The organism is Sphingomonas fucosidasi, from assembly GCF_036663855.1.
GTDB lineage: Bacteria > Pseudomonadota > Alphaproteobacteria > Sphingomonadales > Sphingomonadaceae > Sphingomonas > Sphingomonas faeni_B.
The window spans coordinates 226537-282843 of the sequence record NZ_JAXOJR010000006.1 but is presented as its reverse complement, the minus strand read 5'-3'; the positions used below and the strand labels follow the sequence as shown (position 1 = coordinate 282843).

Sequence of the window (56307 nt, the reverse complement as noted above, 5' to 3'; positions counted from 1 at the left end):
GGCTCGATTCATGGTACGCATCGGTCATGAATACATCCGCCGCGAGTATCCGCACCGATCGGCAGGAAATGGCGCGTTTCACCACCGCCGAGTTCCTGAGGATGGGTGAGTCCGGCGCGTTCGACGACATGAAGGTCGAACTGGTCGAAGGGGAACTCGTCCGGATGAACCCGCCCCAGTTTGCGCACGCGTCGCGCCAGGCCAAGATTGCCATTCGCCTGTCGCGCCTATTTGCTGAGTCGAGAATCGTTGGCGAGGCCGGCGTCGATCTGGGTAACGATACGGTGCTTGGTTGCGACGTCGCAGTTCTACGTACATCGGTTGAAGAAAACCGCCTGTTACTCGCCGCCGACTTCCTGCTCGTCGTCGAAGTCGCGGAAACGTCGGTTGCGCGCGACACCACGATGAAGCGCTTCGCTTATGCGCGCGGCGGCATTCCGCATTACTGGGTCGTCGATGGCAGCAGATCCGTGGTCCACGTTTACGCCAAACCTGTGGAAGGCGATTATACGCGCTTCCATTCGGTTGGCTTTGGCGAAGCCCTCGACGTCCCCGGCACCGACGGCACCATCACGATCGACTAACTATCGCTGCCCCGCCTGGGCGGGACCAGCCTCAGGCAGCGTTGCGCAGATCCAGCCGGCTCCAGATCTCCACCAGCGCGTCGGTCAGTTCGCGCATCATCGCCTCGGTATGCGCAGGGCCCGGCGTGAACCGCAGCCGCTCGGTGCCGCGCGGCACGGTCGGGTAGTTGATCGGCTGCACGTACACGCCGTATTCGGCGAGCAGCACGTCGCTGATCTTCTTCGCCTTGACCGGATCGCCGACCATCAGCGGCACGATATGCGTATCGCCGATCATCACCGGCAGCCCGGCGTCCTTCAGCATCGCCTTCAGCATCGCCGCCGACGCCTGCTGCCCCTCGCGCTCGACGCTGGATGCCTTCAGATGCCGCACGCTCGCGAGAACGCCCGCGACCAGCACCGGCGACAGCGAGGTCGTGAAGATGAACCCCGGTGCGTAGGACCGGATCACATCGACGATCGTGCGATCGGCGGCGATATAGCCCCCCATCACGCCGAACGCCTTGCCCAGCGTCCCCTCGAGGATCGTGATCCGGTGCGCGACCTCGTCCCGCTCGGAAATGCCGCCGCCACGCGCGCCGTACATCCCGACCGCATGGACTTCGTCGCAATAGGTCAGCGCGTTGTACCGGTCGGCGAGATCGCACACCGCGGAGATCGGCGCAATGTCGCCCTCCATCGAATACACGCTCTCGAACGCGATAAGCTTCGGTGCCGCCGGATCTTCGGCCGCGAGAAGTTCTTCGAGATGCGCGAGGTCGTTGTGGCGGAATACCCGCTTCTCGCAGCCCGAGTTACGGATGCCTGCGATCATCGACGCGTGGTTCAGTTCGTCCGAAAAGATGATGCACCCCGGCAGCACCTTCGCCAAGGTCGCCAAGGTCGCCTCGTTCGAGACGTACCCGCTCGTAAACAGCAGCGCCGCTTCCTTGCCGTGCAGGTCGGCGAGCTCGCCCTCCAGGTCGACATGGTAATGCGTGTTGCCGCCGATGTTGCGCGTGCCGCCCGAGCCCGCGCCGACGTCGTGCAGCGCCTCTTCCATCGCCGCGATGACCTTCGGGTGCTGGCCCATCGCAAGGTAATCGTTCGAGCACCACACCGTGATCGGCTTCGGCCCGTTATGCCCGGCGAAGCAGCGCGCGTTAGGAAATGCGCCCTTGTTACGAAGGATGTCGATGAACACGCGGTAACGGCCCTCGGCATGCAACCGGTCGATCGCCTGCGTGAACACGCGCGAATAATCGACTCGCGGACCACTAATGCCGTCCGTTGCCGTTTTGCCGTCGATAATCATGGCCTTGGGCACTACGCCTCACTTTCACTCAGTTCCAGCGTAATACCGCTCTTACGGTGATCGCTTTCCTCGTCCTGGCAGCACATTGCCACGATGCGCGCCCGAAGCAAGATGCCACATTGTCCCAGGTTGACGCCTAAAGCTGCTCGATCGTGGTGAACCCACGTGCTGCCAAGGCGGGTCCTAGCGCATGTTCGTCTTCCCCCAACCTAGTGAAGACCGCGACACCCTCGCCCGCTCCCGACCATGATTCGCCCTGCATCAGGTGAACGATCCGCCGCGCGATTCCGGGACCGCCATCGACGAACCGCACCCCGGGCGCCGCCGCAGCCAACTCTGCCTCGACCAGCGGGAAGTGCGTGCAGGCGTTGACGATCACATCGATCCGATCGCCGCCGGGTTGTGAAAACAGCCCGTCGAGCACCGCCGCATAACGCTCCGGCGCCACCGCCCGCCCGTGCAGCTTGGCCTCCGCCATCTCGACCAATGCCGCCGAGCCGTAGCGCAGCACCGTGCAATCGCCCGCGAACCGCGCCGCCAGATCATCGACATACGCCTGCCGCACGGTTGCCTCGGTCCCCAGCACGCCGATCGTCCGCATGACCGACAGCGCGGCAGCGGGCTTGATCGCCGGCACCGTCCCGACCACCGGCAAGTCGAGCGCAGCGCGCACCACTGGCAGCGCGATCGTCGACGCGGTGTTGCACGCGATCACGATCAACCGCGGCCGATACCGCTCCGCCAGCCGGCCCAGCAACACCGGCACGCGGGCGGCGATCTCGACCTCGCTCTTCGTGCCGTAGGGAAACCCGGCCGAGTCGGCGGCGTAGACGAACGGCGCATCCGGAAGTGCGGCGCGCGCCGGACCGACGATCGACAACCCGCCGACACCGGAATCGAAGAACAGAATGGGGCGCGTGTCCATCCATGCGCCTTAGGACGGAACGCCTTAGGCAAACCAGAGCCTTCCCCCCGTCATCCTGACGAAAGTCAGGACCCAGGGTTACAAGCGTTGTCCTCCGTGGCTCTGGGTCCTGACTTTCGTCAGGATGACGGAGGGTGCTGTGAGGTCGGCACCCGCTCGACGCCATTTGCCGTCCGCCCCGCGTCGTTTATAAGCGCCCTCGGAACGGGGGACATACTTGCAGACGGAAATTCTCTGGGTCGCGCCCACGCTATCGCTCGTGCTCAGCTACCTGCTCGGCTCGATCCCGTTCGGCGTCATCCTCACGCGCGCCGGCGGTGCAGGCGATCTGCGGACGATCGGCTCGGGCAACATCGGCGCTACCAACGTATTGCGCACCGGGCGGAAGGGCCTCGCCGCCGCCACGCTGCTGCTCGACATGGCCAAGGGCGCAGTCGCCGTGCTGCTGGTCGCACACCTGTTCCCCGGTAACGCCCTGCTCGCAGCCGCCGGTGCGTTCATCGGCCATTGCTACCCCATCTGGCTGAAGTTCAAGGGCGGCAAGGGCGTCGCCACGTTGATGGGAATCGTCGTCGCGCTCTACTGGCCACTCGGGCTCGTTTACGCCGTCGTCTGGCTGGGCCTGCTCGCGGGCCTGCGGATATCCTCGGTCGCCGGCATGGCCGCAGCCCTCAGCGCACCGTTTGCTGCCGCGCTGTTCGGTCGATTCGACCTCGTCCTGCTGCTGCTTGCGCTCGCACTGATCGTGCTGTGGAAGCACCGCGAGAACGTCGAGCGCCTGTTCTCGGGGACCGAACCACGAATCGGCTCCAGCCGGAAAACGAGTGACTGACCCGACGGTCTTACGACTTCGGCTCATCCGCACGACCGGGATCGGACCGGTCACCTATCGCCAGCTCATCGCCCGCTTCGGCAGCGCTGACGCCGCGATCGAAGCGCTCCCCATGCTCGCCCAACGCGGCGGCGGACGCAGCCCCCGGATCGCCGACGCGGCGCTGGCCGAACGCGAAATCGCCGCCACGGCGAAGCTGGGCGCGCGCTATCTCTTCCTCGACGACCCCGACTATCCCCGCCTGCTCGCCGAGATCGAGACCGCCCCGCCGGCGCTGATCTTCCGCGGTGACCTCACCCACGCCACCCGCCCCTGCATCGCGATGGTCGGCGCGCGCAATGCGTCCGCCGCCGCGTGCCGCTTCGCAAGACAATTGGCGCTGCAACTGGCCGAAGAAGGTACGACCATCGTCTCCGGCCTGGCCCGCGGGATCGACACCGCCGCACACATCGGCGCGCTCGGCGCAGGCTCCAGCGGCGCGACGATCGGCGTCATCGCCAGCGGCATCGACATCGCCTACCCGCCCGACAACACCGCGCTCCAGGAGCGCGTCGCCACCGAAGGCCTGCTGCTCGCCGAACAGCCCCCCGGCACCGAACCGAAGGCGCGCAACTTCCCCTCGCGCAACCGCATCATCGCCGGCCTCGCGATCGGTACGGTGGTGGTCGAGGCCGTCCCCAAATCCGGCTCGCTGATCACCGCGCGCCTCGCCAACGAATCCGGCCGCGAAGTCATGGCCGTCCCCGGCAGCCCGCTCGATCCCCGCGCGCAAGGCTGCAACCTGCTGATCCGCGAAGGCGCCACGCTGGTGCAGTCCGCCGGCGACATCCTCGAACAGATCCGCCCGTTCGACCCGCGCTCGGTCCGTTCGCCGATCGACGCCTATGCAGGCTCCCCCGCCGAAGACGCGACCGATACCGACCGGCGCCGGATCACCGACCTGCTCGGCCCCGTCCCCGTCGCGATCGACGAACTCATCCGCCAGTCGCGCCTGAGCCCCGCCGTCGTCCACACGGTGCTATTGGAACTCGAACTCGCCGGCCGCCTCGACCGCCACGCCGGCGGCCGCGCCAGCCTGACCTGATCGGTAAGACTGATCCTCCCCCGCCAGGGGGAGGTGGCTGGCGCTTGCCAGACGGAGGGGGAGGTAAACGACCACGTCAGTTCCGTGTCCTCCCCCTCCGTCGCTACGCGCCACCTCCCCCTGGCGGGGGAGGATCGCACAGTCTCCGATCACTCCGCCGGCAGATAGATCTCGCTGCCTTTCGCGCGGAATTTCTCGCTCATGTCGGCCATGCCCTTCTCCGCGTCGCTGCCGGTCGCGAAGATCGCCCGCTCAACATCAACCGCATCTACGTCCGCCGCAAGGAACGTATCCGCCGGCGCGTTCTGCTTGGCGGCAAAGTCGCGGACCTCCTGCGTGATCTTCATCGAGCAGAATTTGGGCCCGCACATCGAACAGAAATGCGCGGTCTTGGCGCCCTCGGCCGGCAACGTCTGGTCGTGATAGGATTCCGCCGTGTCGGGATCGAGCGACAGGTTGAACTGGTCGCGCCAGCGAAACTCGAAGCGCGCGCGTGACAGCGCATCGTCGCGCATCTGCGCCGCGGGATGCCCCTTCGCCAGATCCGCGGCATGCGCGGCCAGCTTGTACGTCACCACACCGACCTTCACGTCGTCGCGATCCGGCAAGCCCAGATGCTCCTTCGGCGTGACGTAGCAAAGCATCGCGGTGCCGTACCAGCCGATCATCGCGGCGCCGATCCCACTGGTGATGTGGTCGTAGCCCGGCGCGATGTCCGTCGTGAGCGGCCCTAACGTATAGAAGGGTGCCTCGCCGCAGACTTCGAGCTGCTTGTCCATGTTCTCCTTGATCTTGTGCATAGGCACGTGGCCGGGGCCTTCGATCATGACCTGGACGTCGCTCTTCCACGCGCGGTGGGTGAGTTCGCCTAGCGTGTAGAGTTCGCTGAACTGCGCTTCGTCGTTGGCGTCGGCGATGCTGCCGGGGCGCAGGCCGTCGCCGAGGCTGTAGGCGATGTCGTACGCCTTCATGATCTCGGTGATCTCGTCGAAGCGCTCGTAGAGGAAGCTCTCCTTGTGGTGGCTGAGGCACCATTTCGCCATGATCGAGCCGCCGCGCGAGACGATGCCGGTGACGCGTTTCGCGGTCATCGGGATGTAGGCGAGGCGGACGCCGGCGTGGATCGTGAAGTAATCTACGCCCTGCTCGGCCTGCTCGATGAGCGTGTCGCGGAAGATCTCCCAGGTGAGGTCTTCGGCGACGCCGCCGACCTTTTCGAGCGCCTGGTAGATCGGGACGGTGCCGATCGGGACCGGCGAATTGCGGAGGATCCATTCGCGGGTGTCGTGGATGTTGCGGCCGGTGCTGAGGTCCATCACCGTGTCCGCGCCCCAGCGGATCGACCAGACGAGCTTGTCGACTTCGGCGGCGACGTTGCTGGCCACCGCGGAGTTACCGATGTTGGCGTTGATCTTGACCAGGAAGTTGCGGCCGATCGCCATCGGTTCGGATTCGGGGTGGTTGATGTTGTTGGGGATGATCGCGCGGCCGCGGGCGATCTCGTCGCGGACGAATTCCGGGGTGACGAAGTCGGGGATGCTGGCGCCGAAGGATTCGCCGTCTCGCTTGTAGTCTTTCAGCATAGCGCAGCCGAGGTTTTCTCGGGTGGCGACGTATTCCATCTCGGGGGTGATGATGCCGCGGCGGGCGTAGTGCATCTGGCTGACGTTGTGGCCTGCCTTCGCACGCAAGGGCCGCTTGATGCTGCCGGGGAATTGCGGGACGCCGCCGGAGCGGTCCGGGCCAAGCTGCCCATTGTCCTCGGGGCGGATTTCACGCGCGTCGTAGCTCTCGACGTCACCGCGAGCCTCGATCCACCTGCGGCGGAGTTGGGGAAGGCCGGCGTTGATGTCGATTTTCGCGCGGGGGTCTGTGTAGGGGCCGCTGGTGTCGTAGACGCGTAAGGGGGGCTCGGAGCAGGACGGGTCGAGGACGATCTCGCGCATGGCGACGCGGACGTCGGGGCTGTAGGGGACCGCGACGTGGATTTTCCGCGAGCCTCGGATCGGGCCGATGGTTACGCCGATGTCTGCTGTCGGGGTGCGTGCTTCGATGTCGGCCATGCGCTTGCTCCTAAGGGTATCGGAGCAAGGATTGCGGTTCTGTGGCGACCGCTCCCTCCCTCCGCCGGTATCAACCGGATCAGGTTCAGCGGGTCGAAGGCTCCAGCCTTCCTCTCAAGCGCGGATCAGCGCTCCCCCGGGGTGGGGTGAGCATAGGCGGCTTGGGATGGGGTGCAATGGCAAACTTGGTGGTGGTGCGGACAGTCGAGGCGTTTGCGTTTGGGCCTGCCCTTCGACTTCGCTCAGGGCGAACGGGAGTGGGGGCGGTGCCTTTGCGATCCTCCCCCGCAAGGGGGAGGTGGCTGGCGCTTGCCAGACGGAGGGGGCGGTAAGGGTAACTGCTGTTGCGCGTCCTCCCCCTCCGTCACCTTCGGTGCCACCTCCCCCTGGCGGGGGAGGATTGAGGTTGTGCGGACAAACGAAAAAAGGCCGCCGCCCTGCTTTGGGGCTGCGGCCTTTCAGTGTGGCAGAGCCAAGATTACTTCGTCATGCCGGGCTTGTTCCGGCATCCACCGTGCCGCGCAATCGGGGGTGTCGAGTTTGCGGCGCGGTGGACCCCGGAACTAGTCCGGGGTGACGGAGTGATTGGTTACGTCATGCCTTAAAATCTAAACGACACGGTGCCGCGCAGGGAGTGCCAGCGGAAGTTCTCATCGCTGCGGCGGAAGGTGGTGCCGGCGGTGTTGGGGGCGAGGACGAACGGGTTGTTCGCCAGCAACACCGGGCTGCCGGCGAGCGCGGTGCCGGCGGTGACAAGAACGCGGGCGTCGTCGTCCTTGTACTGGTGGTAGGTGTATTCCATGCCGATCGAGATGTTGCGGGTCAGCTTCTGCTCGATGCCGCCGCCGCCGACATAGCCCCAGCGCTTGTTCGAGCCGGTGGCCGCGAACGCGTTGGCCGTGTTGGTGGTGAAGAACAGATTGTCGATCTTGGCATAGCCGGCGCCGCCGGTGGCGTAGAACAGCGTGTTGCGCGCGGCGAGGCCGGCGCGGACGCGGGCCGAAGCTTCCCATTTCAGCTTGCGGGCCATCGTGTAGCTGGCGGGCGTGGTCGAGAAACCGGCGACGCTATCGGTGATGTCGGACTTGCCGAATTCGCCGACCAGGCCGACCACGAACGGGCCGCTCTGCACGTCGAAGCCGGCGCGACCATAATAGGACCAGCCGTCATCGTCGTTGCGGCACCCGAAATCGACGACCGCGGTGCGCGCGGAACCGTTGCAGAAGCCCGGCGAGAACGCGTTGCCACCAGTGATGGTGTTGACGCTTTCGTTGAAATTGCCGTCGCCGTTGCGATCGAACAGGATCGACGAGCCGACATCGTTGGGCTGGACGTCGTAGCCGCCGGCCGCGCCGATGTAGACGCCCGAGAACGGCTTGCTGTCCCGGTCGGTGGTCATGTCCTGCGCGGCGGCGGGAACGGCAAAAATGCCCGCGGTCGCGAGACCGGCGAGCATAGTGAGCTTTGTGAAGTGTTTCATTGGTCATTCCCCAAACAAGGATCGCGGCGCTCCTGAATGCGCCGCGATCCGAGGTTTCTGTTTCAGTCCGTGACGGCGATCACGCGTTGGCGCCGCTGCTCCGAAGTGCGTCGGTGCGGTTGTTGGTCCCGTTGGGGAAGAAGCCCCCGCCGATCTTTGCGGTATTGGTCAGATAGGCGATGTTGTGCACCTGCGCGATCGACCGGCTATAGGCCAGACCGTTGGCGTCGGTCGGGACGATGTTCGAGATCGTCGCATCGGTACCGGTGATGCCCTGATCGATGTCGCTGCTGCCGTCCAGGCTGTCGCGCGCGTCGCTGATCTGGCCCGCGATGGTGCGCAGCGACGGTGTATCGAGGCCCTTGCGGTACAGGATCGTGCGGATTAGGCCGGCGTGATAGGCCTCGGCCGCGAGGATGCCGGCGGCCGCCTCGAGATAGGTCTTGTTGGCGATAAGCGCCGCTGCGCCCTTGTACGCCGAGACGCCGACGTCCTCGAAGATGTACGCGCCGAGCAGGAAGCTATTGTCGTCGGCATAGGGGTTGAACACCTGCGATGCAGAGACGACGCCGGCTGCGCGTGCTGCGGCCGTGAACGCACCCGGCGCGGCGACCGTGCCGACCGAGATGTCGATCGCCGGCTGGGCGACGGCGGCGGTGCCGAGAGCGGTACGCAGGAACGCGACGTGCGCGACCTCGTCGATCGCGATCTCGCGGGCATATTCGCGGACGATCGCATCCTGAAACGGTACCTGTGCGCCGCCGGTGACGGCACCCTGCGTACCGGTGCCGGTCAGCAGGCTGGCGTTCAGCCCGACGCCGAATGCCGCGAAGGCGTAGAACTGCGCTTCGAGATATTCGAGGTTGAGCGCGTAGTTGAGGATATCCGCATCGTTGATGGCGGCGGCGGGGGTCGGGGTCGGCGTGGGAGCGGGGGCGAGATCTTCATCGTCGTTGCCGCAGGCCGCAAGCAGGCTTGCGCCACCGATGGCGAGGGCCGAGCCGCCGGCGAAGCGGAGGAAACCGCGGCGCTCGTTACGGCGTGCGGCAATCGCATCGAATATCTCGAGCTTGGTATTGAGATCGGTCATTGGGTTAATCCCTGAATAGCGAAGATGAGCGTTGGGCTGGGCTGAGGTGATCGGGCCGATATGATCGGGCCGATCGATCAGGCTGCCGCAGTGCTCGTCCTGATGTTGCCGGCCATGCCGTTCGGGAAGAACCCGCCGGCCGATGCCGCACCATTGTTGAGATAGACGATGTTGAGCACTTGGCTCACCGAGCGGCTATAGGCGACGCCGTTGCTGTCGAGCGGGACGATGTTCGACACGGTCACCGCGGCCTGCGTGGTGGCGAGGTTGATCGGCGTCGCGCTGTACGACGAGATGCCCTGATCGATGTCGTTCGCACCGAAGATCGTCGTGTTGGCGCCGCCACCGTCGAGGCTGTCACGTGCGCGCGAGATGGCATCGGCGGAGGTGCGCAGCGATGGCGTCGCGATGCCCTTGCCGTACAGCGTCGTGCGGACGATCGCGGCGTGATACGCCTCGACCGCGAGCAGGCCGGCGGCGGCCTCGAGATACGCCTTGCTGGTCAACAGCGGGGCGGCACCCTTGTACGCGGTCACGCCGACGTCCTCGAAGATGAACGCGCCCAGCAGGAACGCCTCGTCGGTGGCGTAGGGATCGAACGCGGTGCCGGCGGGCACGAGCCCGGCGGCCTGGGCGGCGAGCGAGAAAGCGCTGGTCGGCGAGACGCTGACGTCGATCACAGGCTGCGCGACGGCGGCGGTGCCGAGCGCGGTGCGGAGGAACCTGACATGCGCAATCTCGTCCTGCGCGATCTCGCGGGCGTATTGCGAGACTATCGGATCGGTGAAATTGACCTGGCGACCGCCGCGCACCGCACCCTGGGTGCCGGTGCCGCCGAGCAGGCTGTTGTCGAGCCCGGTGCCATAGGCGGCGTAGGAATAGAATTGCGCCTCGAGATATTCGAGGTTGAGCGCGAAGTTCAGGACGTCCGCATCGGTGACGGACTGGGCCGCCGCGGCGCTTGACATCGACAAGGCGGTCGCACCGGCCGCGGTGATCGCAGCGGCGCCAAGCGCATTTTTGAAGAACTCACGCCGCTCGCTGCGCCGTTCCACTCGCGCATCGAGGGCTTCGATCAGGTGCACGCTCTCGGTCATATCAGGGTCCTCCCCTTGTTGTTGCAGACGTCGGAGTTATTAAAACAATCGAACAATCCGGACCGATGAGAGTAACACCCTGTCGCCAAGGCCCGACTCGTAACGCGCTCTATTGCGGGCAGAAATCTGCCGTCCATTTCGAGAAACGGACGCAATGGGGAAATGGACGCAGCATTAACGGCAATGTCGTGAAATAAATTTCAGGTGGGGTGGCGGTGTGGTGAAGCGGCGGCGGGGCGGTCTTGCGAAGGCGCTCGGGGCGAATTCGCGGGAGCGTTCGGAAGATCGGGTCGCGGCGGTTTTGCGGGAGCTTCGGTGGCTGGCGTTGCGGGAGCTTCGGGGCGCTTTGGCCGCGGCAGTTTTAGTGGCCGGCTGGCTCTCGTCGGTAGGAAGTCGCTGGCGGTTGAGGCCTTGCGGTCTACTTTCCCCTTCCCTTCAAGGTAGGGGCTTTTCGTCGAATCTCTACCTTACGATCCTCCCCCGCCAGGGGGAGGTGGCGCCGTAGGCGACGGAGGGGGAGGACACTGAACCGGCGTTTGCGCTACCTCCCCCTCCGTCTGGCAAGGCCAGCCACCTCCCCCTTGCGGGGGAGGATCGATGGGTCAGAGGGCTTGGCTCAGAAGGTGTAGGTCAGGCCGATCGCGCCGAGCCACTGGTCGGCGTCGCCGACGTCGGCGACGATCGGGCTGTCCTTGTACTTGCCGACCATGCGGCCGTAGAGCACGCCAGCCCCGACGCCGAAGCCGTGGCGGAGATCGCCGGACAGGCTCTGCACCACGAACAGCGACGCATTGACGCGGCGGAAACCGCTGTCGTTGACGTCGTAGGTGCGCAAGCCGCTAGCGAGCGAGCCGATCGGCGTCACCGCCGCATAGGTGCGGCCGAAGCCCTTGCCGGCATAATCCGCCGACACGCCGAGCGAGACGAGCGTGCGCACCGAAAGCGGCGTGGTGTAGTTCACCTGCGGCGTGACGACGTAGCTGTCGTACGTGCCCGACACGTCGTGAACGTACGCGACGCGCGCGGTGAGCGTGTCGTAATCGCTGGTGATGACGCCGGTCCGGGCGACGCCGACATAGCCGCCGAGTTCGTAGGCGGTGTCGATCTTGCCGAGCGCGCGGACCTGGCGGTTGTCGATGTCGCCGGTGCGATCGCGACGGACGCCGCCGATGACACCGAGTTCGAAATTGGTGCCGACCTCGCCCGTGTTCGGGATCAGGTTGAAGTACAGCTGCGTGCCGCGGAGAAAGAAGTCATGGCCGCGGACCGTGCCAACGAACGCACCGGCGGGCGTGAAGGAATTGCTGTCCGCGCCCTCGTAGTCTGGCATCGACACCACGCCGAGCGCGACCGTGACGCGGTTGTTGTCGCGCGGGTCGGTGATCGGCGGCGACGGGTTCGGGTCCGTCTGAGCGAGCGCGGGCGTGGCGATCGCGAGCACCGCGATTGCGGCAGACGTGAAGAGAGTGAGTGCGCGCAAGGAAATGCTCCGGACAAAAGGTTCCCCGCCGCAACGCGGCGAAACCCTTTTCGGTCCGCTACGATCGGTCAGAAGATGTAACGCATTTTCACCTGTTGCAATTCGGCATCACCGGCAACCATGAACCGGGCGGCGGAAAAGCGTGGCGGACCGAACCGCACGGCGGCGTTGCGCGAGAAGCCATAGCCCTCGCGCGGGATGCCGGCGAGCGTATCCAGCTTGGCATTGTTGTTCTCGTCGTGGATCACCGCGAGCGCATACCCGCGCTGGGGAAGACCCGGAAAGCTGGTGGTATGGACGTTGGCGGGGATCGACCGGGTGAGCGCGTTGGCGTCGTCGACACAGGCCGGGAAATTGTCGGGATCGGCGGTCAGGCAGATCCGGATCACGCCCTTTGCCGAGCGGATATTGTCGATCTCTACGTCAAGCCGCGTGACGGGTGCCGTTGCTGCCAGCGTGAGCCACGCCAGCGCGCCCGCCGCTACCGGTGGCAACCGCGACACGCGCAGCCGCTTTCGCGTGCGATTTGGCGAAATCGCCAAGTCCTTTGTCGGTGCCGCAGAGCCGATCCCAAAAGCGGAAATAAAGGCCATAGTTGCACCCGTATTGTTCGTGATGGCGCTGATGATGGCTCGCCGTGATCAGCCAGCCCCCCAGTGCGCCGCGCCACATGAACCGGGGGAAAACCTCCCACCCCATGTGATTGGTTACCCCCATAACGGTCATGATCGTCAGTACCAGACCCAGTGCGCCGACATGGATCGGAATCAGGAAGACCAGTAGCGGAATTATCACAGCGCCGGTGATGGCCTCGATCGGGTGAAACGCCATCGCGGCCCACGCGGTCGGCGGGCGGCTGGCGTGATGGACCGCATGCGCGAGCTTGAACGGCTTGGGCCGATGCATCCAGCGATGCGTCCAATAGAACCAGGCGTCGTGCGCGACCATGTAGGCGAGAACCGACACCGGCAGATACCAGAGCGGGTAGGCATGGACGTCGCTATAGACCTGCGTCCAGCCGCGATTCTGCCAGCCCCAGGCGACTACCCCTGCGGGCACGCCGTAGATCGCCGCCGACGCGATGCTCCACCAGATTTCGCGCCGCATCTGCGCATGCAGACCGCGATAGAGCCCCGGATGACGCGCGCGCGTGACGGCGGCGAACGCGCCGGAGACGATGAGATAGCGGACCCCGACGATCACGGTCATCGCGATCGCGGAGAGGAGGATGGCGAGCCACATGAGCGTGTTATAGGGGATTTCGGCGCGTTGGGTAATGGGGTTTGCGGTGGCGCGCCGTGATGGGTGCGATGCAAGGATCAAAAGCTTTGCATCAGGGTCAGGGATTAGTTGGCAGGCAGCAAGCGCTCACTTGCGGACACACGGACGAACGTCACGTAGCTACCGTTTTCTCTCCGCGGACTTGGGCCCCATCCCCCGAGGATCTCTTGGGGTTGCGATAGGCTCTATGCAGGGTGCGGAAAGATGTTAGCCTTCCTTTCAGAGCAGGATGACCTGCCAATCGGAGAGTGATGCATGGCAAACCACAGCGCCGCACGCGGGGATACGGGCCACGATACCGGCAAGGACCATAAGGGGCTGATCTACGTAATCGCTGGCAGCATCCTGGCGCTGGGGCTGGTGCTGATGGCGTTCTACGACCGGGCGGGCGATCCGATGCCGATCGCTTCGGTGCAGAAGCCGGTGGTTACCGCGCAGCAATAGCCCCGGGATTTAGTGAAGGCGCGGTGCGGTCGAAGATCAGGATCGGCGCGTCCCGGTAGGTGCCGGTGGTGTGCAGGCGGTAGCCGAGACGATCGGCGAGCCGGATCGAAGAGGCGTTAGCGGGATCTATGATGCAGGTCGTCGCAGGGATTCGCGCGTCGGTCCAGGCGAGGATCGCGGCGAGCGCTTCGGAAGCGTAGCCCTGGCCTTGCGCGGCGCCGGTAAGGGTCCAGCCGACTTCGGGGCCAAATTCCGAACGCGAATCGATCGATGGCTCGATCGCGCGGCGCGCCTCGATGAGACCGAGTTCGCCGATCAGCCGACCGGTCGCGGTTTCGCGCGCGATCCAGCTGCCGTACCCGAACAGCGTCCATTGGCCGATCGAGCGGAGCAGGCGGATCCAGACGTCCTCGCGGGTGCGCGGCTGCCCGCCGATCATCGTGTAAACGCGCGGGTCGGTCCACATCGCGGCGCAGTCCTCCAGGTCGGCGGCGACGTGGCCGGTCAGCGTCAGGCGGGCGGTGGTAAGCGTGGGGGCGGACATCGGGGGAGTTTAGGGCGGATTTGGCGGCGGGGGTATCCTTTGGTCGCGCGTCTCCCTTGCTGAGCGAATAGGTCGACCGTTGGAGCAAAGACCCCTGCGGCGGACGCCTCCCTCTGGCGGAGGCCGGGGTCCGGGGTCCGGGCGAGGAGGTGGAATAACGGCGCGCTACCGTCGTCTCGCGCGTCTCCCATTTGCGCCAATGCCTTCGCCGGGGTGGTACTGACTATACCATCCATACATGGTGGAAGTTTGGCTCCCCTCCCTTCCAGGAAGGGGCGACTGCGGGATTCTGGGCTTCCGGTGCCCTCCGGCGATGCAGGTTGTTTTCGCATTCGATTGCCCGGGAAAGGTTGTTTTCGCGGCGGGCGGTTTGCGCTAGTCCGGGGGGATGGCATCGACGATTTCTTGCGACGTCGCGATCGTTGGCGCGGGCTTGGCCGGCGGGATGATCGCGCTGGCGCTCAAAGCGAAGCATCCGGCGCTCGACGTGCGGCTGATCGACGCCGCGCCGACGGTCGGCGGCAATCATCTCTGGTCGTTCTTCGGCAGCGACGTGGCGGCAGGCGATCGCTGGATCGTCGCGCCGCTCGTGGTGCACGCGTGGCAAGGCTATGACGTGCGCTTTCCGGCGCATGCGCGGACGATCGATGAGACCTATTTTTCGATCGAGAGCGAGCGGCTCGACCGCGAAGTACGTCGGGTTTTGCCGGCGGATGCGCTGATGCTCGGGCAGAAGGTGTCGGGCGCGAATCCGACCGCGGTAGTGCTCGCGAACGGCGACCGGATCGAAGCCAAGGGTGTGATCGACGCGCGGGGTCCTGGCGACCTGTCGCTGCTCGATCTGGCATGGCAGAAGTTCGTCGGGCGCGAACTGGTGCTGAAGGCGCCGCACGATAGCCCCACGCCGATCGTGATGGACGCGACCGTGCCGCAGATCGACGGCTATCGCTTCGTCTATTGCCTGCCGCTGGCCGACGACCGGATGTTCGTCGAGGACACCTATTACAGCGACACCCCCGACCTCGATGTCGAGACGCTCACGACCCGCGTCCACGACTATGCCGAGGCTCGCGGCTGGGCCGTGGCGCAAGCTGCGCGCGTGGAATCAGGTGTGCTGCCGGTCGCGATGGGCGGCAATTTCGAGGCGTATTGGCGCTCGGGCGGGACACATGTCGCCAAGGCGGGCATGCGTGCGGGGATGTTTCATCCGACCACCGGCTATTCGCTGCCGGACGCGGTGCGGACGGCGTCGATGCTGGCGGGTCTCAGCGATTTCTCCGGCGCGAAACTGCATGACACAACGCATGCGATGGCGCGGGCGACGTGGAAAAGCCGCGGCTTCTACCGGATGCTCGACACGATGTTGTTCCGCGCGTCCGAGCCCGAGGAACGCTATCGCATCCTCGAACGCTTCTATCGCCTGTCGCCGGCCTTGATCGGTCGCTTCTATGCCGGACGCTCGACCATGACCGACAAGGCGCGCGTCCTGACCGGCAAGCCCCCCGTCCCCATCGCGCGCGCCGTGCGCGCCATCGCAGGCAGTATGAGACCATGAAGACCGCAATCGTCATCGGCGCAGGATTTGGCGGGCTGGCGCTCGCGATCCGGCTGCAATCCGCGGGCGTGCAGACGACGATCGTCGAGTCGCGGGATAAGCCGGGCGGGCGCGGCTATTATTGGGAGCGTGATGGCTTCACCTTCGATGCCGGGCCGACGGTGATCACCGATCCGGACTGCCTGCGCGAATTGTGGGCGCTGAGCGGGCGCGACATGAGCGAGGACGTGACGCTCGATCCGGTGCTGCCGTTCTACCGGCTGAACTGGCCCGACGGGACGAATTTCGATTACAGCAACGACGACGTCCAGATGCGCGCCGAGATCGAGAAGCTGCAGCCCGGCGACTGGGCGGGATACGAGAAGTTCCTGGAATATTCGGCGGGGGTGTTTCACGAGGGTTATGAAAAGCTCGGCCATGTCGCGTTTCTCGACTTCGGGTCGATGATCAAGGCGGCGCCGGCGCTGGCGAAATACCAGGCGTGGCGGTCGGTCTATTCGATCGTGTCGAGCTTCGTGAAGTCGGAGAAGTTGCGCGAGGCGTTGTCGTTCCACACGCTGCTGGTCGGCGGCAACCCGATGACGACGAGCGCGATCTATGCGCTGATCCACAAGCTCGAGCGCGACGGCGGCGTGTGGTTCGCACGCGGCGGGACCAACCGTCTGGTGGCGGCGCTGGTGACTCAGTTCGAGCGACTGGGCGGCGTGCTGCGGCTCGACGATCCGGTAACGTCGATCGGGACTCTCGGCGACTGTGCTACGGGTGTGACGTGCGCGAGCGGCTGGTCGGGTCAGGCGGATGCGGTGGCCGCGAACAGCGACATCATGCACACCTATCGCGACCTGCTGTCGACCTCGCGCAGTGCCAAGCGCAAGACCGGGTCGCTCGAGCGGAAGAAATACTCGCCGTCGCTGTTCGTGGTGCATTTCGGAATCAAGGGCACGTGGCCGGGCATCCCGCACCACATGATCCTGTTCGGGCCGCGCTATAAGGGGCTGCTCGAGGACATTTACGACCACGGCGTGCTGAGCGAGGACTTCTCGCTGTATTTGCATCATCCGACCGTGACCGATCCTTCGCTGGCGCCCGAGGGGCATTCGACGTTTTATGCGCTGGCGCCGGTGCCGCATCTCGGAAAATTCCCGGTCGACTGGGACGAGATCGCGCCGATCCTGGAGAAGCGCATTCTCGACGAGATCGGGCGGCGGTTGATCCCGGATATCCACGAGCGGATCGTGACGAAATTCTCGTACGCGCCGAAGGATTTCGCGCAGGATCTGAATGCGCATCTGGGGAGCGCGTTCTCGCTCGAGCCGGTGTTGACGCAGAGTGCGTATTTCCGGGTGCACAACCGCGATGAGCATATTCCGAACCTGTACTTCGTGGGCGCTGGGACTCATCCAGGGGCTGGCATTCCTGGGGTTGTCGGGAGTGCTAAGGCTACGGCTCGTTTGATGCTTGAAGGCGAGAAGTAAGGTTTGTTCACGCGGAGGCGCGGAGACGCGGAGGTGTCGCGCTTGTCGCGCAGCGACCGTGTCTCCAACGATTTGCGGAACCTCAGTGAAGACAGCGCGAGCGCTGTCCGGAAAGAGACACCTCCGCGTCTCCGCGTCTCCGCGTGAACCCATTCTTCCCTTGCAGCACCCCGCGCGCTTCCCCTAGCGAGGCAGAATGAAGAGACTTGCTGTGTACTGCGGGTCGGCGACGCCGGCTGATCCCACCTATATCGAAGGCGCTCGCGCGCTGGGGCTGGCGTTTGCCGAGCGGGGGATTGGCCTCGTTTATGGCGGCGGCCGGACCGGGCTGATGGGTGCGATCGCCGATGGCGCGCTCGAGGGCGGCGGCGAGGTTATCGGCGTTATCCCGCAAGCCTTGGTCGATGCCGAGGTCGCGCATCGCGGGCTTACCGAGCTGCACGTCGTCACGGGGATGCATCAGCGGAAGCAGATGTTCACCGATCTTTCCGACGGTTTCGTGACGATCCCCGGCGGAACCGGGACGATGGACGAGCTGTGGGAGGCATTGAGCTGGGCGCAGCTTGGCTATCATGCGGATCCGGTCGGGTTGCTGAATACCGCGGGCTATTACGACCACCTGATCGCGTTCTGGGAGAAGATGGGCGAGGTCGGGTTTCTGCGGCCGCAGCACCGGGACTTGCTGATCGTGGCGGATACGCTGGATGTGCTGCTCGACCGGATGGCGGAACATGTGCCGACGCAGCCGATCGTGCGGATGAACGCGTCGGATTTGTGAAGATCGAGACGGTAAGCTCCGCCTATTCTCGTTCTCCCGCGAACGCGGGAGCCCAGAAGCCGCTGGCGCGGCGTTTGTGGTCCTGGGCCCCCGCTTTCGCGGGGGGACTAGAATGAGTCAGGCGCTTCCAAGCCGGGAGGCGATCGTCGCTACCGCGCACGAATCGATCTCGCGGGGATCGAAGAGTTTTGCGGCGGCCAGCCTGTTGTTCGACAAGCCGACGCGGGAGCGGGCTTGGCTGCTGTACGCGTGGTGCCGGCGGTGCGACGATATCGCGGACGGGCAGGATCATGGCCACGGCATGACCGTGGTCGACGACGCCCCTGCCCGGCTGGTGCAGTTGTCGGCGATGACCGAGCAGGCGCTGGCGGGCGAAGTGGTCGGCGAACCGGCCTTCGATGCGCTGCGGATCTTCGCCGCCGAAACCCGACTGCCGAAGCGGTTCGCGCGCGATCTGGTCGAGGGGTTTGCGCTCGATGCGCGCGAGTGGCGGCCGCGGTCGGAAAACGATCTCTACAAATATTGCTACCATGTCGCGGGTGTCGTCGGGTGCATGATGGCGATCGCGATGGGCGTCGATCCCGACGACGAGGACACCCTCGATCGCGCGTGCGACCTGGGGATGGCGTTCCAACTCGCCAATATCGCGCGCGACGTCGAGGAGGATGACCGGGTCGGGCGGTGTTATCTGCCCGAGGACTGGCTCGTGGAGATGGACTTTCCGCCGGGTCAGCACATGAAGCCGCCGTTTCGCTCGCGGCTCGCCGTGTTGACGAAGCGGATGGCGGAGCGAGCTGCGGCTTTCGAGGCCAGCGCGCGGGAGGGGACGCCGGCGTTGTCGTTCCGGTCGGCGTGGGCGGTATTGTCGGCGGCGGGAATCTATGGCGCGATCGGGCGGACTGTTGCCGCTCGGGGCGAGCATGCGTGGGACCACCGGGTGACGACCTCGGGGATGCAGAAGCTGGGGTTTATCGCCAAGGCGGGGCGCCAAGCGGCGCGGCGGGAGACACTGTATCCGCGGGCGCCGAGGGATCCTCGGCTGTGGACGCGGCCTCGCTAACTACCGGCGTCTAGCTTGTTCTCCCGCGAAGGCAGGAGCCCATTCTGGGTCCCCGCCTTCGCGAGAAAACAGTTTAGCCCTGCGGCTTTGCCTTGCCGGCCTTCGCCATGGCCATGCCGCTCGCACGGCAGTTGGCACCGATCATCGGGTAGGGAACATCGGTGTTCTGCGCCAGCTGGTCGGGCAACGCGGCGCGGCATTGCGCCATCGTCTCGTAGCGTGCCGGGATCACGCGCGCCTCGGTGCAGTTCACATTGCCGTCGCCGCAACCCATGATGGCCATGACGTAGAACAGCGGTTCCATTTCACTCTCCGGTTGCGACAGGCCGTTGCGGCAGGACGTACCGATAAAAGCGACGAAGCGGCAGGATTGTTCCCCCAACTGCTTTTACCGGGGCTTGACTGCGCCTACATCCCATCGATCCATGCCCCCTGACAGCTACACCTCCACCCGCGCGGACCAGCCGTTGCTGCCGACGCTCCGCCGCTTCCTGCCGTTCCTGTGGCCGGCGGGGCAGCCGAAGCTGAAGACGCGGATCGTCGTCGCGATGCTGCTGGTGATCGCGTCGAAGCTGATCCAGGTTTTCGGCGCGGCGTTCACGCTCAAATACGCGGTCGACCGGATGGCGGGGAACGATCGCGGGGCGCTGACCTTGGTCGTGCTGCTGGTGGTCGGGTATGCCGCGTCGCGGTTCGGGACGACGCTGTTCGACAATCTGCGCAATGCGGTGTTCGAGCGCGTCGGACAGGATGCGTCGCGGCGGCTGGCAGCGCAGGTGTTTCGCCATCTGCATGCGCTGAGCCTCGATTTCCATCTGTCGCGGCGGACGGGCGCGGTCACCAAGGTGGTCGAGCGCGGCACCAAGAGCATCGACACGATGCTGTATTTCCTGCTGTTCAACATCGCTCCCACCGTGTTCGAGCTGGTGCTGGTGCTCGGGCTGTTCTGGACCAAGTTCGGCTGGCCCTTGGTCGTCGCGACGGTGGTGATGGTGGTCGGCTATATCCTCTTCACGCGGATGGTGACCGACTGGCGCAATGCGCTGCGCGCGCGGATGAACGACCTCGATACCGGGGCGGTCGCGCATGCGGTGGATTCGCTTCTGAACTTCGAAACGGTGAAGTATTTCGGCGCGGAGGAGCGTGAGGCGCGGCGCTACGACAGCGCGATCACGGCGTATTCCGAAGCCGCGGTGAAGAGCGAAAATTCGCTTGCCTGGCTGAACCTTGGCCAGGCGCTGATCACCAACCTGATGCTGGCGGGCGGCATGGGGTTCGTCGTGTGGCGGTGGAGCCGAGGCGAGGCGTCGGCCGGTGACGTGGTGTTCGTGTCGACACTGCTGGCGCAGCTGTTCCGGCCGCTCGATCTGTTGGGGATGGTGTATCGCACGATCCGGCAGGGTGCGCTCGACATGGCGGCGATGTTCGACCTGATCGATACGCCGGCCACCGTCGTCGACGCGCCGGGTGCGCCCGCGCTGGCGGTAAGCGCGGGGCATGTCCGGTTCGAGGGGGTGTCGTTTGGCTATGACGCGGGGCGGCCGATCCTGAGCGACCTGAATTTGGACGTGCCAGCAGGTTCCACATTGGCTGTCGTTGGGCCGTCGGGCGCGGGCAAGTCGACGCTCGCGCGGCTGCTGTACCGTTTCTACGACCTGACGGGCGGGCGGATTACCGTCGACGGGCAGGATATCGCGCAAGTGCGGCAGGCTTCGTTGAGGGCGGCCATAGGCATCGTGCCGCAGGATACGGTGCTGTTCAACGATACGATCGGGTACAATATCGCTTACGGCCGCGAGGGGGCCGAGATGCCCGAGGTCGAGGTTGCGGCGAAGGGCGCGGCGATCGCGGGCTTCATCGAGCGCCAGCCGCTGGGGTATGAGACGCGGGTCGGCGAGCGTGGGTTGAAGCTTTCGGGCGGCGAGAAACAGCGTGTGGCAATCGCGCGGACGTTGCTGAAGAACCCGCCGATCCTGATTCTGGACGAGGCGACGAGCGCGTTGGACAGCCGGACCGAGGCGGAGATTCTCGATACGCTCGAGGCGATCGAGCGCGGCCGCACGACGATCGTGATCGCGCACCGGCTGTCGACCGTGGTGCATGCGGACCAGATTGTCGTGCTGGAGGCGGGGCGGATCGTCGAAAAGGGCACGCATGCGGACCTGCTCCGGCAGGACGGCGTGTATGCGGAGATGTGGAACCGGCAGGCGCAGGAGCGGGCTGGGGATGATGCAGGGGCGCTGGCGGCGGAGTAGGGCGTGGGCCTCAGGCGCCTGGTTTAACGGCGAACGCTTGCCATACCACACGCCGTCACCCCGGACCTGTTCCGGGGTCCACCGTTCCGCAAACTCGCACGTTTCGATTTCGGGGACGGGTGGATGCCGGAACGAGTCCGGCATGACGGAGGGGTAGTGGCGAGTTCGCGACCACGTTCGACTAGGTGGCCACCCCGGCGGAGGCCGGGGCCCAATTGGGGGACGTTGCTAACGAAGGGCAGCGCGTCGTCATTGCCATCTTTCCACTTGGGCCCCGGCCTTCGCCGGGGTGGTTGTGGGATGGGTGCCGGGGTGCAACCCTAAAGGCGAGCGTTGCGATGCACGCAACATCCTCTGTTCCCTCGCGAACGCGGTGGTCCGCAAATCACGAGCGATGGCGCTGCTGGGTCCTGGGCGCCCGCGTTCGCGAGGGAATGGAAGGAGAGCGGGGGCGAAACTCCGCACCCTACGCCGGGATCGACGGATCCAGTTCGCGCAACCTCGCCTCGATCGCCTCCGAATATTGATAGATGTGCGTCAGGTCCGACAGCAAATGGCGCGTCTCGTCATTGCCGGCGAACATGCCGAGATACTTGGTCGTGATGCCATTGAAGTGCATCCGCGCGACCGTCTTCCGATTATTGTCGTCCAGCAGGATCGCGCAATACGAATTCGCATCGCGGACGATCACGCGTTTCGGATCCACCAGGCGCGAGGCGATCGCCTGGATGATGTGGAAGCCGGAAATCTCCTCCTGCGTGGTGACGATGCCGTCGCCGTCGGACGGGTCGTCGTCCGCGCCCGGCGGCAGGTCCTCGACCGGGCTCGACGCCTTCAACGCCGACGAAAGGCGTTCGTTGACGAAATCGCGGATCAGCGCGGCGATCGCAGGAGCTAAAAGCTTGGCGAATCCGTCCTTGATCGCCGGCGTGAGTCGGCCGCCATGGACGCGCTGCGCCATCATCCGGACGAACTCGTCGGAGGGCTCGGCGAACTCCTTTTCGAGTTCGAGGCGGATCAGCGACTGCGTCTTGAGGTTGCCGGCCTCCTGGACGATCTTGTCGATGTCGAACGCGGCCTTGGTGAATTTCTCGAGCGTACGGATGTCGCCGGGCTTGATCGCGTCCATCGTGAAGGTGAAGAACGGCTTGTCGTCCATCTTGTTCGGGCGCTCGATGTCCGAATAGAATTGGTAGACGACGCCGTTGGTCAGCACGGCAAGGCGCGCATCGGTGACGCTGAAATAGCGGAACAGCTGCCCGGCATGGTTGACGTTGAGCTGGACCGAGGACGGCTTGCACTCGATCAGGATCGACACTTTCCCGCCCGCGCAGATCGCATAGTCGACCTTTTCGCCCTTCTTGGTGCCGATGTCGGCAGTGAATTCGGGGACGACTTCGGACGGGTTGAAGACGTCATAGCCGAGCGACTGGAGGAACGGCATGACGAGCGCAGTCTTCGCCGCTTCCTCGGTCAGCAGCACCTCGCGGTGTTCGATCGTGCGCTTCTGCAGCTCGGCCAGCCTGATGTTCAGTTCCATGCGCGTCCCCCGGATTGAACGGGGGAGGATGCGCAGGGAATTTACACGGGTCCATAACGGTACCGGAACAACCTGCCCGGATTTCGATCTAGTCCGTGCAGCGTGGCGATTGGGATGATCGGACCGATCGCGGATCATCCATTGCGGCGACGGTGAACGAACCCTAGGTCCGGGATAATGGCACTCGACCCCCTTCCAGATCTCCAGCGCATCTTTGGCTTTCCTGACTTTCGTGGCGTGCAGCGCGATGTCGTCGATCGGGTGCTCGCCGGACAGCGGACGCTGGCGGTGATGCCGACGGGGGCGGGCAAGTCGCTGTGTTACCAGTTGCCGGCGACGATGCTGGAGGGGACGTGCGTGGTCGTGTCGCCGCTGATCGCGCTGATGCACGACCAGCTGCGCGCGGCGACCGCGGTAGGGATCAAGGCGGCGACTTTGACGAGCGTCGATACGAACCGTGAGGAGACGATCGCACGGTTCCGGGCGGGTGATCTGGACCTGCTGTATGTCGCGCCGGAGCGAGCTTCGAACGAGAGTTTCCGGAACCTGCTCAGCCAGGCCAAGCTCAGCCTGTTCGCGATCGACGAGGCGCATTGCGTCAGCGAGTGGGGGCATGATTTCCGGCCGGACTACCGGTTGCTGCGGCCGTTGCTCGACAGCTTTCCGGAGGTGCCTCGGCTGGCGCTGACCGCGACCGCGGATGCGCATACGCGGGCGGATATCCTCGAGCAGCTGGGGATTTCGCAAGACGGCCTGATCGTGTCGGGGTTCGACCGGCCGAACATCCGCTATGCGATTTCGGGGCGCGACAACGTCAACCGGCAGATCGCGGACATCCTGGATAAGATACCGGGGCCGGGGATCGTCTACGCACAGACGCGCGCGGCGACCGAGAAGTTGGCGGAGGCGCTGGGGCGGAGCGGGCGACCGACGCGGGCCTATCATGCGGGGCTCGATCCGCAGGTGCGCGCAAAGAATCAGGCCGATTTCGTCGCGAGCGAGGACATGGTGATCTGCGCCACGGTCGCGTTCGGGATGGGGATCGACAAGCCCGACGTGCGGTTCGTGTGCCATGCCGGGCTGCCGAAATCGATCGAGGCCTATTATCAGGAGACCGGGCGCGCGGGGCGTGACGGCGATCCGGCGATCGCGCACCTGTTCTGGGGCGCGGAGGATTTCGCGCGGGCCCGGCAGCGGATCGGCGAGGTCGAGCCCGAGCGGCAGGCGGGCGAGCGGCAGCGGCTGACCGCAATGGGCGGGCTGGTCGAGACCGCGGGATGCCGGCGGCGGATCCTGCTCAAGCATTTCGGCGAGGAGCGGCTCGAGGATTGCGGGAATTGCGACAATTGCCTTGGCAATGTCGATGCGGTGGATGCGACCGAGACGGCGCGGAAATTCCTGTCGGCGGTGTTTCGCACCGGGCAGATGTTCGGCGTCGGCTATATCGAGGGGATCCTGACCGGCGTGTCGTCGGAGCGGAGCCTGATGAACGGGCATGAGGCGCTGTCGGTGTACGGGATAGTCGACGGCGACGAGGTGGCGTTGCTGAAGCCCGTGTCGCGTGCGCTGATGCTGAAGGATGCCTTGCGCACCAATCCGCATGGGGGCCTCGAGTTCGGGCCTGCCGCCAAGGCGATCCTGAAGGGCGAAGCGACGGTGTCGATCGTCGTGCCACCGAAGCGCGAGCGGCGGCGCAAGGCCGCGCCGGGCGCGACCCCGAACCCCGTGGACGATCCGCTGTTCGAGGCGCTGCGCGTGCGGCGGCGCGATCTGGCGAAGGAGGCGGGCGTTCCGCCGTATGTGATCTTCCACGATTCGGTGCTGCGTGACATGGCGGCGCAGCGGCCGGCGTCGCGGGTGGCGCTCGCGGTGCTTTCAGGCATTGGCGCGCGGAAACTCGACGCCTATGGGGATGCCTTCCTCCAGGTGATCCGCGAGTCCGCATGATACGGCACATCAACGAAAGTATTTCGGTCGCGCCGCAGATCGCGGTCGAGCACGTCGCGGAGATCGCCGCGGCGGGCTTCAAGACCATCGTCAACAACCGGCCGGACGACGAGGATGCGGGACAGCCTTCGGGCGACGCGATCCGTGCGGCGGCGGAGGCGGCGGGCCTCAACTATGTCGCGATCCCGGTGACTCATGCGGGCTTCTCGCATCCGCAGATCGACGCGATGACGCAGGCGCTGGTCGATGCGGACGGGCCGGTGCTGGCGTATTGCCGGTCGGGGACGCGGAGCTGCAATCTGTGGGCGCTGGCGGCGGCGAAAGCGGGGCGGAACCCGAACCTGCTGCTCGCGCAGGCCGAGGACGCCGGGTATGACCTGCGCGGGATTCGACCGATGCTGGACGCGCTCGCAGGGCCGCGATGACGCCTGCGATCGTCGGCGGCATCGTGGCTGCCGTGGTGGTTCTACTTAGCGCCTTGGGCTGGGTAGTCGTGCGGATGCGGCGGGTCGTGAAGATCGAGACGCCCGAGGAAGCGGCGGACGCGGCGCAGGCGCAGCTTGCCGGTTTTGCGGTGGCGGGCGCGGTGGTCGGGGCGGATGGCCGGGGCGCGCTGGCGATTGCGGACGATGGGCGCGTGGCGGCGGTTAAGCGGATCGGGAAGCGGTTGGCTGTGCGCGAGGTTTCGTGGCGGCGCGTGCGCGCTACGCGGGAGGGGATTCTGGTGGAGACCGGGGACCGGGCGCTGGGGGCGGTGATGCTGGCGCAGGTCGATGTGCTGGATATCCGGCGGTTGGCGCCGAAAAGCGTTCGGGTTTAGCCGGGGGGCTTTAGCTGGGTTCGCTGCTTTTGTGCGCCCGCTCCTCTCGCCCGGCCTACCCCCTCGCCGGTTCGTTCCACCCACCCCGTTCGTCCTGAGTAGCTGCTGAGCTTGTCGAAGCGGCGTATCGAAGGATGGGTTGGGGCACGGGGCCTGTGCTTCGATACGCGCCCTCGATACGCTCCTTGCCGATCTACTCGGTCGCTACTCAGCACGAACGGGGTGGGGGTGTGGAGCGGCGAGATTCCTTTCCGCCCGGCTCGCTTCTTGAGCACGCCCCAAGCGCTTCGTGATACCGGTCCCTTTCCAAAAGGCTCCGTCATGCCGGACTGGTTCCGGCATCCACCGTTCCGCGTATTCGACGGATTTTAGTGTGTTGGACCGTGGACCCCGGAACGAGTCCGGGGTGACGGGGTGGGTTGGGTGAGTGGGATCAACGCGATGCTTCCTAAAGAATAGCCGCCGAGCAAAAATCCCGCCCCGGCGGAGGCCGGGGAGGTGTTGGGTCAGATCGGATCAGACCCCGAACCGGTTCAGGGTGCCCGCCAGATAGGTCGGACTCGTGCGCCCGCTGCGCCGTTGTTTCCCCGCGAAAGCGGGGACCCAGACTGGGCTCCCGCCTTCGCGGGAGAACATAGTAGGTGTCGCCCGCTCCCACTCCTGCTCCTGCTCCTGCTTTCCAGACCTCAATCGAAGTCCCACTTTTCGACGGCAAAAAAAGGCCCGGTGTGTTGCCACACCGAGCCAAGGTTGTCCGCAGGAGGAACGTCGTGGGTGCGGGCTCGGGCGGCCCGCTACCGATCAGTTGTAGGCGCGCTCGCCGTGTTCGCCGATGTCGAGCCCCTCGTGCTCGACTTCCGGCGAGACCCGCAGGCCAGTGACGGCCTTGGCGACGTAGAGCGCGATCGTGGTGCCGATCGTGGCCCAGATGATCGTCACGATCACCGCCTGGAGCTGCACGAAGAGCTTGGCGCCCATTGCATAGTCCGCAGCCCCGGGCCCGCCGAGCGACGGGGCGTAGACCACCGCAGTGCCGATCGCGCCGACCATGCCGCCGATGCCGTGGATCCCGAAGGCGTCGAGCGAGTCGTCATAGCCAAGCATCGGCTTGAGCTTCGAGACCGCCATGAAGCAGATCAGCGAGGCGATCGCGCCGAGGATGATCGCGCCGAACGGGCCGGAGTTGCCCGCGGCCGGCGTGACCGCGACGAGGCCGGCGACGATGCCCGAGCAGAAGCCCAAAGCCGAACCCTTGTGACCCGAGAGCTTCTCGGCAAGCATCCAGAACAGTGCGGCTGAGGCCGTGGCGACGAAGGTGTTGAGCATCGCGAGCGCGGCCGAGCCGTTCGCCTCGAGTGCCGAGCCTGCGTTGAAGCCGAACCAGCCGACCCAGAGCAGCCCGGTGCCGATGCCGGTCATGACCAGCGAGTGCGGTGCCATCGGCTCCTTCGGGTAACCAATGCGCTTGCCGAGGATCAGGGCTGCGACCAGCGCCGAGACGCCGGCGTTGATGTGGACCACGGTGCCGCCGGCGAAATCGAGTGCGCCCGCCTTGAAGAAATAACCGCTCGATGCCCACACCATGTGCGCGATCGGGAAGTAGACGATGGTGAGCCAGATCAGGCCGAAGACCATCACCGCCGAGAATTTCATGCGCTCGACGACCGAGCCCAGGACCAGCGCGATGGTGATCGCGGCGAAGGTCATCTGGAAGCAGATGAAGACATATTCGGGGATCTCGACGCCCGCCGTGAAGGTCGCCGCCTGCGAGGCGGGCGTGACGCCCTTGAGGAACGCCTTGTCGAAGCTGCCGATGAAGTTGCTGAGCAGCGGGTTGCTCACGTCCGGACCGAACGCCAGCGTATAGCCCCACATCACCCAGATCAGCATCGCGAGTGCCGCGACGGCGCCGATCTGAGTCATGGTCGACAGCATGTTCTTCGACCGCGTGAGGCCGCCGTAGAACAGCGCGAGGCCGGGCAGGATCATCATCAGGACGAGGACCGTCGAGGTCATCATCCAGGCGGTGTCACCCTTGTTCACGGTGGCCACCACCGGTGCGGCTGCAGCTTGTGCCCAGGCGGGTGCGGCGGCGATCATCGCCGCTCCGAACCCTAGCGCCGCGACGGCGGCTGTCTTCATATCAAGCTTCATCATGTCCCCCCTCAGAGCGCTGAATCGTCGGTTTCGCCGGTGCGGATGCGGACCGCCTGGCCGACGTCAAGCACGAAGATCTTGCCGTCGCCGATCGCGCCGGTGTTCGCCGAGGCCTGGATCGCCTCGACCACGCGGTCGGACAGGCTGGCGGCGCAGACCACCTCGATCTTGATCTTGGGCACCATGTTGGTGCTGTACTCGGCCCCCCGATAGATCTCGGTCTGGCCCTTCTGACGGCCGAAACCCTTGACCTCGGTGACCGTCATACCGGCCACGCCGATCGTGGTGAGCGCTTCGCGCACCTCGTCCAGCTTGAACGGCTTGATGATGGCAATGACGAGTTTCATCGCGGCCCTTCCCCCTTGTTACAGGAGAGGCCTCGCAATGTGCGTGCCAGTTGTGGTGTGGAGGGATGAGGTGTGCTTGGGGAGCGGGTAGAGGGGCGGTTTGGGATTAAAACTTGTGCAGTGCGGTGGAGGTGCTCGAAAAACGGGCAGCTATCTTTCCGTCATGCCGGGCTTGTTCCGGCATCCACGGTTCCGCGAAATCAACGACTGATAAGTACGCGGATCGGTGAGTGCCGGAACAAGCCCGGCATGACGGAGTGAGTGGGGGGACGGAGGGTACCGCCCCCGCCCGCTCTCCCCCGGCTCAGTGGCGGAAGTGGCGCATCCCGGTGAAGACCATCGCTAGGCCGGCTTCGTCCGCAGCCGCAATGACGTCGGCGTCGCGGATCGAGCCGCCGGGCTGGATCACCGCAGTCGCGCCCGCTTCCACCGCCGCGAGCAACCCGTCGGCGAACGGGAAGAACGCGTCGGAGGCGACTGCCGAGCCGATCGTGCGCGGGGTGGACCAGCCGGCCTTCTCCGCGGCGTCCTTCGCCTTCCAGGCGGCGATGCGCGCGGATTCGAGGCGGTTCATCTGGCCGGCGCCGATGCCGGCGGTGCTGCCGTCCTTGGCGTAGACGATCGCGTTGGACTTGGTGTGCTTGGCGACGGTCCAGGCGAAGCGGCAGTCGACCAGCTCCTGCTCGGTCGGCTGGCGCTTGGTGACGACGGTGAGTTCTCCCGGCGTTCCATTGTCGCGGCCCTGGACGAGCCAGCCGCCGGGGATCGACTTCGCCGTCAAACCCGCGCGGGCGGGGTCGGGCAATTCGCCGGTGAGCAGCAGGCGGAGGTTCTTCTTGGCGGCGAACAGCGCGATCGCTTCTTCGTCGGCATCGGGGGCGACGACGACTTCGGTGAAGATGCCGGTAATTGCGCGCGCGGTTTCGGCATCGAGCGTGCGGTTGACGGCGATGATGCCACCGAATGCGGAGACCGTGTCGCAGGCGAACGCTGCGGCGTACGCTTCGGCGAGCGTGGCGCCGGTGGCGACGCCGCAGGGGTTGGCATGCTTGACGATCACGACGGAGGGGGCGGCGTCGCGGAACTCGGCGATGAGTTCAAGCGCAGCGTCGGCGTCGTTGAGGTTGTTGTAGCTGAGCGCCTTGCCCTGGAGCTGACGGGCCTGGCCGATGCCGCGGACGGTGCCGGTCGCGGTGTAGAAGGCGGCGGACTGGTGCGGGTTCTCGCCATAGCGGAGCGTATCGCCGCGCTTGAGCGTGATCGGCAGGGTCGCGGGGAATTCCTCGGCCTGATCTACCGTGCCGAACCAGGTTGCGATCGCCGAGTCGTAGGCGGCGGTGGTGGCGAAGGCTTTGGCAGCGAGTTTCTTGCGGTCTTCGAGCGTGGTGGTGCCGCCGGAGACGAGCGCATAGTCGGCGGGATCGGTGACGATCGCGACATAGGCATGGTTCTTGGCGGCCGAGCGGACCATGCTGGGGCCGCCGATGTCGATGTTCTCGATCACGGTGTCGCGGTCGGCGCCCTTCGCGACGGTCGCCTCGAATGGGTAGAGATTGACGATCACGAGGTCGATCGCGCCGATCTGGTGCTCGGCCATCGAGGCGGCGTGACCGGCGTCGTCGCGCACCGCGAGGAGCCCGCCGTGGACCATCGGGTGGAGCGTCTTGACGCGGCCGTCCATCATTTCGGGGAAGCCGGTGAGTTCGCTGACGTCGCGGACGTCCAGGCCGGCGGCGCGCAGAGCCGTGGCGGTGCCGCCGGTGGAGACGAGCTCGACACCGTGGCTCGCGAGTGCCTTGCCGAGATCGACGATCCCGGTCTTGTCGGAGACGGACAGGAGCGCGCGCTTGATCGGGATGCTGGTCATGAGGGTCTTTCGTCGGGGTTCGCCGTGCGGCGGTCCCTTAGCGTCGGTTGACGTTGGGGAACAGGGGGGCGCTAATCCTCCCCTTTCAGGGGAGGTGGCAGCCCGCTTGGGCTGACGGAGGGGTGATCCGCTATCGAGAGGGTGTCACCCCTCCGTCTGGCAAGCGCCAGCCACCTCCCCTGCAAGGGGAGGATCAGAGTTTCAGGCCTTTTTCAGGGCCCAGCTCACACTCGCGCCGCCGGCCGCCGCTTCACCCGTAATCATCAGTTGCTGCGTCGCGACGGGGCGGCCGTCGGCGTCGATCCAGACGCTGCCCTCGACCACCAGCGCGCCACCGCGACAACGAAACTGCCAAAGCGGACCGCCGGGAAGGCGGAGGATCGCGCCGAGGCCGTCCGCGGTGGGGGATACCTGCACGCCCTCGCCGAGATGGAAGCGGATCGCGAAAAGCGACAATCCGGTGCGGCGCTTGCGGCCTTGCGGCAACAGCGCGTCCTCGCCGCGGAGTTCGCGGCCGTCGCCGGTGAGCATCAGCTGGCGGCGGTGGAGGAAACCCCAGCGGCGGACATAGCCGTCGTGGCTCGCCTCGATTCGGCTAGCGGCCTCCGACTCCTGGCGGCTCAGCTCGACCTCCGCGACGCCGCGGCCGAGCGTGCCGTCGGCGTGGATCGCGGTGGAATTGCTGTCGGCGATCGTCAGCGTGGAGTGGGCGGCCGTCGAGCGCAGGCCCTCGACCATCGCGGGCGGGAGTTGCGCGATGCCCGCGCGCGCGCCGCCGCAGTTGACGACGATCCGCGCCGGGCCGTCCGAAAACTCGAATGCCAGCGTCGAGGCGCAACCGCCCTCGACAAGACGCGCGATCGGGGGCGGGGCGGCATCCACGATGAGCACGGCAGTACCGGCGGCGAGCCGCTGATAACCCCAGTCGCGCGCCTGGCGGAGAGGACGCGTGCGGACGCCGCTGGCCTCGATGACCGCGGCGACCTGCGTTTCGGTGGTGGGACCGCCGCCCTGCCAGCTCGACAGGCCGCGATCGGCGTGCGCGACCCCGAGCAACGCCGCGACCATCCGGGTGAGCGTGACCGCGACCGTCTCGGGCAATTCGGCGCTTCGGGCGGCGTAGCTTTCCTGGAGCAACGTCAGCAGCTGGATCGAGTCGAGCAGCATCGCCGGACTGCGCGAGACCGAGCCGCCGTCGTCGAACAGCCCGGTGCCTAGCGCGCGGAGGAGGCCGGCTTCACCGAACGCCTGCCGGGGCTCGCCGCCGGGGATCAGCAGGCCTGCCGCGACGACGCCGCACCATGCGGCGATGCGCGGCGCGCCGGCCGGGGCCTTGTCGGCGGTGCGATCGAGATGGAGGGCGCCTTTCGCAAGCGCGTTCAAGACCTTGGAGCGGTAGATCTGGTCGGACGACGACAGGATCAGGGGCGCGTGCGCGGTCCAGGCAAGGATGCGGCGACCCCACATATCGGGGCGCCATGCGATCCCGCCTTGGGTGTCGGCGTGCGCGGTCAGCCAGAGGCCCATGAGGTATTCGGCGATCGGGGCGCCGCGCGCGCGGGTCGCGACGGTCGACAGGTCGCGCAGCCAGGCGAAACTGTGAAGGTATTCGGCGAACGGCTTGGGGAGCGGCTTGGCGAGATCGAGCGTCTCGATATCGCGCGCTTCGCCGCGGAACGAGAGCACGCCTTCCAGCAGCATCGTGCCACGGGGGATGTCGCCGAGGATCGGGTCTTCAGGGACCGCGATCAGCTTCAGCGGATAACGCCCCTTGAGGCGGAGCGTGTGGAGCGGGGTGCGCCACGTCAGTCGGTGGAAGCGCTCGGCGAGGCGATCGGCGAGCGACAGCCCCTTGTCGCCGCCGAGACGGATCAGGCGGCGGCCTTCGTCGATCCCGTCGGGGGCGGGATCGGTCACGGGATCACGCAGTTCGTTCACCCCCGCAACGCGGCGATGTTGGCGGCATAGCGATCGGGGCCGCCGCGGAAGACCGAGGTACCGGCGACCAGCGCGTCGGCGCCAGCCTCGATGCAGCGCTTCGCCCATTCGGCATCGACGCCGCCATCGACTTCGAGATCGATCGCGCGGCCGTTCTTTTCGATCATGTTGCGGATCGCGGTGATCTTCTTGAGCTGGCTGGGGATGAAGCTCTGGCCGCCGAAGCCCGGGTTGACGCTCATCACGAGCACGAGGTCGACCATGTCCATGAGGTAATCGAGCATCTTCGCCGGGGTGCCCGGGCAGATCACCACGCCCGCACGCTTACCGAGGCCCTTGATGTGCTGGAGCGAGCGGTGGATGTGCGGCCCGGCCTCGTAATGCACGGTGATGCAGTCGGCGCCCGCTTCCGCGAACGCGTCGAGATACGCGTCGACGGGGGAGATCATCAGGTGGACGTCGAACGGCTTGGTGGTGACGCCGCGGACCGATTTCATGACCGCGGGGCCGAACGAGATGTTGGGGACGAAATGGCCGTCCATCACATCGATGTGGATCCAGTCGGCGCCGGCCGCGTCGATGGCGCGGACTTCCTCGCCGAGTTTGGCGAAGTCGGCGGAGAGGATCGAGGGGGCGATGCGGACGGGTTGCATGCTGGGTGTCCTAGCGCGGGATTCGGTTGGTGCGAAGGGCTTCTCGATCCTCCCCCGCCAGGGGGAGGTGGCACCGCAGGTGACGGAGGGGGAGGAACTCGCAATCTGCGGTGTCGCCCCCTCCCCCTCCGTCTGGCAAGTGCCAGCCACCTCCCCCTTGCGGGGGAGGATTGGTTACGCGCGCTTCAATCTTGCGATGAAGAAGCCGTCGCAGCCGCCTTGGTCGGCGAGCATGCCGGGGAGCGTGCGGATGGTGCCTTCTTCCGTGGGGGTGATGCCGGCGGGGAGTTCGGACTGGTCGACCGGGGCGATCGTGTAGTCGCTGCGGGCGGCGAGGAACGCGTCGAGTTGCGCTTCGCCTTCCGACGGTTCGAGCGAGCAGGTGGCGTACACCAACGTGCCTCCGGGCTTCACCCAGTCCGCCGCCCTGGCGAAAATCCGCGCCTGCAACGCCGCGGTCTCGGCGATGATCGACGGGCGGACGCGGTGGAGGACGTCGGGATGGCGGCGGAAGATACCGGTTGCGCTGCACGGCGCATCGATCAGGATCGCGTCGGCGGGCTCGGCCGGCGCCCATTCGAGGATGTCGGCGTTGACGACCTCGGCCTTCAGATGCGTGCGGTAGAGATTCTCGCGGAGGCGCTTGATCCGGCTCTGCGAATTGTCGACCGAGGTGACGGTCCAGCCTGCGCTCGCGAGTTGGAGCGTCTTGCCGCCGGGGGCTGCGCAGAGATCGAGCACGTGGCCCTCTCCCTTCCCCAGCAACCGCGCGGGCAGCGAAGCGGCGATGTCCTGCACCCACCAGGCGCCGTCGCCGAACCCTGCCATGTCAGGGACCGAATCATGGTCGCCCAACCGCAGATGCCCGGGCATGAAGCTTTCGCCGCCGAGCTTCTCGCGCCAGCCTTCGGTTTCGGACGGATCGGCGATCGTCAGGTCGAGCGGCGGCACCTGCGCGATCGCGCGGCCGGCGGCGTCGACCATCTCCTCGCCCCATGCGGCTTCCCAACGTAGTTCGACGGGGCCCGGCAGCGTCGGCACTTCGGGGAGCAGCATGTTGGCGCGGAACAGCGTGCCGAACACGCCGTGGACGAGTTTGCGCGGGCCGCCGTCGACCAGCGGCAACACGGTCGAGATCGCGGCGTGCGAGGGCGTGCCGAGGATCAGCACCTGCACCAGCGCGATCCGCAGCGCCATCCGCGCCTTCGCATCGTCGGGGAGGTTGGTCTTGGTGACCGAATCGATCATCGCGTCGAGATCGGGAAGACGGCGCAGCGTCTCCGCGGCGATCGCGTGCGCGAGGCCGCGATCGGGACCGTGGATCGCGCGGGTGGCTGCGGGGAGTGCGGATTCGAGCGACTCGCCGCGACGCAGGACGGCGTCGAGCAGGCGGAGCGCGGCGCGGCGGGTCGGGACGCCAAGCGGTTCGGGGGCATGGGTATAGTCGGGCATCAAGGTCCTTCGCGTTCGGTTTGCCGCGCGGCTGTTATGGCAAAATCGCGCGACAGCGCCCATGTGGCGGTTACGACGCCAACACGCAAATCCGGAGAGCGACGATGGGCCAGCGCCCCGATCATGTGAAGCCACCCGAATATCTGGCGAAGACCACGCCGGTGCCGAAGCCCGAGCCGATCGTGCCGGACAAGGATCCCGAACCGCGCGATCCTACGCGCTATGGGGATTGGGAGCTGAAGGGCATGGCGATCGATTTCTGAGGGGGTTGCCTTAGTTCGTGGCCCACTCCCCTCCGTCATCCCCGCATAGGCGGGGATCCATATGCTCCACCGTCGGCAATCAGATCGCACCACCAGCCAATATGGGTTCCCGCCTCCGCGGGAATGACGGCGTTGGTGTGAGTAATCTGCGGCAGCGGTCCTGACGCAGGCGGAACGATTTACCCGGCGGCGCGTCGCGGTAAGATGAGGGGATTCTTTGAGAGACGCTGGGTGAAAATCACCGGCATCGTCGTCGCGAGCGTGCTCGTGCTGGGGCTGGTGGGGCTTGCCGCGTTTCCGTGGGGATCGCTGAAGGGCGTGATCGAGCGGCAGTTGACCGCGCGATTCGGGCGGCCGGTGACGATCGGCGGGATCGAGCGGGTCGACGCGTTCGGGTTCAATCCGACGATCCGGATCACGAACGTGCGGATTCCGCAGGCCGACTGGGCCGGCAAAGGCGATTTCGTTCAGCTGCGCGAGGCAGAGGCGACGTTTTCCGGGCTCGCTCTATTAAAGGGCGCGTTCGGGCCGCGCGACGTGAAGGCGCGCGGGCTGCATCTGGTGCTGGTGCGCGACAGGAACGGCCGGACCAACTGGGAACGGCCGGGCAAGCCCAAAGGCGGGAGCAGTTCGACCGATCTCGAGGGGCTGACGATCAGCGACAGTGTGATCGAGTATCGCGACGACAAGGAGGATCGCTTCGTCAAGGCGCGGTTCGCGTCGGATCCGGTGCACGGCATCCGGGCGGACGGTAGCGGGACGATCCGCGGCGCTGCGGTGCGGATCGGCGTCGCGGGGCCGTCGGTCGAGAAGTTTCATGGCAAACCCTGGCCGTTCACCGCCTCGATCGATGGCGAAAAGCTGTCGGTGACCGCCAAGGGCCTCATGGACAAGCCGCTCGACACCGATGCAATGACGCTGGACGTCACGGCACGCGCGACCGATCTGAAGCTGATCGACGCGGTGATCGAGGCGGGGCTGTTCCGGACGCAGCCGGTGTCGTTCAGTGCGCATGTGCGTCACGACCAGCCGAAATGGACGATCATGCAGTTGAAGGGCGTGGTCGGACGATCGGATTTCGCCGGCCACGTGACGGTCGACAAGCAGGCGGGGCGTAGCAAGGTGGACGGCGACATCGTGTCGCGCCAGTTCGATTTCGGCGATCTGGCGTCGGACGAGGGCGAGGCCGAGGGCGCCGCACTGGAACGTCGGATCGGGCCGCGGCTGGTGCCGAACACGCGGATCGATATCGGCAAGATCGACACGACGGACGCGCGGATGGGATTTCGGATCGGGCGGATCGTCAGCGCCAAGGGTTCGTCGCCGATCCTATCCGCGAAGGGCACGCTGGCGATCGATCATCAACTTCTGACGCTCGGCGATCTGGTCGCGCGACTGCCGCATGGCAACGTCACGGGCAAGGTGACGGTCGACCAGCGCGGCGACCGGAAGGTGCCGATCGTCGATATCGACCTACGGTTGCGCGGGAGCAGCGTGCAAGATCTGGCGGGCGGCGGCGGCGATTTCAGCGGCAACGTTAGCGCGCACGTGCGATTGAAGGGACCGGGCGAGACGATCCGCGCGGCGGTCGGGCGGTCGAACGGCACGATCGGGTTCGTCGCGCGCGATGGGCAATTGCCGCAGGGGATCGCCGCGGCGCTGGGGTTCGATGCGGCGCGGGCGTTGCTGGCGAAGGATGGCGAGCGCGCGGGTCTGCGGTGCGTGGTGCTGAAGCTGGATGTGACAGGCGGGCGCGGGCGGGTCGATCCGATGATCGTCGATACGACGGCCAGCCAGTTGCGGGGGGCCGGGAGCGTGGTGTTCCCGGGGGAGACGTTGGATATTCGACTGACCGGCGCGCCGAAACGCGATGCGCTGCTGCGGTTGCCGGGGGCGGCGTACATGACGGGGACGATCGAGCGGCCGACCGTGACGATCCCGCCTGAGGTGAAGTCGGTGGGGAATATCTTTAAGGCGATCGGGCGGGCGATTTCGGGGAAGCAGGGCCCGGTCGCGGGGGATGCGGATTGTGCGGGGCTGGCGGCGCGGGTGTTGCGGTGACCCTCAATCCTCGCCCGCCGGGGGAGGTGGCTGGCGCTTGCCAGTCGGAGGGGGAGGTAAGGGATACGTCTGTTCCGTGTCCTCCCCCTCCGTCACCTTCGGTGCCACCCCCCCTGGCGGGGAAGGATCGCGAGGTCAGCCCCCCTTGTTCTCCCGCGAAGGCGGGAGCCCAGTCTGGGTCCCCGCCTTCGCGGGGAAACAGTTTTAGCCGGCCTCGCCCTTTAACGGCCGCGCCAGCAGATCGCCGATTACGTCGCCTACCGGGGCACCGTCCAACAGGCGGCAGACGGCTTCGGTGATTGGCATGTCTACGCCGGCGTCACGGGCGGCTTCGCGGAGGACGGGGGCGGTGAAGGCGCCTTCTGCTACCGTGCGGCGGTCGGCGAGCAGCGTTGCGGCGGAGTCGCCTCTCCCCAGACCGACGCCGAGCGAGAAATTGCGCGAGCTGGTCGAGGAGCAGGTCAGGACTAGGTCGCCTAGGCCAGAGAGCCCGGCGAGCGTTTCCGCGCGCGCGCCTCGGGCGAGGCCGAAGCGCGTCATTTCGGCGAACCCTCTTGCGATCAGGGCCGCGCGGGCGTTCTGGCCTAGCCCTGCGCCCTCGACCACGCCGCAACCGATCGCGAGGACGTTCTTCACCGCACCGCCGATCTCCGCGCCGGCGACGTCGGTCGAGGCGTAGGTGCGAAAATGGCGTGCGGCGAGACGGGTCGCGAGGCGTTCGCCGAGGTCGGCATCCTCGCAGGCGAGCGTGACCGCAGTGGGCAATCCGGCGGCGACTTCGTGCGCGAAGGTGGGGCCGGAGAGCACGGCGATCGGCGCGTCCGGGTGGACGGCGCGGGCAACTTCGCCGACGAGGCGCTTGCTGCCGGCTTCGATGCCCTTGGCGCAGAGGACGAGGGGAATGCGGCCGACCGGGGCGGCGGCAAGGACGCTGCCGACGTGCTGCGCAGGCGCGACGACGAGGATCGCGTCCATGTCGGCAAGCGCGGTGAGGTCGTCGGTCGCGCGGATCGTCGGGGAGAGCGCAACGCCGGCCAGGAAAAGGCTGTTCTCATGGTGTGCGTTTATGGATTCGACGACGGCGGTTTCGCGTGCCCAGAGGACGACGTCGCGGCCTTCGTGCGCCGCGACCTGCGCGAGTGCCGTTCCCCAGGCGCCGCCGCCGATGACGCCGATCTTCATGCCTTCACCCCTGCACCACGCACCGCTTCGGCGTTGGGATCGAGCGGCCAGCGCGGGCGCGCGGCGACGTCGAGCGGGTCGGTGAGTCCGGCGGCGAAGCGCTCGGCGCCCGCCCAGCCGATCATCGCGGCGTTGTCGGTGCAGAGCCACAAAGGTGGCGCAACGAAGCGGAGGCCGTGATCGCTGGCGAGAGCCTGCAATGCGCCGCGCACCGCGGTGTTGGCCGCGACTCCGCCAGCGACGACGAGCGCGGTGGCGCCGTGCGACGTCCGCAGCGCCTTGGTCGTGCGGTCGATCAGGCAGTCGACGACCGCGGCCTGGAACGAGGCGGCAAGGTCCTCGGGCGAATATTGGCCGACGACCCGGGCGACCGCGCTTTTCAGACCGGCGAACGAGAAATGCGGTTCGGCCGAGCCTTTGAGCGGGCGTGGCAGCGGGACCGCCTTCGGATTGCCGAGCGCAGCGGCGCGTTCGACCGCAGGGCCGCCAGGGAAGCCGAGGCCGAGCAGCTTGGCGGTCTTGTCGAAAGCCTCGCCTGCCGCGTCGTCAATCGTCGTCGCCAAACGCCGGTACGCGCCGACGCCCTCGACCAGCAGCAACTGGCAATGGCCGCCGGAGACCAGCAACAGCAGGTACGGAAATTCCAGGTCGGGATCGGACAGCCGCGGCGAGAGCGCGTGCCCTTCGAGGTGGTTGACCGCAATCAGCGGCTTCCCTGCGGCGTGCGCGAGCGCCTTGCCCGTCACCAGCCCGACCATGACGCCGCCGATCAGCCCCGGCCCGGCGGTCGCGGCGATCGCGTCGACGTCGGCGAGCGTCAGCTTCGCGTCGGCCAAGGCCGCGACGATCAGCGGCTCCAGCGCCTCCACGTGCGCGCGCGCGGCGATTTCGGGGACGACGCCGCCGAACGGGGCGTGTGCAGCCTCCTGTCCCAACAGCCGATGCGCGAGGACCTGGCGGTCGCCAGTGACGAGCGCGGCGGCGGTTTCGTCGCAGGAGGATTCGATACCGAGGATGATCATCATACACCTGTATATGGGTGCGCGAAGCTTGTCGAAGCCCCGCCCTTTCTGCATGGCGCGCAGGATGACTCGTTTTCGGCTCGGTACGCGCGGTTCGCCGCTGGCGCTCACCCAGGCGGGCATGGTGCGCGATGCACTGTGCGCGGCGCATGGCTGGTCCGACGACGCGGTCGAGATCGTCGTGATCCGCACCACCGGCGACCGCGTGCAGGATCGTGCGCTCGCTGAGATCGGCGGCAAGGCGCTGTGGACCAAGGAACTCGATCGCGCGCTGCATGATGGCGACATCGATTGCGCGGTGCATTCGATGAAGGACGTCGAGACGATCCGGCCCGCGACGCTGAAGATCGCGGCGATGCTGCCACGCGCCGACGTGCGCGACCGGCTGATCGGGGCGGAGACGCTCACCGACCTGCGGCCGGGCGCGGTGGTGGGCACGAGTTCGCCGCGGCGGCGCGCGCAGATGCTCCGGCTTCGGCCCGACCTGGAGATCGTGCTGATCCGCGGCAACGTCGACACGCGGCTCGGCCGGGTGGCGAGCGGCGAGATGGATGCGACTTTGCTCGCTGCCGCCGGGCTCGACCGGCTCGGGCGCGACGACGGGCATGCGATCCCGACCGATGTGATGTTGCCCGCGCCAGCCCAGGGTGCGGTCGGCGTCGAGGTGCTCGCGGGGAGCGCGGCGGGCGAGATCGTCGCGGCGATCGACCACCATGATACGAGTGCGTGCGTGCTGACCGAGCGCGCGCTGCTCGCGCGGCTGGGGGCGGACTGCCATTCGCCGGTCGCGGCGCTCGCGTCGCTGGCAGGCGAGACGCTGACGTTGCGCGCCGAGCTGATCGCCGAGGATGGGTCTTGCGACGTCGCGGGATCGATCGAGGGCACGGTCGACGACGATCTCGGCACGGCACTCGCGGAGGATCTGCTCGCGCGTGCGCCGGCCAGCGTCAGGCGGCTTTTCTCCGCATGAAGCCCCGATGACCCGCATGGTCGTGGTGCTGCGGCCGGAACCGGGCAACACGCGCACCGCCGATGCCTTGCGCGCGCGCGGGCTGGAGGTGCGGCAGGTTCCGCTGTTCGCGGTGGTGCCGGTCTATTGGACGCCGCCCAATCCCACCGGGTTCGACGGGCTGTTGCTGACGAGTGCGAACGCGGTGCGGCATGGTGGCGCGGGGCTGGGCCTTTTCAGGCGGTTGCCGGTGGTCGCGGTCGGCGCGGCGACGGCGGCGGCGGCGAGCGGGGCCGGGTTCGCGGTCGCGGTGACGGGCGGCGAGGATGCGCGCGCGGTGGTGGCCGAGGCGCGGGATCGGGGTTTCGCGCGGTTGCTGCATCTTGCCGGGCGCGAACAGGCGCCGACCCAGGACGGCGTCGAGGCGGTCACCGTCTATGCGAGCGAGGCCGTCCCGGTGCCGGCGGACGTCGCGCGGTCGTTCGAGGATGCGCTGGTCCTGGTGCATTCCGCGCGCGCCGCCGCGCGGCTGGCCGAGCTGGTCGATGGGGCAGGCGCGGATCGCTCCCGCATCGCGCTGGTCGCGATCAGCCGGGCGGTCGGCGACGCGGCCGGGACGGGCTGGGGCGAAGTCGCGATTGCCCCCGAACCGAGCGATTCGGCGGTCGTCGCGATGGCCGCTGCGTCCGCGAACACGCGCGCGATTGACCAGCGCGCGCGCGGCGGGGATAAGCACGCCATGAGCGACTACGTGCCGACCGATCGCCCACGGGCACGCGGACCTAGAATGGGTGTCATCCTTGCGCTGGTGGGCCTTGCGTTCATCGCCGGCCTCGCGCTGATGGCGTATGCGGCCAAGACCGTGCCGTGGTTCGGTTTCACCCGTTCCACCGCCGCCGCGACGACGGCGCAGCAAAAGGCTTCGGCGTCCGCGACCGGCTATATCCCGTCGCAGCCGCTGGGCCCCGACGGCGAGCCGCAGGCGGCCGCGCCGGTCGATACCGCGGTGCTGGCGACGCGCGAGGCGACGCTGGCGGCGCAATTGGCCGCGCTCGAGGCGCGCACCGCGGCGATCACGACGGATGCCAGTGCGGCCGGCGGACAGGCGACGCGTGCGGAAGGGCTGATGGTCGCGTTCGCCGCCCGCCGCGCGCTCGATCGCGGGGTCGGGCTCGGCTATCTCGAGGAGCAGTTGCGGCTGCGCTTCGGCCAGGCCCAGCCGCGCGCGACGATGCTGCTGATCCAGGCCGCGCGCCAGCCGGTGACGCTGGAGGATTTGCGCCAGGGCCTCGACACGATCGCGCCCGACATCACGACCTCGACCGGCGAAGGCTGGCTCGACACGATCCAGCACCAGATCGATTCGCTGGTAGTTTTGCGCAAGGCCGGCACGCCCTCGCCCATGCCCGCCGACCGCCTCGCACGCGTGCGCCGGTTGCTCGAAGCGGGCCAGGTCGAGGCGGCACGGGCCGAGGTCGCGCGCTTGCCGGGTGCGGCGCAGGCCAGCAACTGGATGGACGCCGCGCGGCGCTACGTCACCGCACGCCAGGCGCTCGACGTGATCGAGAACACCGCACTGATTGGCCAGGCGGGCCAGCCGCAGCCGGCGCCCGTGGTTATCCCGCCGCCGGTCGTGGAAACGACGACGCCGGACGAGGGCGCTGCCGGCATATAAGCGGGCAAACGTCGTTTCGGGTGTGGTGTTGATCTAAGTTGTTATCATTGCTGGCGACTTGCTAGCACGAGATTAACCCGCCGAGCCCAACCTGCGCCCATGAACCCGGTCATGCCCCGCAGTCCCAAGGACCTAGAACTCTGGCATGGGCGCCATATCCAGCTCGCCACCCTGGCGCTGACCGCGCAGGTGATGGAGATGCATCTCAGCCTTGCCGCACTGTACAGGGAACAGATCGCCGTGATCCTGCTGGGAAGACTCTAGCGCGATATCGCCGGGATCACGCGCGACGATACACTCGCTGCCAACGGGACCAAATCAACCGGCTACACGCTCGATCAGCGCCATTGCCGCGTGGGGCGCGCGGACCTTGGCGCCGTTGATGAAGAAGACGAACGTCTCGCGGGGGGTCTTCGCCGGGGCGGTGTCCTCGACATAGGGCAACCCGTCCGGCCGCCCGCCCGCCGCCCAGGTCTTCGCCTTGGCGGCCCAGTCGTCGAGCGCGGTCGGGGCGTAGCCGGCGACGAAACGCTCCTCGGCATCCTCCAGCCGGGCATAGACGAAATCGCCGGTGACATCGGCGATCGCGGGGTATTCGGCGGACTGCGCGAACACGATCGCGACGCCCGCATCGCGGCACATCGCGACGAATTCGGGCACCGCGAAACTTTCGTGTCGAACCTGGATGGCGTGGCGCAGCGCCAGTCCGTCCTGCTTGGCGGGCAGCAGTTTCAGGAACGCGGCGAAGTCGTCGGCGTCGAATTTCTTGGTGGCCATGAACTGCCATAGGATCGGGCCGAGCCGGTCGCCCAATTCGATGATCCCCTGCCCGGTGAACTTCGCGATCGACTCCCCCGCGTCGGCCAGCACCCTCCGGTTGGTGCAGTAGCGCGAGGCCTTCAACGCAAAGACGAACCCGTCGGGTACCGCCTTGGCCCAGGACGCGAAGGTCGCGGGCTTCTGGCTGCCGTAATAGGTGCCGTTGATCTCGATCGCGGTGACGCGCTCGGCGGCATAGTCCAGCTCGCGCTTCTGCGGCCATTTCTCGGGATAGAAGGTCCCGCGCCACGGCTCGTAGGTCCAGCCGCCAATACCGATTCTGATGGTCATGCCGGCGAGTGTAGCGCGATAATGCAGGGCTTGGCGACATCGCCCCAAGCTGGCCGCCCAAGGCGCGGATCGTCGGTGCCACGGAAAGACCCCGACAGCCGAAGCTGCCGGGGTCTACGTACCGCTTGCAACGCGTGCAGCGGATCCGATCGGCATCGTCATCCTTTGGGGGGCGATGCCGATGCCGGGGCTCGGATTACTGAAGCAGCTTCAGGACGCTCTGCTGGCTCTGGTTCGCCTGGCTCAGCATCGCGGTCGATGCCTGGCTCAGGATCTGCGCCTTGGCGAGCGCGGTCGTCTCGGACGAGAAATCGGTGTCCTCGATACGGCTCTTGGCGTCCGACAGGTTGGTCGAGTTCGAGGTCAGGTTGTTGACTGCCGACTGGAGCTGGTTCTGTGCGGCACCCAGACCGGCACGTGCCGTGTTGATCGTCTCCAGCGCGGCATCGACCGTGGTGATCGACGAATTGTCCGTCGCCGTACCCAGGTCGAGTGCGGTCGCCGCCGTGATCGTCGCATCGGCAACCAGCGAAGGCAGCGTCAGGCTGACCTTGTCTTCGATGTTGGCTCCGGCCTGGATCGTGACGACACCGGCCGTACCCGTGCTACCGTCGAACAGCTTGTTGCCGTTGAACTTCGTATTGGCCAGCGTGCTCGTGATCTGCGCGGTCAGTGCGGTGACTTCTGCCTGGATATTGACCTTGTCCTCGGCGCTGTACGTGCCGCTCGACGACTGGACCGCGAGTTCGCGCACGCGCTGCAGGTTATTGGTGACCTCGTCGAGCGCGCCTTCGGCGGTCTGCGCCATCGAGATGCCGTCGTTGGCGTTGCGGATGCCCTGGCTCATGCCCTTGATCTGCGACGACATCGACGTCGAGATAGCGAGACCGGCTGCGTTGTCCTTCGCCGAATTGATGCTCTTGCCGGTCGACAGGCGCTCCATCGAGGTTGCAAGAGCGCTGCTGGCAGCGTTCGAGGCGTTCGAGGCGCGCATAGCCGAGATGTTGGTACCGATGACAGTCATTGCGAAATCTCCGTATATGTTCCGACGATCCGCGCCGCCCCCATGGCGAAAACCCCGTGCCGTCGAGATGAGTAACGGCCGCCTTCGCGCCGACTTAAATTAAAAAATCGCCCCTCGCGCACGGGCTCGCACACCGGTGCAGGCGTGCTCGCGCGCGCGAACGCGACCGTGTGTGTCCATGCGGACGCGCCCGGACAAAATTTGCCGGCGGGCGGCAGCGTTTAACCACAAGTTTACCAACCTTGGCGCAAGTCTCGAATCGTCCAGGGGGAACACCATGCGTTCGATTTTTCCGTCAGCCGCAGTCACTTCGCGGAAATATGCGCTCGTCTCGTCGCTGCGCGCGCAGGGGTTCGGCGTAGGCTCGTTCGAGACGGCACAGCCGGGTGCGGACGACCTGTTTCTGGTCGCTGACGGCGAGGGCATCACGGCCCCTGCCCGCACCGTGGTGATCGGATGCACGGGTCGCAAAGTGACCCCGTCGCGAGGCGGTGCGCCAGCCCGGATCAGCTTTGCCGCAGAAGATACCGCGGTCGGCAACGGCTTCGCCCGCGCCCTGATCGGCGGCCCGGACATGCCGACCGCCGCGGACCCGGAATCGCTCGCGCTGCTCGCCCTCGCGGAGCGCGTCGCCGCCGCCGACATCACCGTGCTGATCAACGGCCCGACCGGCACCGGCAAGGAAGTCCTGGCCCGTGCCATCCACAACGGCTCCGCGCGCAAGGACAAGCCGTTCATCGCGATCAACTGCGCCGCGCTGCCCGAATCGATGCTCGAGGCGCTGCTGTTCGGTCACCAGAAGGGCGCGTTCACCGGCGCGTCTTCGGGCGGCGACGGGTTCTTCCGCGCGGCAAACGGCGGCACGATTTTGCTGGACGAAATCGCGGAGATGCCGCTGCAGCTTCAGGCGAAACTGCTCCGCGTCTTGCAGGAGCGCGAGGTCGTGCCGCTCGGCGCCTCGGTGCCGCAGTCGATCGACGTCCGCGTCATCGCCTGCGCCAACCGCGATCTCCACGCCGAAGTCGCCGCCGGCCGGTTCCGCGCCGATCTCTATTACCGCCTCGCGGTGTTCCCGCTCGCGACCAAGTCGCTGGCCGAGCGCCCGCAGGACATCCCCGCGCTCGCCGCGACGCTGATCCTGCGTCACGCCGGCAACCGCAACGTCATTCCCTGGCCGAGCCATGCGGCGATCGAGCAGCTGATGCTGCACGATTGGCCGGGCAACGTCCGCGAGCTCGAAAACGTGATCCAGCGCGCGCTGTTGTTCTGCGGCGGCGACACGATCGAGGCGAGCCACATCGTGTTCGATCGCCCCGTGTCGATGACGTTCCAGCGGAGTGCACCAGTCGCGTCGATCGCACCCGTGGCGCCGAGCGAACCCGAAACTCTCGGAAACATCGTCCAGATGAGCGAATTCGCCGCGATCCGCGAAACGCTCAAGGCCTGCAACGGCAGCCGGATCGAGACCGCGAAACGCCTCGGCATTTCCGAACGCACGCTACGCTATCGCCTCGCCAAGGCACGCGAGCAGGGCGACGACATCGGCAACGCTCAGAACTGGGGCAGCGCCCATAACTGGGCCGCCTCGGCATGAGCGGCGTGTCCGGAATCGGAGGCGGCGCGATGAGCGTCGACCGCGTCATGGCGCTGCGCTCGCAGATCCTCGAACGCAACCAGGCGCTTTCGCGTGCCGGGGCGAGCGCGACCGTCGCGCCGACCGAGACGGTCAAGCCGACCAGCTTTGCCGACACGATGGAAACCGCGCTGAAAAGCGTCAACGACGGCCAGACCCAGGCCGCCAAGCTCAGCGAAAGCTATGAGCGCGGCGAGACGGTCGACATCGCGAAGGTGATGCTCGCCCGCCAGCAGGCGTCGGTCGGGTTCGAGGCGACGTTGCAGGTTCGCAACAAGCTGCTGTCCGCCTACAAGGATATCATGAGCATGCCGGTCTGACATGAGCACCGCACTCATCCCCGCTTCATCTGGCGCGACCGAACGGTTCGCCAACCCCCTACAGCAGATCAAGGGCGTGTTCGCGCAGCCGGCCGTCCGTCGCTCGCTGCCGATGGCGCTGATGGTCGGCCTGATCGCCGCCGCCGCGCTTGCGTGGATGAGCCTGTCGACGCCGCCGCAGAAGACGCTGTTCAGCGGCCTGCCCGATTCCGACAAGGCCGTGGTCACCTCCGCGCTGACCACCGCGAACATCAAGAGCCATATCGACGAAGGCACCGGCGCGCTGACCGTCGGCGAGGATGATTACAGCCGCGCGAAGATGCTGCTGGCGGGCCAGGGCCTGCCGAAGGCGGCGCCCGGCGGTTACGCGATCCTCGACCAGTTGCCGATGGGCGTTTCGCGCGCGGTCGAAGGCGAACGCCTCCGCCAGGCGCGCGAGTCCGAGATGGCGAAGTCGATCGAGGAGATCGATGCGGTCGCCGAGGCGCGCGTGCATCTCGCCATGCCGGAAGCGTCGGTGTTCGTCCGCGACAACGCCGCGCCATCGGCGTCGGTGATCCTCAAGCTGCAGGGCGGCCGCTCGCTGAGCGATGCGCAGGTCAGCTCGATCATCAATCTCGTCGCGTCATCGGTGCCGGGTATGAAGCCCGAGGCCGTGACGATCGTCGACCAGATGGGCGCGCTGCTCACCAAGGCCGGCGGCAACGACGGCGCGGGCGCCGCTAGCGACGCGCGGATCGATATCCAGCGCCGGATCGAGGACAAGTATCGCACCCAGTTGATCGCGCTGCTCACGCCGCTGGTCGGCGCAGGGAATTTCACCGCCGAAGTGCAGGCCGACGTCAATCTCGACGAGAGCCAGGCGACGCGCGAGAGCTATGAAAAGCAGGGCGTGCTGCGCGCCGAGACGGGCAACTGGACCGGCAACCAGAAGGACGGCGCAGGCGCTGCTCCAGGCGGTATTCCGGGTGTGCTGAGCAACACCCCGCCCGCTGCCAGCACGCTGTCGGCGCCACAACCTGCGACCGGCAATCCCGGCACGCCCGTCGCGCAGCCGGTCGCCGGGGGCCCCGCCCCCGACGCGATGAAGCAGTCCGACCAATATCAGCGCGCCTACGACCTCGGCCGCGAAGTGTCGGTGACGCGCGCCACGCCGGGCGGGGTCAAGCGCCTCTCGGTCGCCGTGCTCCTGCGCGATCCCGAAAAGGGTCGCCGCACCGCGATGGAGATCAACCAGATCAGCGATCTCGTGAAGAGCGCGGTCGGCTTCGATCAGGCGCGCAACGACAACGTCACGGTCATCAGCCGCAAGTTCGCCGGCGCCACCGATGCCGCCGCTGGCCCTGCCTGGTACGACAATGCCTGGCTGCCGGTACTCGCCCGCAACGGCACCGCGATCGTGATCGCGCTGCTGGTGCTGTTGCTCGGCGTCCGCCCGATCGCCAAGGCGCTGATGAAGAAGCGCGAGGATGCCACGACGCGTCCCGCGTTTGGCCAGCCGATCGGCGAACTCGATGGCGAGGGCGCACCCGCCGGGATAGGCGTGGCCGCCCCCGTCAGCCTCGACCAGCTCGAGAACACGCGTGGCTATGACGACCGGATCGGCGCGGTCCGCGGCTTCACCCGCGACAATCCTACGCGCGCTGCGCTCGCCGTGCGCGACATGATCAAGGCGGACGCGAAGTGAGCGAGGTTGCGCTTCGCACCTATACCGGCGTCGAGCGCGCCGCGGTGCTGATGATGCTGGTCGGCGAGGAGGAGGCCGCGGCCATCCTCCAGAAGCTCGAACCCGAAGAGGTGCGACAGCTCGGCGCGGCGATGTTCAAGGTCGCCGACGTGTCGGAGCAGGAAGTCGAGGACGTGCTCGACGATTTCGTCGACCGCGCCCGCGAGCGGACCGCGATCGGTTTCGACCCGCGGCCCAAGATCGAGGCGGTGATGAACCGCGCTCTGGGCCGTGAAAAGGCGGAGAGCGTACTCGCGCGGATCACGCCGGCAGAAGCTGCGTGCGAACTCGAACTGCTCGACTGGCTCGACGCGCCCGAGATCGCGGCGATGATCGAGAAGGAGCATCCGCAGATCGCCGCGGTGCTGATCGCCAACCTCGATGCGTCGGTCGGCGGCCAGGTCCTCGAACTGCTGCCCGATGCGGTCCAGCCCGACATCCTCCACCGCATCGCGCGACTCGGGCCGATCACGCCCGAAGCCGTCGATACGCTGCGCACGCTGCTCGCCAACCGCACCAGCACAGGGTCGACCGGCGCTGGCGTCACGCTGGGTGGCACACGCGAGGCGGCGAAGATTCTCTCCGGTGCGCGCAAAGCGACCGAACAGCGGGTGATGCCGAAACTGTTCAAGATCGATCGCGACGTAGCGAAGGCGATCGAGGAGGCGATGTTCGTCTTCGACAATCTGCTGGAGCTCGACGACAAGAATCTGGGCACGCTGATCCGCAACGTCGACAGCGAGATCCTGACTAAGTCCTTGAAGGGCGTCGACGAGACGATCCGCAACCGTTTCCTCGGCTGCATGTCGGCACGCGCCGCCGACGGCATCCGCGACGAGATGGAAGCACGCGGGCCGATGAAGCTCGCCGAAGTGCTCGAAGCGCAAAAGGCGATGATCGCGATAGCCCGCGGGCTGGCCAAGGACGGCACGATTCAGATGGGCGGGGGCGAAGACGATTATGTCTAACGGCTTCACCGCGGGTTTCGCGTCGCGCCACACGACGACGGCGCACATCCTGGCGAGTGCGTTCGCGCCGCCGTCCGGGTTCGCCGCGGCGGATATCCGCGAGCGTGCGGCACCGCGTCCGACGAGCAATTTCTCGTCGCCGAGCTTCACTTCACAACCCATCACGGAGCCGAGTGCGCCGAAACATTTCAGCCCGGCGGACAAGGACGTGAACCCGACCGCGGGCTGGGATCCGCTCGATCCGGTGAGCGAATTTTCGTTCATCGATCCGCTCGCCGACGCGCATGCCGCCGGTTATGCCGAGGGTCTCGCCGCTGCGGCCGCTGCCGCGCGGGAAGCCGGAGCGCGCGACATCGCGTTGCTCGGCGATCTCGCCACCGCGCTGGGCGGCGACCGGATCGACCGCGAACGGATCGCAGGGCAGCTCCGTCAGACCGTCTTGTTCCTCGTCTCCAAGCTGGTTGGCGAAGTCGGCATCGCGCCCGACGTGCTCGCTGGCCGGGTCGAAACCGCCGCCGACCTGTTGTCCGACTCCGCCGAATCCGCGCTGCTCCGCGTTCATCCCGACGATGTCGCGTTGCTCGAAGGCCGCCTGCCGAAAACGATCTTCGCAGCGGGCGATCCGGGCGTCGCGCGCGGCAGCTTCGTACTCGAAAGCGCATCGACCATCGTCGAGGACGGCCCCGAACTCTGGCTCGATCAACTCGCGCAGGCGATCGACCGAGTGCCGGTGCCCAAATGCTGAACCGCTTTACCGCCGACTATCTCGAAACCCTTTCCAACGCCGATTTCGTCGCCAAGCCGAAGGTCTCGGGCCGTCTCGCCTCGTTCGACGGCCTGTTGATGGAAGCGGTCGGCCTGACCCTTCCGGTCGGCACCGTCTGCCAGGTCGGCGAAGGTGCGGCGAGCGTCGAGGCGGAAGTCATCGGCTTCCGCAACGGCCGCACGTTGATGATGAACCTCGGTGGCCCCGCCGCGCTCCTCCCGCGCGCACCGGTCAAGCCGATCGGCCCTCCGGGTGAAGCCGAAGTCGGTGCCGCGCTGCTCGGTCGCGTGGTCGACGGCGCCGGCAAGCCGATCGACGGGCTCGGTCCGATCCGCGGCGCCGGTCGCTGGCCACTGGCCGGCAAGCTCCAGTCGCCGCTCGACCGTGGCCGGGTGCTCGAACCGCTCGACGTCGGCGTGCGCGCGATCAACGGCCTGCTGACGATCGGCCAAGGCCAGCGCGTCGGCATCATGGCCGGGTCGGGCGTCGGCAAGTCGGTGCTGCTCGGCATGATCGTCCGCGCGGCGCAAGCCGACGTGATCGTGATCGGCCTGATTGGCGAACGCAGCCGCGAAGTCGCCGACTTCCTCGAAACCAAGGTCGCCGGCGAAGCGCGCAAACGCTCGGTCGTCGTCGCCGTCCCCGCCAACCACTCCCCCGTCCTCCGCATCCGCGGTGCGCTCCGGGCGCACGCGATCGCCGAGTCCTTCCGTGACGAGGGCAAGAAGGTCCTCCTGATCATGGATTCGCTGACCCGCGTCGCGCACGCCGGTCGCGAGATCGGTCTCGCGCTCGGCGAGCCTGCATCCGCACGCGGCTATCCGCCGTCCGCCATCGCGATGCTGCCGAACCTGATCGAACGCGCGGGCGTCGACGTCCACACCGGCGGCTCGATCACCGCGATCTACACGGTGCTGGCGGACGGCGACGACGGCAACGATCCGGTGGTGGACTCGGCGCGCTCGATCCTCGACGGCCATATCGTCCTCAACCGCCACCTCGCCGAGCGCGGCGTCTACCCCGCGATCGACATCGGCCCGTCGGTCAGCCGCGTGATGACCGACATCGTCGACGCACCCCATGCCAAGGCCGCGCGGACGCTCCGCCGCCACCTCGCCACGTACGAGGAAAACCGCGACCTCGTGCTGATGGGCGCCTACCGCCACGGCGCCGACCCTGCGATCGACGCCGCCATCGCCTGCCACCCGGCGGTCATGGAATATATCCGCCAGGACGCCGACGAAAACGTCTCGCTGAACGACGCGGTCGCCGAACTGACCGGCGTGTTCGGCGGCTGAAATGGCGGATGCCCGCAGCAAGACGCTGGCGCGCATCCACCGCGTCCGCACGCTCCAGCTCGGTCTGACCCGCGCCGACGAAGCCCGCGCGCACGACAAGTTCGCCAGCGAACAGGCGCTTTCCGGCCGTATCGCGCTGCTCGCCGAAGCCGTAGCGCCGATCCACGAAACGCGCGCCGCGGTCTCGCTGGGCGCGTCGGCGCATTACCGCGACCGCCTGCAACAATCCGCCAATGCCGCGGTCGAACGCGTGCAGGCGGCCGAAAATCGCGTCGAACGCGCCGCCGAGGCAACCCGCGTCGCCAAGCGCGATCAAAGCGCGGTTGAGAAGCTGCTCGCGCGCGCAGACGCCGACGCGGTGCTCAAGGCGATCCGCGCGATGGAGGAAGCGCCGGCGTTCCGGAAGGTTCGGCACGATCCTTGCTGAGGGAAGGCTATGCGGCCGCGTGCCGATCGCCCGAACGAGTATTCTGCATGATCCAGACCGCCGTCTTTTCTCCCGTTCTCTCCGCGCAGACACGATCGCCGGCCGTGCAGAACGGGCGGACAGTGGTCGATTTCGCCGATTCCTTTGCACAGGCAAACGATGCGCCCGACGAGCGTGCGTCCCTCGGCCTGCCGCCTGCACCGTCGGCCCCAACGGCGCTCGTCCCCCTTCCGAGCATCGCTCCCGATGCCGTCATCCTGCAGGACGCCGCCGTAACCGGCAACGTCTTGCCGATCGTGACGCCCGCCGCTGACCAAGCGGTGGAATGGCAGCCCATACTCACACCACACCCCGCGCAGACACTAGCGATTGCAAAGCCGTCACTGCTTCCGGCAAGCACCCTGACGCCCGAAATGGTCGAAACCGCGCCGCCCGCCGGCAAGGCCGAGCCGGTCGCGATCCCCGCCCTGGTTGTACGTATCGCCCGACCGACGGCGTTCGCCGGGATACGCCGAGACCCCCGCCCCAAGGATGGCCCTGCCGCGGACGAAGTTACGGAGCAGCCCGCCGAGGCCCCGATGCCGGCAAGCCCAACCATCGCCGCAGACATCACGCTCGCGCCGCAACCGGCGGTTCTCGCCTTGCCGGTTGTCGCGATCGCCGTCGATGTCGCCGATACGTCGCGTACGGATAACGGCACTGCGACAGCCCCACTATCGCCAGGACTTCCATCGTCTGTCAGCAAGTTCGCCGACGCCACGCCCTCCCGCACGACGGGCAAGGCTGGCCAGCAAGCACATGCCGCAGCACCGCAGACCATAGAAGCGCCCGCGCCCGCCCCCACAACGCCTCCGGCCGCCGTTGCCGATACACGCCCTTCGTCCGCCGTCACGAGCAACGCGACGCCTACTTCCAGTTCCGCGCAGAGCCTGCCGGCCGCCCTCGCGACCCTTCCACCGATCGCCACCCCGCCGACACAAGTGGCGGCACCCATCGTGCCGACATCCGTCTTGCCTTCCCTCACGGGCCCGGCATCCACGGGCAGAGGCGATACTCCGGCGCCGCCCGAGCTCACCGACGCAGCGCCCGTATCGACCGGCATCGACCCGAACAACGCCATGACGCGCTGGGTCTCGACCGACGCCACCGCGCCCGTCGCACTGGCCGCGGCCCGACCCGACGCGATCCAGCCGCAGCCGGGCATTGTCGCGTCGGCAAGCCAGGTGTTCGGCGCGGCGATCCAGGCCGCGACCAGGGCGCGCGACGATCGCGACAAGGCGGATCCGACCACATTCTCGCTGGTAACCGGCGCGCCCGTATCGGCACCGGCGATCCGGACGGCCGAGACGCAGCAGGCGCCACTCGACATGCGCCAGGATCGCTGGCCGCACGCGATGATCGAACGGATCGAGATCCTCCGCGATGCCGCCGACGCCGGCGACACGCGGATCCGCCTGATCCCCGACGCGCTCGGTGCGATCGACGTATCGATGAGAAAGGACGGCGACACCGTGCGCGTCCATTTCCATGCCGAGCAGAGCGCAACGCGCACCCTATTGCAGGACGCTCAGCCGCGGCTCGTCGAACTCGCCGAAGCGCGCGGGCTGAAGCTTGCCCAGGGATCGCTTGCCCAGGGCACGCCAGGCGACGGCGCCGCGAACAACGGCCAGCACCGCCCACCAGCGACGCCGCAAGCCCCGACTCGCACCACGGCTTCGCCGGCGGTGGACGCAGCGCTCACCGAAGACACCCGAATCGCTTGAACCGAAGGACTCCGACATGGCCGACAAGAAAGATACTGCGGACGCAGCGCCCAAGAAAAAGGGCAAGATGAAGATGATCCTGATCGGCGGCGGTGCGCTGCTGGTCCTGGTCGGTGGCGGCGTCGGCGCGGGCGTCTATGCCAGTAACGCCGGGTTGCTCGGCGGCGGTCACGCGGCGGTCGACGATGGCAAGCCCAAGCTCGTCCCCAAGAGCGAGCAGAAGCATACTGGCGACGGCGACGACGAGGGCGGCGGTCATGGCGGCGGCGATGAAGCCGCACCCGAAAACCACGGCATGAAGCCCCCCGCAGGAGAGGGCGGCGACAAATACGCGTCGACCTATTACCCGATGGAGAAGGAATTCACCTCGAATCTCCAGGACTCGCCGCACTTCGTCCAGGTCGGTATCGCGGTCGCCACGCCGTACGACGACACCGTCATCACCAACCTCAAGACCAACGACATCGCGGTCCGCTCGGCGATCCTGATGGCGCTCGGCGACACCACCGAAGAGCAGGTGATGAGCAGCGACGGCAAGCGTCAGTTGCAGGTCAGATTGGCCAAAGCGATCAACGATACGCTCAAGCAGAAGGAAGGCTTCGGCGGCATCGGTAACGTTTACTTTACCAGTTTCGTTGTTCAGTGAGGCATGGTTAACGAGGGCTCAGCAAAGACGCGCGAACGGCGCGACCGGGATCGGTCCGGCGCGCCCAAAGACGGCGTGCTGCATCAGGGCGTGCTCGGCGGGGCCAAGCTCAATCCGTTCGGCGACCTGCATTCGCTGCAGCATCTCTCCGCACGGTTCGCGCGGGGCTTGCGCGGTGTGTTCGAGCCGTTGCTCCGTCAGGAGGTTCGCTGCTGGGCCGAGCCGCTCGTGGTCCAGCGCTTCACCGATTACCGCGCCGAGCGCAGCGATACGCTGACCGCGTGGCTGCCGCTGATCATGACGCCGGGCATGGCGCAGGCGCTGTGCATCATGGACGGCAAGTTCGTGCTCGAGCTGCTCGACATGTTCTTCGGCGGCACCGGTGCCGCGCCGCACACGCTGCCGACCGAATTCTCGCCCGCCGCCGAGGCGATGGTCGCGCGGATCGGTCAGATGATCGCCGCGCCGCTGAAGACCGCGTGGGAGCCGATGGCGCGGTTCGATTTCCTGCCGACGCGCGTCGAGGTGAACCCGGCGATGATCGCCGATCTCGACGGCGAGGACGCGATGATCGTCACGCGCTTCGGGATCGCCGCCGGGGCCGCAAAGCCGGTGTTCCTCGATCTCGTCTATCCCGTCTCCGCGCTGAAGCCGCATGCGCCGTCGCTGACCGCGAAGGTCGTCGGCAAGTCGGCCGAGCCCGATCCGGCCTGGCGCACCGAACTGACGCGCGCGGCGATGAACGTCCGCTTCCCGATCCGCTCGGTGCTCGCCGAGCCGGTCGTCAAGCTGACGATGCTGATGGACCTGAAACCCGGCGACGTGATCCCGATCACCATCTCGGGCGACGTGCCGGTGATGGTCGGCAACAACCGGCTCGGCTGCGGCACGGTCGGTACGTCCAACGGCTTCGCCGCCATCCAGCTCACCTCGATTACCAGTTTCGACGAAGGATTTGCAGCATGAACGACATGACCGGAGGCTTCCCCGTAGATGCTGCCGTCGCCGCCAATTTCCGGCTGCTCCAGGATGTCGACGTCAAGCTGACCGTCGAGATCGGCTCGACCAGCCTGACGCTGCGCGAACTGCTCGCGCTCGGCGAATCCAGCGTGATCGAGCTCGATCGCCAAGCCAACGAACTCCTCGATGTATTCGTCAACGGCACCCTGATCGGCCGCGGCGAAGTGGTGACGGTCGGCGAACGCTTCGGCGTTCGGATGACCGAGCTCGTGTCGCCCGACAAGCGCGGCTGAACCGATGCTCTGGACCTATATCCTCAAGCTCGTCATTCTGCTGCCACTCGTGTGCGGCCTGATGTTCGGCTGCCTGTATCTGTGGCGCAAGTTCGAGAGCCGGATCCCGGGCAAGCCCTCGACGCGACTGATCGGCGTCAAGGAAACGATGATGATCTCGCCGGGCCTGCGCCTCGCGGTGATCGATTTCGAGGGCCGCCGGCTGCTCGTCTCGGTCGGCCGTGGCGGCGTGCACCTGATCGACAAGGTCGACGCATGAGCGCGGTCGCTCGTCCGACAGTGACCCGCAAGGGTTCGGGCCCTGCCCTGTTTGCCGCGCCGAAGCGCTCCCCGTTTTCCCGCGAACGCGGGAATCCAGGAGCCAAGACCGTTGCCCTCCATAACCCTGGATCCCCGCGTTCGCGAGGAAACAGCTTGGTGTGGATCGGCCTAGCCCTCCTGCTCGCCCTCTTCCTCGCGATGCCGGCCTTCGCGCAAGCCGTCCCCGCTCCGACCAACCCCGCCGTCGGCGACGCGGTCGATCGCGCGCTTGGCCAGCTCGGCGGACAGGCCGCGGGCAACACCGGCCAGAGCGGGTCGCTGTCGCTGAGCTTGCAAGTCCTCATCATCATGGGGCTGCTGACGATCCTGCCAGGGATCCTGCTGATGATGACCAGCTTCACGCGGATCATCATCGTGCTCGCGATCCTGCGCCAGGCGCTCGGCCTCCAGCAGACGCCGCCGAACCAGGTTCTGCTCGGACTGTCGCTGTTCCTGTCGTTCTTCATCATGGCGCCGACGATCAGCCAGATCAACACGACCGCGATCCAGCCTTATGCTGCCGGACAGCTGGCGGGCACGCAGATGATCACCACCGCTGGCGTCCCGCTGCACGCGTTCATGGTGAAGCAGACGCGCGTGAAGGACGTCACGATGTTCGCGCAGATCGCGAAATCGGGCCCCTATGCCTCGTCGCTCGACATCCCCTTCTCGGTGCTACTCCCCGCGTTCGTCACGTCCGAACTGAAGACCGCGTTCCAGATCGGCTTCCTGATCTTCCTGCCGTTCATCGTCATCGACCTTGTCGTCGCGACCGTGCTGATGTCGCTCGGCATGGCGATGCTCAGTCCGACGATCATCTCGCTGCCGTTCAAGCTGCTATTGTTCGTGCTGGTCGACGGCTGGGCGCTGGCGATGGGCAGCCTCGCCAATTCGTTCGCGACCTGACGCCGTGGACGCGCAATATTTCCTGACCGTCGCGAACCAGACGATGTGGGTGCTGGCGCTCGCCAGCGCGCCGATCCTGATCCCGGCGCTGCTCGCGGGGCTGATCCTCGGGATGATCCAGGCGGCGACGTCGATCAACGAGCAGACGCTGTCGTTCGTGCCGAAGCTGGTGGTAGTCGCCGTGTCGATCCTGATCTTCGGGAGCCTGATCCTGGGGTTGCTGAGCGATTTCACGATCGGGATCTTCGAGCGTATTCCGGACTTGGTTAAATGAGCCAAAATTTCCGTTCGTCCCGAGTAGACTTCGAGCTCGTCGAGAAGGCGTATCGAGGGACAGGTACCTCGATACGGGCCCTCGACTTCGCTCGGTCCCTACTCGGCACGAACGGCAACTGAGATGTTGGGTTTTGGGCTCAGCATCGAGCCCCAGCTTTGGGCGCTCATCTTCGTGATGATCCGGATCGGGGCGACGTTCATCGCCGCGCCCGTGTTCGGCAACGTCTCGGTCCCGGTCACCGTGCGCGTGACGCTGTCGGGCGCGATCGGCTTCCTCGTGCTCGCCGCGCATCCGATCGTGCCGCCGCAACAGATCTTCGCCGTCTCCACCATCCTGTCCGCCGCCGCCGAAGCCCTTGTCGGGCTCGCGCTCGGCTTCGTCCTCCAGATTTCGTTCGCCGCGCCGATGATCGCGGCCGAAGTGATCGGCGGCGCGATGGGGCTCGGCTTCGCCTCCTCGATCGATCCGCAGAACGGCAAGTCCTCCCCAGCGCTCGGCCAGTTCTTCTCGATCATGCTGACGCTGCTGTTCCTGTCGGTCGACGGCCACCTGATCCTGATCGACCTGATCGTCCGGAGCTACGACGTGCTCCCGCCCGGCGCCGCGTGGATCGGGATCGAGCGGCTGAAGGCGATCGCGTTCTTCGGCGGCTATGCGTTTCTCGCCGGGCTGTTGCTTGCGCTGCCCGTCGGCTTC

General features: G+C 66.8%; 54 protein-coding genes and 1 riboswitch (1 of these 55 only partly in view). Of the genes, 32 read left to right on the top strand and 22 right to left on the bottom strand.

What is annotated here, in order from left to right:
* Positions 1–26 precede the first annotated feature (26 nt).
* Entirely contained in the window at positions 27–584 is a 558-nt protein-coding gene (locus tag U1737_RS12975) for a Uma2 family endonuclease (RefSeq protein WP_332797048.1), read from the top strand.
* 31 nt (positions 585–615) lie between these two features.
* Here the strand turns inward: U1737_RS12975 and hemA are convergent, their stop codons facing one another.
* Positions 616–1878, bottom strand: a complete 1263-nt coding sequence (hemA, locus tag U1737_RS12970) for a 5-aminolevulinate synthase (RefSeq protein ID WP_332797100.1) — start codon at positions 1876–1878, stop codon at positions 616–618.
* Positions 1879–2014: 136 nt separating this feature from the next.
* The gene (murI, locus tag U1737_RS12965) at positions 2015–2803 is read right to left on the bottom strand and encodes a glutamate racemase (RefSeq protein WP_248523891.1); all 789 of its coding nucleotides are present in this window, start codon (positions 2801–2803) and stop codon (positions 2015–2017) included.
* 217 nt (positions 2804–3020) lie between these two features.
* Between murI and plsY the strand changes: the two genes are divergently transcribed.
* Complete coding sequence (gene plsY, locus U1737_RS12960) at positions 3021–3635, top strand: glycerol-3-phosphate 1-O-acyltransferase PlsY (RefSeq protein WP_332797047.1); 615 nt, start codon at positions 3021–3023, stop codon at positions 3633–3635.
* The gene (gene dprA, locus U1737_RS12955; RefSeq protein WP_332797046.1) at positions 3628–4719 is read left to right on the top strand and encodes a DNA-processing protein DprA; all 1092 of its coding nucleotides are present in this window, start codon (positions 3628–3630) and stop codon (positions 4717–4719) included. The genes plsY and dprA overlap by 8 nt, the downstream gene beginning before the upstream one ends.
* Positions 4720–4868: 149 nt before the next feature.
* On the opposite strand, the gene thiC is transcribed toward dprA, so the two are convergent.
* The 7 genes from thiC to U1737_RS12920 form a co-directional block, all read right to left on the bottom strand.
* Entirely contained in the window at positions 4869–6782 is a 1914-nt protein-coding gene (gene thiC, locus U1737_RS12950) for a phosphomethylpyrimidine synthase ThiC (RefSeq protein ID WP_332797045.1), read from the bottom strand.
* A gap of 39 nt (positions 6783–6821) precedes the next feature.
* Positions 6822–6931: riboswitch (TPP riboswitch) on the bottom strand.
* Between the two features lie 452 nt (positions 6932–7383).
* Complete coding sequence (locus tag U1737_RS12945) at positions 7384–8262, bottom strand: outer membrane protein (protein WP_332797044.1); 879 nt, start codon at positions 8260–8262, stop codon at positions 7384–7386.
* A gap of 79 nt (positions 8263–8341) precedes the next feature.
* On the bottom strand, positions 8342–9352 hold the full coding sequence (locus tag U1737_RS12940; RefSeq protein ID WP_248523882.1) for a ferritin-like domain-containing protein: 1011 nt from the start codon (positions 9350–9352) through the stop codon (positions 8342–8344).
* Positions 9353–9429: 77 nt separating this feature from the next.
* Complete coding sequence (locus U1737_RS12935) at positions 9430–10449, bottom strand: ferritin-like domain-containing protein (RefSeq protein WP_248523881.1); 1020 nt, start codon at positions 10447–10449, stop codon at positions 9430–9432.
* A gap of 616 nt (positions 10450–11065) precedes the next feature.
* Positions 11066–11929, bottom strand: coding sequence for a MipA/OmpV family protein (locus U1737_RS12930; protein WP_248523879.1), 864 nt, complete (start codon positions 11927–11929; stop codon positions 11066–11068).
* A gap of 68 nt (positions 11930–11997) precedes the next feature.
* Entirely contained in the window at positions 11998–12432 is a 435-nt protein-coding gene (locus U1737_RS12925; protein ID WP_332797043.1) for a DUF2141 domain-containing protein, read from the bottom strand.
* Entirely contained in the window at positions 12353–13171 is an 819-nt protein-coding gene (locus U1737_RS12920; protein WP_332797042.1) for a sterol desaturase family protein, read from the bottom strand. The genes U1737_RS12925 and U1737_RS12920 overlap by 80 nt, the downstream gene beginning before the upstream one ends.
* A 294-nt stretch (positions 13172–13465) precedes the next feature.
* Between U1737_RS12920 and U1737_RS12915 the strand changes: the two genes are divergently transcribed.
* On the top strand, positions 13466–13654 hold the full coding sequence (locus U1737_RS12915) for a hypothetical protein (RefSeq protein WP_248523875.1): 189 nt from the start codon (positions 13466–13468) through the stop codon (positions 13652–13654).
* On the opposite strand, the gene U1737_RS12910 is transcribed toward U1737_RS12915, so the two are convergent.
* Positions 13638–14198, bottom strand: a complete 561-nt coding sequence (locus tag U1737_RS12910; RefSeq protein WP_332797041.1) for a GNAT family N-acetyltransferase — start codon at positions 14196–14198, stop codon at positions 13638–13640. The genes U1737_RS12915 and U1737_RS12910 overlap by 17 nt on opposite strands.
* A 388-nt stretch (positions 14199–14586) precedes the next feature.
* Here U1737_RS12910 and crtY point away from each other — a divergent pair, with 388 nt between their 5' ends.
* The 4 genes from crtY to U1737_RS12890 all read left to right on the top strand — a co-directional run bounded on the left by crtY (position 14587) and on the right by U1737_RS12890 (position 19066).
* The gene (gene crtY / locus U1737_RS12905) at positions 14587–15753 is read left to right on the top strand and encodes a lycopene beta-cyclase CrtY (protein WP_332797040.1); all 1167 of its coding nucleotides are present in this window, start codon (positions 14587–14589) and stop codon (positions 15751–15753) included.
* Entirely contained in the window at positions 15750–17228 is a 1479-nt protein-coding gene (locus U1737_RS12900; RefSeq protein WP_332797039.1) for a phytoene desaturase, read from the top strand. The genes crtY and U1737_RS12900 overlap by 4 nt, the downstream gene beginning before the upstream one ends.
* A gap of 196 nt (positions 17229–17424) precedes the next feature.
* Complete coding sequence (locus U1737_RS12895; RefSeq protein ID WP_332797038.1) at positions 17425–18006, top strand: LOG family protein; 582 nt, start codon at positions 17425–17427, stop codon at positions 18004–18006.
* Positions 18007–18118: 112 nt separating this feature from the next.
* Positions 18119–19066: a phytoene/squalene synthase family protein gene (locus U1737_RS12890; protein WP_248523865.1), complete on the top strand. Its 948-nt coding sequence runs from the start codon at positions 18119–18121 to the stop codon at positions 19064–19066.
* Between the two features lie 73 nt (positions 19067–19139).
* Here U1737_RS12890 and U1737_RS12885 read toward each other — a convergent pair whose 3' ends face one another.
* Positions 19140–19370, bottom strand: coding sequence for a hypothetical protein (locus U1737_RS12885; protein ID WP_332797037.1), 231 nt, complete (start codon positions 19368–19370; stop codon positions 19140–19142).
* Between the two features lie 121 nt (positions 19371–19491).
* Between U1737_RS12885 and U1737_RS12880 the strand changes: the two genes are divergently transcribed.
* Positions 19492–21321 (top strand): ABCB family ABC transporter ATP-binding protein/permease, encoded by a 1830-nt coding sequence (locus tag U1737_RS12880; RefSeq protein WP_332797036.1) that lies wholly within the window; start codon positions 19492–19494, stop codon positions 21319–21321.
* A 466-nt stretch (positions 21322–21787) separates the two neighbouring features.
* Here the strand turns inward: U1737_RS12880 and U1737_RS12875 are convergent, their stop codons facing one another.
* Complete coding sequence (locus U1737_RS12875) at positions 21788–22861, bottom strand: type I restriction endonuclease (protein WP_332797035.1); 1074 nt, start codon at positions 22859–22861, stop codon at positions 21788–21790.
* Between the two features lie 177 nt (positions 22862–23038).
* Between U1737_RS12875 and recQ the strand changes: the two genes are divergently transcribed.
* Genes recQ through U1737_RS12860 form a run of 3 tightly spaced genes read left to right on the top strand, consistent with a single transcriptional unit; the run spans position 23039 to position 25628 of the window.
* Positions 23039–24808, top strand: coding sequence for a DNA helicase RecQ (recQ, locus tag U1737_RS12870; RefSeq protein ID WP_332797034.1), 1770 nt, complete (start codon positions 23039–23041; stop codon positions 24806–24808).
* On the top strand, positions 24805–25233 hold the full coding sequence (locus U1737_RS12865) for a protein tyrosine phosphatase family protein (protein ID WP_248523856.1): 429 nt from the start codon (positions 24805–24807) through the stop codon (positions 25231–25233). The genes recQ and U1737_RS12865 overlap by 4 nt, the downstream gene beginning before the upstream one ends.
* A complete protein-coding gene (locus tag U1737_RS12860) occupies positions 25230–25628 on the top strand; it encodes a hypothetical protein (protein WP_332797033.1) in 399 nt (132 codons plus the stop codon). Before U1737_RS12865 ends, U1737_RS12860 begins: the two co-directional genes overlap by 4 nt.
* A gap of 801 nt (positions 25629–26429) precedes the next feature.
* Here U1737_RS12860 and U1737_RS12855 read toward each other — a convergent pair.
* From U1737_RS12855 to U1737_RS12830, 6 genes are all read right to left on the bottom strand, one after another.
* Positions 26430–27770, bottom strand: coding sequence for an ammonium transporter (locus U1737_RS12855; protein ID WP_332797032.1), 1341 nt, complete (start codon positions 27768–27770; stop codon positions 26430–26432).
* A gap of 23 nt (positions 27771–27793) precedes the next feature.
* Entirely contained in the window at positions 27794–28132 is a 339-nt protein-coding gene (locus U1737_RS12850) for a P-II family nitrogen regulator (protein ID WP_056053652.1), read from the bottom strand.
* Positions 28133–28436: 304 nt separating this feature from the next.
* Complete coding sequence (purH, locus tag U1737_RS12845; RefSeq protein WP_332797031.1) at positions 28437–29999, bottom strand: bifunctional phosphoribosylaminoimidazolecarboxamide formyltransferase/IMP cyclohydrolase; 1563 nt, start codon at positions 29997–29999, stop codon at positions 28437–28439.
* A 201-nt stretch (positions 30000–30200) separates the two neighbouring features.
* On the bottom strand, positions 30201–31916 hold the full coding sequence (locus U1737_RS12840) for a heparinase II/III family protein (protein ID WP_332797030.1): 1716 nt from the start codon (positions 31914–31916) through the stop codon (positions 30201–30203).
* 17 nt (positions 31917–31933) lie between these two features.
* Positions 31934–32590 carry a ribulose-phosphate 3-epimerase gene (gene rpe, locus U1737_RS12835; RefSeq protein ID WP_332797029.1) on the bottom strand — a complete coding sequence of 219 codons (657 nt, stop codon included), beginning with the start codon at positions 32588–32590 and terminating at the stop codon, positions 31934–31936.
* A 174-nt stretch (positions 32591–32764) separates the two neighbouring features.
* Positions 32765–34042 (bottom strand): RsmB/NOP family class I SAM-dependent RNA methyltransferase, encoded by a 1278-nt coding sequence (locus tag U1737_RS12830; protein ID WP_332797028.1) that lies wholly within the window; start codon positions 34040–34042, stop codon positions 32765–32767.
* A 104-nt stretch (positions 34043–34146) separates the two neighbouring features.
* Here U1737_RS12830 and U1737_RS12825 point away from each other — a divergent pair, with 104 nt between their 5' ends.
* Both U1737_RS12825 and U1737_RS12820 read left to right on the top strand, forming a co-directional pair.
* Complete coding sequence (locus U1737_RS12825) at positions 34147–34305, top strand: DUF1674 domain-containing protein (protein WP_082445075.1); 159 nt, start codon at positions 34147–34149, stop codon at positions 34303–34305.
* A gap of 231 nt (positions 34306–34536) precedes the next feature.
* The gene (locus U1737_RS12820) at positions 34537–36366 is read left to right on the top strand and encodes an AsmA family protein (protein WP_332797027.1); all 1830 of its coding nucleotides are present in this window, start codon (positions 34537–34539) and stop codon (positions 36364–36366) included.
* Positions 36367–36570: 204 nt separating this feature from the next.
* Here the strand turns inward: U1737_RS12820 and U1737_RS12815 are convergent, their stop codons facing one another.
* Both U1737_RS12815 and tsaD read right to left on the bottom strand, forming a co-directional pair.
* Positions 36571–37548, bottom strand: coding sequence for an NAD(P)H-dependent glycerol-3-phosphate dehydrogenase (locus U1737_RS12815; RefSeq protein ID WP_332797026.1), 978 nt, complete (start codon positions 37546–37548; stop codon positions 36571–36573).
* Positions 37545–38573 carry a tRNA (adenosine(37)-N6)-threonylcarbamoyltransferase complex transferase subunit TsaD gene (gene tsaD / locus U1737_RS12810; RefSeq protein ID WP_248523843.1) on the bottom strand — a complete coding sequence of 343 codons (1029 nt, stop codon included), beginning with the start codon at positions 38571–38573 and terminating at the stop codon, positions 37545–37547. The genes U1737_RS12815 and tsaD overlap by 4 nt, the downstream gene beginning before the upstream one ends.
* Positions 38574–38634: 61 nt before the next feature.
* Here tsaD and hemC point away from each other — a divergent pair, with 61 nt between their 5' ends.
* From hemC to U1737_RS12795, 3 genes are all read left to right on the top strand, one after another.
* Positions 38635–39540: a hydroxymethylbilane synthase gene (gene hemC / locus U1737_RS12805; protein WP_248523842.1), complete on the top strand. Its 906-nt coding sequence runs from the start codon at positions 38635–38637 to the stop codon at positions 39538–39540.
* Positions 39541–39547: 7 nt separating this feature from the next.
* Positions 39548–41194, top strand: coding sequence for a uroporphyrinogen-III synthase (locus U1737_RS12800; RefSeq protein ID WP_248523841.1), 1647 nt, complete (start codon positions 39548–39550; stop codon positions 41192–41194).
* Between the two features lie 111 nt (positions 41195–41305).
* The gene (locus U1737_RS12795) at positions 41306–41458 is read left to right on the top strand and encodes a hypothetical protein (RefSeq protein ID WP_332797025.1); all 153 of its coding nucleotides are present in this window, start codon (positions 41306–41308) and stop codon (positions 41456–41458) included.
* A gap of 54 nt (positions 41459–41512) precedes the next feature.
* Here the strand turns inward: U1737_RS12795 and U1737_RS12790 are convergent, their stop codons facing one another.
* Entirely contained in the window at positions 41513–42304 is a 792-nt protein-coding gene (locus U1737_RS12790) for a DUF72 domain-containing protein (RefSeq protein ID WP_332797024.1), read from the bottom strand.
* 196 nt (positions 42305–42500) lie between these two features.
* The gene (locus tag U1737_RS12785; RefSeq protein WP_248523839.1) at positions 42501–43328 is read right to left on the bottom strand and encodes a flagellin N-terminal helical domain-containing protein; all 828 of its coding nucleotides are present in this window, start codon (positions 43326–43328) and stop codon (positions 42501–42503) included.
* A 277-nt stretch (positions 43329–43605) separates the two neighbouring features.
* Between U1737_RS12785 and U1737_RS12780 the strand changes: the two genes are divergently transcribed.
* From U1737_RS12780 to fliR, 15 genes are all read left to right on the top strand, one after another.
* A complete protein-coding gene (locus tag U1737_RS12780; RefSeq protein ID WP_332797023.1) occupies positions 43606–44922 on the top strand; it encodes a sigma-54 interaction domain-containing protein in 1317 nt (438 codons plus the stop codon).
* A complete protein-coding gene (gene fliE, locus U1737_RS12775) occupies positions 44919–45281 on the top strand; it encodes a flagellar hook-basal body complex protein FliE (protein WP_248523837.1) in 363 nt (120 codons plus the stop codon). The genes U1737_RS12780 and fliE overlap by 4 nt, the downstream gene beginning before the upstream one ends.
* A 1-nt stretch (position 45282) precedes the next feature.
* Positions 45283–46968, top strand: coding sequence for a flagellar basal-body MS-ring/collar protein FliF (gene fliF, locus U1737_RS12770; protein WP_332797022.1), 1686 nt, complete (start codon positions 45283–45285; stop codon positions 46966–46968).
* Entirely contained in the window at positions 46965–47975 is a 1011-nt protein-coding gene (fliG, locus tag U1737_RS12765; protein WP_187504372.1) for a flagellar motor switch protein FliG, read from the top strand. The genes fliF and fliG overlap by 4 nt, the downstream gene beginning before the upstream one ends.
* Positions 47968–48720: a FliH/SctL family protein gene (locus tag U1737_RS12760; RefSeq protein ID WP_332797021.1), complete on the top strand. Its 753-nt coding sequence runs from the start codon at positions 47968–47970 to the stop codon at positions 48718–48720. Before fliG ends, U1737_RS12760 begins: the two co-directional genes overlap by 8 nt.
* Positions 48714–50039, top strand: a complete 1326-nt coding sequence (locus U1737_RS12755) for a FliI/YscN family ATPase (protein WP_332797020.1) — start codon at positions 48714–48716, stop codon at positions 50037–50039. The genes U1737_RS12760 and U1737_RS12755 overlap by 7 nt, the downstream gene beginning before the upstream one ends.
* A 1-nt stretch (position 50040) precedes the next feature.
* Positions 50041–50466, top strand: a complete 426-nt coding sequence (locus U1737_RS12750; RefSeq protein ID WP_332797019.1) for a hypothetical protein — start codon at positions 50041–50043, stop codon at positions 50464–50466.
* Between the two features lie 47 nt (positions 50467–50513).
* A complete protein-coding gene (locus U1737_RS12745) occupies positions 50514–52229 on the top strand; it encodes a flagellar hook-length control protein FliK (protein WP_332797018.1) in 1716 nt (571 codons plus the stop codon).
* A 16-nt stretch (positions 52230–52245) separates the two neighbouring features.
* The gene (locus U1737_RS12740; RefSeq protein WP_248523832.1) at positions 52246–52875 is read left to right on the top strand and encodes a flagellar basal body-associated FliL family protein; all 630 of its coding nucleotides are present in this window, start codon (positions 52246–52248) and stop codon (positions 52873–52875) included.
* A 3-nt stretch (positions 52876–52878) separates the two neighbouring features.
* Positions 52879–53841, top strand: coding sequence for a flagellar motor switch protein FliM (locus U1737_RS12735; protein ID WP_332797017.1), 963 nt, complete (start codon positions 52879–52881; stop codon positions 53839–53841).
* Complete coding sequence (gene fliN / locus U1737_RS12730; protein ID WP_056054132.1) at positions 53838–54128, top strand: flagellar motor switch protein FliN; 291 nt, start codon at positions 53838–53840, stop codon at positions 54126–54128. The genes U1737_RS12735 and fliN overlap by 4 nt, the downstream gene beginning before the upstream one ends.
* A 4-nt stretch (positions 54129–54132) precedes the next feature.
* Positions 54133–54387, top strand: a complete 255-nt coding sequence (locus U1737_RS12725; protein ID WP_056054129.1) for a flagellar biosynthetic protein FliO — start codon at positions 54133–54135, stop codon at positions 54385–54387.
* Positions 54388–54587: 200 nt separating this feature from the next.
* Entirely contained in the window at positions 54588–55334 is a 747-nt protein-coding gene (fliP, locus tag U1737_RS12720; protein WP_332797099.1) for a flagellar type III secretion system pore protein FliP, read from the top strand.
* A gap of 4 nt (positions 55335–55338) precedes the next feature.
* Positions 55339–55608 (top strand): flagellar biosynthesis protein FliQ, encoded by a 270-nt coding sequence (fliQ, locus tag U1737_RS12715; RefSeq protein ID WP_055874447.1) that lies wholly within the window; start codon positions 55339–55341, stop codon positions 55606–55608.
* 123 nt (positions 55609–55731) lie between these two features.
* Positions 55732–56307 carry the 5' portion of a flagellar biosynthetic protein FliR gene (fliR, locus tag U1737_RS12710; RefSeq protein ID WP_332797016.1) on the top strand. 198 nt of this gene lie beyond the right edge of the window, so 576 of the gene's 774 nt are visible here — the first part of the coding sequence; its start codon is at positions 55732–55734; the stop codon falls past the right edge of the window.

Coding starts and splice junctions, on each gene's coding strand:
- U1737_RS12975 (WP_332797048.1), top strand. CDS start 27: ATGAATACATCCGCCGCGAGTATCCGCACCGATCGGCAGGAAATGGCG.
- hemA (WP_332797100.1), bottom strand. CDS start 1,878: ATGATTATCGACGGCAAAACGGCAACGGACGGCATTAGTGGTCCGCGA.
- murI (WP_248523891.1), bottom strand. CDS start 2,803: ATGGACACGCGCCCCATTCTGTTCTTCGATTCCGGTGTCGGCGGGTTG.
- thiC (WP_332797045.1), bottom strand. CDS start 6,782: ATGGCCGACATCGAAGCACGCACCCCGACAGCAGACATCGGCGTAACC.
- U1737_RS12945 (WP_332797044.1), bottom strand. CDS start 8,262: ATGAAACACTTCACAAAGCTCACTATGCTCGCCGGTCTCGCGACCGCG.
- U1737_RS12940 (WP_248523882.1), bottom strand. CDS start 9,352: ATGACCGATCTCAATACCAAGCTCGAGATATTCGATGCGATTGCCGCA.
- U1737_RS12935 (WP_248523881.1), bottom strand. CDS start 10,449: ATGACCGAGAGCGTGCACCTGATCGAAGCCCTCGATGCGCGAGTGGAA.
- U1737_RS12920 (WP_332797042.1), bottom strand. CDS start 13,171: ATGTGGCTCGCCATCCTCCTCTCCGCGATCGCGATGACCGTGATCGTC.
- U1737_RS12915 (WP_248523875.1), top strand. CDS start 13,466: ATGGCAAACCACAGCGCCGCACGCGGGGATACGGGCCACGATACCGGC.
- U1737_RS12910 (WP_332797041.1), bottom strand. CDS start 14,198: ATGTCCGCCCCCACGCTTACCACCGCCCGCCTGACGCTGACCGGCCAC.
- crtY (WP_332797040.1), top strand. CDS start 14,587: ATGGCATCGACGATTTCTTGCGACGTCGCGATCGTTGGCGCGGGCTTG.
- U1737_RS12900 (WP_332797039.1), top strand. CDS start 15,750: ATGAAGACCGCAATCGTCATCGGCGCAGGATTTGGCGGGCTGGCGCTC.
- U1737_RS12895 (WP_332797038.1), top strand. CDS start 17,425: ATGAAGAGACTTGCTGTGTACTGCGGGTCGGCGACGCCGGCTGATCCC.
- U1737_RS12890 (WP_248523865.1), top strand. CDS start 18,119: ATGAGTCAGGCGCTTCCAAGCCGGGAGGCGATCGTCGCTACCGCGCAC.
- U1737_RS12885 (WP_332797037.1), bottom strand. CDS start 19,370: ATGGAACCGCTGTTCTACGTCATGGCCATCATGGGTTGCGGCGACGGC.
- U1737_RS12880 (WP_332797036.1), top strand. CDS start 19,492: ATGCCCCCTGACAGCTACACCTCCACCCGCGCGGACCAGCCGTTGCTG.
- U1737_RS12875 (WP_332797035.1), bottom strand. CDS start 22,861: ATGGAACTGAACATCAGGCTGGCCGAGCTGCAGAAGCGCACGATCGAA.
- recQ (WP_332797034.1), top strand. CDS start 23,039: ATGGCACTCGACCCCCTTCCAGATCTCCAGCGCATCTTTGGCTTTCCT.
- U1737_RS12865 (WP_248523856.1), top strand. CDS start 24,805: ATGATACGGCACATCAACGAAAGTATTTCGGTCGCGCCGCAGATCGCG.
- U1737_RS12860 (WP_332797033.1), top strand. CDS start 25,230: ATGACGCCTGCGATCGTCGGCGGCATCGTGGCTGCCGTGGTGGTTCTA.
- U1737_RS12855 (WP_332797032.1), bottom strand. CDS start 27,770: ATGAAGACAGCCGCCGTCGCGGCGCTAGGGTTCGGAGCGGCGATGATC.
- U1737_RS12850 (WP_056053652.1), bottom strand. CDS start 28,132: ATGAAACTCGTCATTGCCATCATCAAGCCGTTCAAGCTGGACGAGGTG.
- purH (WP_332797031.1), bottom strand. CDS start 29,999: ATGACCAGCATCCCGATCAAGCGCGCGCTCCTGTCCGTCTCCGACAAG.
- rpe (WP_332797029.1), bottom strand. CDS start 32,590: ATGCAACCCGTCCGCATCGCCCCCTCGATCCTCTCCGCCGACTTCGCC.
- U1737_RS12830 (WP_332797028.1), bottom strand. CDS start 34,042: ATGCCCGACTATACCCATGCCCCCGAACCGCTTGGCGTCCCGACCCGC.
- U1737_RS12825 (WP_082445075.1), top strand. CDS start 34,147: ATGGGCCAGCGCCCCGATCATGTGAAGCCACCCGAATATCTGGCGAAG.
- U1737_RS12815 (WP_332797026.1), bottom strand. CDS start 37,548: ATGAAGATCGGCGTCATCGGCGGCGGCGCCTGGGGAACGGCACTCGCG.
- tsaD (WP_248523843.1), bottom strand. CDS start 38,573: ATGATGATCATCCTCGGTATCGAATCCTCCTGCGACGAAACCGCCGCC.
- hemC (WP_248523842.1), top strand. CDS start 38,635: ATGACTCGTTTTCGGCTCGGTACGCGCGGTTCGCCGCTGGCGCTCACC.
- U1737_RS12800 (WP_248523841.1), top strand. CDS start 39,548: ATGACCCGCATGGTCGTGGTGCTGCGGCCGGAACCGGGCAACACGCGC.
- U1737_RS12795 (WP_332797025.1), top strand. CDS start 41,306: ATGCCCCGCAGTCCCAAGGACCTAGAACTCTGGCATGGGCGCCATATC.
- U1737_RS12790 (WP_332797024.1), bottom strand. CDS start 42,304: ATGACCATCAGAATCGGTATTGGCGGCTGGACCTACGAGCCGTGGCGC.
- U1737_RS12785 (WP_248523839.1), bottom strand. CDS start 43,328: ATGACTGTCATCGGTACCAACATCTCGGCTATGCGCGCCTCGAACGCC.
- U1737_RS12780 (WP_332797023.1), top strand. CDS start 43,606: ATGCGTTCGATTTTTCCGTCAGCCGCAGTCACTTCGCGGAAATATGCG.
- fliE (WP_248523837.1), top strand. CDS start 44,919: ATGAGCGGCGTGTCCGGAATCGGAGGCGGCGCGATGAGCGTCGACCGC.
- fliF (WP_332797022.1), top strand. CDS start 45,283: ATGAGCACCGCACTCATCCCCGCTTCATCTGGCGCGACCGAACGGTTC.
- U1737_RS12760 (WP_332797021.1), top strand. CDS start 47,968: ATGTCTAACGGCTTCACCGCGGGTTTCGCGTCGCGCCACACGACGACG.
- U1737_RS12755 (WP_332797020.1), top strand. CDS start 48,714: ATGCTGAACCGCTTTACCGCCGACTATCTCGAAACCCTTTCCAACGCC.
- U1737_RS12750 (WP_332797019.1), top strand. CDS start 50,041: ATGGCGGATGCCCGCAGCAAGACGCTGGCGCGCATCCACCGCGTCCGC.
- U1737_RS12745 (WP_332797018.1), top strand. CDS start 50,514: ATGATCCAGACCGCCGTCTTTTCTCCCGTTCTCTCCGCGCAGACACGA.
- U1737_RS12740 (WP_248523832.1), top strand. CDS start 52,246: ATGGCCGACAAGAAAGATACTGCGGACGCAGCGCCCAAGAAAAAGGGC.
- U1737_RS12735 (WP_332797017.1), top strand. CDS start 52,879: ATGGTTAACGAGGGCTCAGCAAAGACGCGCGAACGGCGCGACCGGGAT.
- fliN (WP_056054132.1), top strand. CDS start 53,838: ATGAACGACATGACCGGAGGCTTCCCCGTAGATGCTGCCGTCGCCGCC.
- U1737_RS12725 (WP_056054129.1), top strand. CDS start 54,133: ATGCTCTGGACCTATATCCTCAAGCTCGTCATTCTGCTGCCACTCGTG.
- fliP (WP_332797099.1), top strand. CDS start 54,588: ATGCCGGCCTTCGCGCAAGCCGTCCCCGCTCCGACCAACCCCGCCGTC.